Raw genomic sequence first — 57,671 nt, 5'->3', positions numbered from 1 at the left:
GGTGGCGATGGAACTGGGCGTGAAGATTTACGAAAACACACCCATGGTCAGCAATGCCAAAAACAGAAAAGGCGTGCTGGTGAAAACGCCGAAAGGGCGTGTGCAGGCGAACAGGGTTTTACTCGCGACCAACGCCTTCGCTTCCGGCAACAAGAAAATCCGCAACCGGGTCGCGGCGATTCGAGACCGTATCGTGGTGACCGAGCCGCTGAGTGAAGAGCAGCTCGCGACTATTGGCTGGCAAAACCGTCAGGGCATTTACGATACCCGTACCCAGTTGAACTACATGCGCCTGACCGCGGATAACCGCATCCTGTTCGGTGGCCGCCTGGATTACTTTTTCGGTAACAACACCGACCCGGAAGACGATAAGGCGCCGGAACCCTATGTGCGCCTGATCGATAATTTTTATCGCACCTTTCCGTCTCTGCGCGGCATTCAATTCAGTCATGCGTGGAGTGGCCCCATCGCGCTGACCACGCGCATGGCGGTGCACTACCAGCACTATCATGGCGGCCGGATGTTGTACGCGGGGGGCTATTCCGGTTTCGGTGTAACGGCTACACGTTTCGGTGCGCGAGTCGGCCTGGCAATTCTGGACGACAAAAAAGTCCCCGAGCGATCGCTGAATTTTGCCTGTTCGCAGCCGGCGTATATTCCGCCGGAACCTTTCCGCTGGATTGGGGCGAAGATCACTATGTACGCACTGGACACCCTGGATGAAAAGCGCGGCTGGCGGATTCCGTGGGTGCGCATGGTGGAGAAAATGGGGTTCCCGATCACCCAAAAGTAATACATAAAAGATTTGTTATTGAATGGTGATGTTTTCCTGATTCCAAACTTGTGGAGCTTCGCCCGCGCACTGCCACCGGCATCGTGTTTGCCATGGTGATATTGCGCGGGATTTTTTGAAGCGTGGAAGACTATTTTTCCAGACTGGTAAGGGGGTCCGGGTCGGTCCCCGTGTGGTGGCGCAGGGCACTGATAAACAGGTAAAACAATTCCGATTGCGAAGTGACATCCAGCTTGGAATAAATGTGTTTTCGGTGCGTTTTGATCGTGTCCACGCTGGCGTCGAGCTTTTCCGCCATCGACTTGATCGAGTGGCCGCGCATTGTCATATGCAGCACTTCGCACTCGCGGTTGGTAAGCAGTGAACTACCGAAGTGTTCGAGGGCATTCTCCAGACGCTTTCCAAAAGATTCCGGTTGGCGTCCGGCGCTACTGTAGTTCCGAATCCACTGACGAAGAACGTTTTGCACCAGAGGTAAAATAGATTTTAAAAACGCTATCTCCTGAGCCGAAAATTTTCCGCCTCCAAGGTCCGACGCGCGCCCAATGGAAAGGCTCGCAATAATACCGTCTTCCCCGCGCACCAGATAACAGGCTTCGTCTCCGAGGTTGGCCTCACGGTAATACCTGCGAAAATATTCCGTCTGGCTGAATGCATCGGGCGCGACTTCACGCAGCAGATAAAACCCTTCCCATTTTTCGTCCACTGCAGCGCGGTAGAAGGGATCAAACAGGTAGGCGCCTTCCACATAACGGTCCACCTGTGTACTCAACTGCTCATTGGCGAGTAGCCGGTGGTGGGTAATTTCCGGCGCACTGTCTACCGGGTAAAGAATGGCCATGCTGCTGTTGCCATGTACCAGGGCTTCCGCACCGCGTAACAGTTCATAGATGCGCTGTGAGTTTGACTCGCACTCGAGCAGGTTGGCCACACACTGGTGCCAGTGGGTGAGATCTGAAGCGACACTCATAACGCAGTAACCGATAACTGACAGGGTAATCGTGCTGCAAAAAACGGGTTTCTGCCACCCGGTTCCAGTAGGTGAGGCGGGGTGAGTTCAGCACTAAACGCGGGGAGAAATTTTAGCAAAAAAGCCCGCTTCAATGGTGATTGAAACGGGCCTTTCGCCAAGATTTTTTGTGCTGCATTTAAGGGCGTGCGGGGGCTTTTTGCGCCTCAATTGTGCGTGAGGTATTCATCCTTGAGCTTTACGTAATTTCCCGCGGTGTAGGTAAAAAACTTGCGCTCTTTTTCCGACAGTGGTCGCGCCTGCTTGGCTGGAGAACCCACGTACAAATAGCCACTTTCAAGTCGCTTCCCTGGTGGTACTAAAGCACCGGCAGCGAGAACCACCTCGTCTTCAATCACGGCGCCATCGAGGACGATGGCGCCGATGCCGATCAGCACCCGGCTGCCCACAGTGCAGCCATGCAGGCAGGCCTTGTGGCCAATGGTTACATCTTCGCCGATGGTGAGTGGCCAGCCGCCTTCATTAAATGCACTGGCGTGGGTGATATGCAGTACTGAACCATCTTGCACGCTGGTGCGGGCACCGATACGCACCCGATGCATATCGCCGCGGATCACCGCCATGGGCCAGACAGAGCAATCGTCTCCCAGTTCTACATCGCCAATCACCGTGCTCATCGGGTCGATAAACACGCGGGCACCGAGTTTCGGCGCGCTGCCGCGATGTTCGCGCAGGTTGGCATTGGGGGTTTCGGTGGGAACGTTGGTGGACAAAGCTGACCTCCGGAATGGCAATCCACTAGAATACAGCGCATATGTTAACCCCGTCCGGCGTCTCTTGGGCCGCTCGGGGTGTGCTTGTTTTTGAATTCGCTTATCGACAAGGAATGCCCATGTCTGAAACGCTGTGGTCCAACCCGCTGTTGGAGTCCCCCGTGCTGCCGCCTTTTGATCGGATCCAACCGCAATTTGCGGAGCCTGCGATTGTTGAACTTATCGACAAATGTCGCGAACAGCTGCGAAAGGGCTTGGAAAATGCCGGGGAAAAGCCGACATGGGAAAATACTCTGGCGCCACTGGAGGAAGCTCAGGACCAGTTGGGGAAGGCCTTCAACCCGGTTTCCCATCTGAACAGCGTCCTGAGTGGTGATTGGCGTGCACCCTATGAAGCCTGTCTGGCGAGGGTGACTGAATACTGGACCGAAGTAGGGCAGGATCCCGACCTTTACGCCGTATATCGCACGCTGGCCAAAGCACCCGATTTCGCCGCCTGGCCGCAGGCCCGCCAACAGGCTGTGCGCCATGGATTGCGCGACATGCACCTCGGTGGCGTGAGCCTGGAAGGCGCCGCTCGGGAGCGTTTTGCCACTATCAGCAAGCGGCTGGCGGAGCTGAAAAGCAAATTTGCCAACAACGTACTCGACGCGACCAACGCCTGGACCCTGAATACTGAAGACGAATCCGAGCTGGCCGGCATCCCGCAGACTGCACTGGCCACAGCTCAGGCGCTCGCCGAATCCAAAGGGTTGAAGGGCTGGTTACTGACCCTCGACGGCCCGTGCTTTCTCGCGGTTATGACGCACGCGGACAACCGCGACCTGCGCCACAAGGTTTCGACCGCTTATATCACCCGGGCTTCTGATGTGGGCCCTAACCGGGGTGAATTCGACAATGCCGATGTGATGGCGGAAATACTCGCCCTGCGCGCCGAGCAGGCACATCTTCTGGGTATGAAGAATTACGCCGAGCGCTCCCTGGCCAGCAAGATGGCCCAGGATCCCGCGGAAGTTGAGGCTTTTCTGTGGGATCTGGCCAAGCGGGCGAGACCGGCTGCGGTCAAGGAGTTTGCAGAGTTACAGGCGTTTGCCGTGGCAGAGCTTGGCATTGAGCAGTTGCAGCCGTGGGATATAGCCTGGGCCGCGGAAAAGCTGAAGCAAACCCGCTACGCCGTCAGTCAGGAAGAACTGCGTCCCTATTTCCCTTATCCGAAAGTTTTGCAGGGGCTGTTTGCGGTAGCGGAAAAACTGTTTGGCGTAACCGCTCAGGCCGATGACTCCGTCGCTACTTACCATCCGGATGTACAGTTTTACTGGTTAAAGCGCGGTAACGAACCGATTGCTGGCTTCTACCTGGATCCGTATGCACGGGAAAACAAGCGTGGTGGTGCCTGGATGGACGACGCGCGGGTAAGACGCCAGAGTGTCGCTGGCCTGCAGTTGCCGATCGCCTATCTGGTCTGCAATTTTTCTTCACCTTCTAAGGACGCTCCGGCGCTTCTGACTCATTACGAAGTCACCACCCTGTTTCACGAGTTCGGTCATGGGTTGCATCATATGCTTACCCAGGTGGACGTGGCTGCGGTTTCTGGAATCAATGGCGTTGCCTGGGATGCGGTGGAGTTGCCAAGCCAGTTTCTTGAAAACTGGTGCTGGGAACCCGAAGCGCTGGCACTGATTGCCGGCCATTACGAGACTGGTGAGCCATTACCGCAGGCGCTGCTGGATAAAATGCTCGCGGCGAAGAATTTCCAGTCCGCGATGTTCACTGTGCGCCAGCTGGAGTTTGCCTTGTTCGACTTCCTGTTGCACTCTCGACCAGAGGGTGCCAATAGCCTGGAAATACAGCGTCTGATCAATGATGTGCGGGAAAAGGTCTCCGTGGTGCCTGTATCACCAGAAAACCGTTTCCAGAACAGCTTCAGCCATATTTTTGCCGGTGGCTATGCCGCGGGATATTACAGCTACAAGTGGGCGGAAGTGCTTTCAGCCGATGCCTTTTCCCTGTTTGAGGAAAACGGCATTTTCGACCCGACAACGGGCCAGAAATTCTTGCACACTGTGCTGGAGCAGGGGGGGAGTCGCGACGCTCAAGACCTGTTCACAGAATTCCGTGGCCGTGGCCCTAAAATAGATGCGCTGCTGCGCCACTCCGGTATTGAATAATCGGAATTGAAAGAGGTAACAATCAATGACCGACCAGAATGAATCCCTTAAACCGCTAAAGCGCCGGTTTATCGCCGGCGCGGTGTGTCCTCGCTGCAGCGAAATGGATCGCATCGTCAATTACAAGCTCGGCGATAAGAATTATCGCGAATGCGTTGCCTGTGGATTCAAGGATGAAATTCGACTGCAGGCAAACCCGCGGGAACTGGATACCCGTGTAAACCAGACTGATGACAGGGAAGTGGAAGAAACTGCTGTGAAAATTATACAGCCGCCGGATGCGAGCAAACACTGACCACCTGAAATCAAATAATAAGAGCGACGCTTGAAAAAACTCTACCCACTTATTGCACTGATCATTGTATTGGCAATCGCCGGAATAAAAGGTTTCGATTACTACAAAAAACAGCGCGCTGAACAGCGCGCTCAGGTTTCTTACTTTTTAAGTCGCTGTGTCAATCAGAGTTTGCTCTCGCTGTACCAATTGCAGGCGAATGACTGGAAGAATAATCCGGATTTCCATCGTGAAGAGGCTGAGCGACTGCAGGAAAAAATATCCCTGTTGCCCGCGCAGGTCCTTGATGGCAAGCCGTTTTCCGAATGGCAGGCCGCGGTCGAGGTTTGTGATCGAATTACGGAAAACAGCAATCGACAGCACCGCACAATTTTTGCGCCCGTCGCGTATCTGGCAAAGACCCGGTTGTGGGAAATGGAGCGGCTAACGGATACCCGGACGCTTGAACGCAGAAAAAAGGCGATCTATAGGGTGCAGGTTAGCGCACAAGCCGCGGATAGTTACCTGAAAGATTTTCAATCCGATGTTACCGGTTTGCTAAACAACAGCCTTCTGTCCGATGAGACCCGGATGGCTGCGGAGACTGAAATTCAGCAAACGGTTTTTTCCGGCTACCGGCATGGCAACTTTTCACGTAAAGAAGTTGAGCGATACCTCGACCGGCAACAGTACTTTTACCAGTTCTTAGTGGATAACTCGAAAAAGTTCACTCTCCGGGGTGGCAGCCTGTATTTTTACGACAAGAAAATGCATCGCGAAGTAGACGACCTCAATCGCGCGATACTCACAAGTGAAGTTGATTTTTATAACCAGTGGCGCCAGGTCGTGATGCGCTAATCCAGCAGTTGCATTGCTAATGGGAGTTGTCCAGTTGCTTCTCCAGCGAGCGGGTGTGTAAGGAAATCTGCATGTGCTGCGCGAAGTCGGGCCAGCTTCCCGGATCGTCTTCAAATCGCTGTTTACACAAAATCATGGATACAAGGTGGGCTGGATCTAACTCTTCCGGTTCAAAGCGGCGAACCAGTAGCTCGCTCAGGTTATCAAGCTGGCAGGACAGCGATTCGCCCAGTAATTCACGAACGACCAGGTTCGCAATCATCGGGTCCATCGGTAGTAACGGGGTTCCGCACTGTGGCTGCAGAATATCGTTGATCTCTTCCATGGTTCTGTGCGCAAGGTAGGCCTCATCCAGAATGGAACCGAGGCCGTGTTCGTATGGTTGGCGCTCAGGCACCGAGCGGAAGCTGTGGATGATCAATTCCCGTATCGGACGGAAATTAAGCCCAGCGGCGTGGCAGAGCGTATCCATTTGGTTTAGCCAGGTGGGAACTACCTGGATATACCGGATAACAAAACAGGTTAGATGCAGGGGGGCATCGCGCTGAGGTAGCTGGATACTGCGATGCAGTTTAGGCAGCGTATCGTGCAGTGATCGGCGAAAACGAAAGCGTTCCTGCTCCGCCTTTACGGCGCGGTCAATACACTGCTGGATAAAATGGTAGGGATCGTCGGACATGGGGCAAACATAAAAAACGGCGAAGCTGCCTCCCCGTTTCTTTACCCTGTTATTGACCGCCGGTGCAAGTGACTCGCCGGCCGTTAACACTCCGGGTAAGACGGCTTAACGTTGGAAGAAGGTTCTAACCGAAGCTCCAATTACAGCCAGTTGTTTTTCTTAGTGTAGCTATAAAAGTAGACGACAAGTCCGGCGGAACGTGCGACAAACCACAAAAAAAGGCTGAACCAGATGCCAGCGTTGTCATAGTGGCGTGTAAACCACCAGGATGGTAAGAACACGATCACAGTTGCGATGAACATAGTGTCACGCATTTGCCGACTTTTTCCCGCCCCGATAAAAACACCATCCAATTGATAGCTCCAGACCGCCACCAGCGGTAGACAGCAAAGCCATGGGTAATAAGCCCAGGCCTGCTCTAATACGTCGGGAATACTGGTGAAAAGTGTCGGGATCCAGTCGTGACCTACAACCAACACTGCGGTGATTATCAGCGCGGAGCCCAGGGCCCAGACGCCGGCGGCAGTCACGGTGCGCATAAACAGAGCCATGGACCGGCGGCGAACGGCATTGCCGACAAGCGACTCGGTGGCGTGCGCAAAGCCGTCCAGCGCATAGGAGGTGATCATCAACAACTGCAGCAAAATTGCATTGGCCGCCAGCACGCTGTCGCCTTGGGCGGCACCTTGTGCGGTGAAAAACGTCAGTGTGAACAGCAGCAGGCAGGTACGGATGAACAGATCGCCGTTAACACGAAGTAATTCGCGCCAGGGCGAAGCGTCTTGCCAGGGCCAGAAGTGCCCGCCTAAAAGGTAATGGCGTACCGCGTTAAATACTTTGGGGTGTCTGTTGTAGAGAAGACTCAAGCCGATAGCGAAGCCGCTGATATCGGCTGCGACCGATGCCCAGGCAGCTCCGCGAGCTCCCATGTCCAGTCCGATAATCAATAGCAGGTCGAGCACGATATTCAGCAGGTTTGCGCACACCAGGATAACCAGGGGGGTGCGGCTGTCCCCGCGGCCGATAAAAAAGCCCAGCAAGGCAAAATTGGCCAGTGCAAACGGCGCGCTTAGCAAGCGGATCTGCAGATAGTCCGTTGCGTGTGGAGCGGCACCGGTGCTGGCATTCATCCACTGAGTGATCGTTGGCAGCAAGGGTGTTGCCACAATGGACACCAAGACACCGAGGGATATGGCCAGCACGAGTGCGCGTAGCAGCCAGGATGTGCCGGAGTCTGAGGCTCGGGCCACCAGTCCCGTCGTACCCATGCGCAGAAACCCGAAGGCCCATAAAAGCATGGAAATTACACTGGCACCTATGGCCACACCGGAAAGATATTCCGGGCTGGGTAAATGTCCTAGCACAGCAGTGTCCACAGCGCCGAGCAGCGGCACGGTGATGTTGCTCAGGATCATCGGCCAGGCGAGATTCCATACGCGCTGGTAGGACGACAACTGGCGGCGCGAAAAGGCACGGAAGCGTGCCGGAGAGTCTTTCATATAGCCTGGCGGTGTAATTGACTTTTAGTGGGCAATGTGTTCCTTTTGACTTTGCAGTAGATGCGACAAAAAAACACAGGTTGTTGGTTGTACCTTTCGGGCGACGACATCTGAAGTAAATAAGCTTTTAGCGAAAAATAACAAGTTGCACTGAAGCAGTAACGCGCAGCTGTGGTCTCCCCCGGTATGCGTGCAGTGTATGTAGTCTTGGTTTACTACAGCATGTCCACATTGATGTGTGGAATATTTCCGGCGTGAACGTCGGGCAGACTCCAGTCTTCCGCAATAGCCAACGGCTGTTACAGGGTTTTGCTATCTTGTTGGTTACCGCGCTGCGGCCGAAGCGCACAAGCATTTGCTGTGTAGCAGGGCCGTTGCAGTGTGACCGCAGGAAAGCGGCTCGCGAGAATAACAAATATGGAGATCTGCAGGCGATGTTGATGGGCTTAAAACGGCTGTTCGCCTTCCTGTTCCTCTCGATCCTCACACCCATGACGTTTGCTCAACAAGCTGCTTCAGAAGCGGTTGGCGATGCTGTGGGTGAGGCGGAACGCTGGGGGGTCAATATGACCCAGGGAGTTACCGAAGTTTCCCGAACTACATACGATTTGCACATGCTGATTTTCTGGATCTGCGTGGTGATCGGTATCCTCGTTTTCGGGGTGATGTTCTACAGCATGTGGCGTCACCGTAAAAGCAAGGGGTACCAGGCATCACAGTTCCACGAAAGTACTCTTGTGGAGCTGGCCTGGACGATAGTGCCAACGCTGATTCTGATCGGCATGGCGGTTCCGGCGACCAAGACCCTGTACGATATTTACGATACCAAGGAAGCCGACCTGGATATCATGATTACCGGCTACCAGTGGAAGTGGAAATACGACTACCTTGGCTCCGATGTTTCATTCTTCTCCAATCTCTCTACCCCCCAGGCACAAATTCACAACGAACTACCAAAATCGGAAAACTACCTGCTTGAGGTAGACGAGCCATTGGTTGTTCCTGTGAATAAGAAAGTCCGTTTCCTCATTACCGCGAATGACGTAATTCACGCCTGGTGGGTGCCGGATCTGGCGGTGAAAAAAGATGCCATTCCGGGCTTCGTCAACGAGGCATGGACGCGCATTGAAGAACCGGGAATCTACCGCGGCCAGTGCGCCGAACTGTGTGGCAAAGACCACGGCTTTATGCCGGTCGTTGTCAAAGCGGTTCCGGAAGATGAATACCACTCATGGCTGAACGAGCGCGCCGCAGCGGCAGCGCGAATCAAGGAGCTTACCAATAAAACGTTTACGTTTGATGAGCTCTACGCGCGTGGCGAGAAAGTTTACAACAGTACCTGTGTTGCCTGTCACCAGGCCAATGGTCAGGGGGTGCCCGGTGCCTTCCCGGCGATTGCCGGATCCAAGGTGGCCACGGGGCCGATGGATGGCCACTTGAGCATGGTGGTAAATGGTTCGTCCAAGAACCCGGCTATGCAGGCATTCGGTGCGCAGCTAAGTGAGGTGGATATCGCCGCGGTCATCACCTATCAGCGCAGTGCCTTCGGCAACAATATGGGCGACACCGTGCAGCCCATCGACATTCTCAATTTCAAGAATAAGTAAGCAGGAGCCGAAAGGAGTTTAGTTATGGCACACGGTCCGAAACCCGGTTTTACCCGCTGGCTCTACACAACGAACCACAAAGACATCGGCTCGATGTATCTGTGGTTCAGTTTTGCGATGTTCCTGCTTGGCGGTTGTATGGCGCTGGTAATCCGCGCCGAGTTATTTCAACCCGGCCTGCAAATCGTGCAGCCGGAATTCTTTAACCAGATGACTACAATGCACGGCCTGATCATGGTGTTCGGTGCAGTGATGCCAGCGTTTGTGGGGCTGGCCAACTGGATGATTCCGATGATGATCGGTGCTCCGGATATGGCGCTGCCGCGCATGAATAACTGGAGCTTCTGGATTCTCCCGTTCGCCTTTGCAATGCTGGCATCCACGCTGTTCATGGAAGGCGGCGCGCCCAATTTTGGCTGGACATTCTACGCACCGCTCTCCACGGAATACGCGCCCCCCAGCGTCACCTTCTTTATATTTTCAATCCACATCATGGGTGCTTCGTCGATCATGGGGGCGATCAACATCGTCGCCACGATATTGAACATGCGCGCACCGGGCATGACCCTGATGAAAATGCCGCTGTTCGTGTGGACCTGGTTGATTACGGCTTACCTGTTGATCGCGGTCATGCCGGTACTCGCCGGTGTTGTCACCATGATGTTGATGGATATCCACTTCGGTACCAGTTTCTTCAGCGCGGCTGGCGGTGGTGACCCGGTACTGTTCCAGCATGTGTTCTGGTTCTTTGGTCATCCCGAGGTGTACATCATGATTCTGCCGGCGTTCGGGATTGTGTCGGCGATTATCCCTACCTTTGCGCGCAAACCGCTCTTCGGGTACAGCTCAATGGTGTACGCAACCGCGTCGATCGCATTCCTGAGCTTTATCGTATGGGCACACCATATGTTTACGGTGGGCATGCCTATCGCCGGTGAGCTGTTCTTTATGTACGCCACCATGCTCATTGCTGTACCTACCGGGGTCAAAGTGTTCAACTGGGTCACGACCATGTTCCGCGGGTCCATGACCTTTGAAACCCCGATGCTCTTTGCCATCGCCTTTGTGATCCTTTTCACTATTGGTGGCTTTTCCGGTTTGATGCTCGCCATCGCGCCGGCTGACTTCCAGTATCACGACACCTACTTTGTGGTGGCGCACTTCCACTACGTACTGGTTCCTGGTGCTATTTTCTCGATTACCGCGGGCGTTTATTACTGGCTGCCGAAGTGGACCGGCCACATGTACAACGAAACCATGGGCAAGGTGCATTTCTGGCTCGCATTTATTGGCCTCAACGTAACCTTCTTCCCCATGCATTTTGTGGGGCTTGCAGGCATGCCGAGACGGATTCCCGATTACGCACTGCAGTTTGCGGACTTTAACCAGATTGCCAGTGTCGGCGCCTTCCTGTTCGGTGCAGCGCAGCTGGTGTTCCTGTTCAACGTGGTTCGCACCGTGCGCGGTGGCGGCAAGGCGACGGACGAAGTGTGGGAAAACCCACAGGGGTTGGAGTGGACCGTCCCTTCTCCTGCGCCGTACCACACCTTCAGTACCCCGCCGGCTGTGCGCTGATCCACAGGAGATTGCCCTATGGCCTGGAGCGCAAACAGTAAAACCACAGCCCGGCTTCTGACGCTTGCCGTCGGGATGTTGGGGTTTGCGCTTTTCGTTATGCCGCCGCTTTACGACGCCTTCTGTGAAGTAACCGGCCTCAATGGGAAAACCGGTGGCCGGTATGAGGCAGTGCCGGCGGCGGTGGATCGGCAGCGGCTGGTAAAAGTCCAGTTTGTGGCCAGCAATAACGAAAGCATGCCGTGGGAATTCAAGCCCGGAGTGGTGGAGATGCGGGTGCATCCGGGGGAAGCGATCGACACGGTATTCCATGCCAGAAACCCTACCGGGCAGGATATGGTTGGGCAGGCGATACCCAGTCTTGCGCCGTCAAAGGCGGCTGCGTATTTCCATAAAACGGAGTGCTTCTGCTTCAACCAGCAGACGCTGAATGGCGGTGAATCGGCAGAGCTGGCACTTCGGTTTATCGTAGATCCGGATTTACCGCCAAGCATTAATACGATAACGCTTTCCTACACCTTGTTCGATGTAACGGAAAGAGTTGCACATCAGACAGACAACAAAAATACCGACTCTGAGCGAGAGGGATGAGAAAATATGGCCACTGAAAGCAGCTACTATGTTCCCGAGCAGTCCCGGCTGCCAATATTCGCCACGATCGGCCTGTTTCTGACGGCCTTCGGTGCCGCCAATTGGATCAATGGTGGCAGCGCCTACATATTCTTTGCCGGCGCCCTGTCCATGGCGACAGTACTGTGGTTCTGGTTTGCGGCCGTGATCCGCGAGAATATGGCTGGTCTCAACAGCGTTCAGCTCAAGCGTTCCTATGTGTGGGGCATGGGCTGGTTTATTTTTTCCGAAGTGATGTTCTTCGCGGCATTCTTTGGTGCCCTTTATTATATTCGCACTTTCGCGCTGCCATGGCTCGGCGGCGAGGGGGATCGCGGTTCTTCCAACATGTTGTGGGAAGGGTTCCAGAATACCTGGCCGTTAATGGTCACGCCAGAGCAGGCCGTCAGTGGTGAATCTGCCAAAGTGGTTGGCCCCAAGGGGATTATCGACCCCTGGCACCTGCCACTGCTGAACACGTTCCTGCTTCTGGCTTCCAGCGTAACTGTTCATATCGCACATGTGTTCCTGAAGAAGAACAAGCGCCAGGCATTCAACTTGTGGCTGGGCATTACCGTTGTCCTTGGTGCCGCTTTCCTGTATTTCCAGATAGAAGAATACATGGAGGCATATAAACACCTTGGCCTGACACTTGAGTCGGGTATTTACGGAACCACTTTCTTCATGTTGACCGGCTTCCACGGCGCGCATGTAACGCTGGGAACCATCATGTTGTTGATCATGTTGTTGCGTTCAGTCATCGCGCATCACTTCAAGCCCGATGACCACTTCGGCTTTGAGGCCGCCAGCTGGTACTGGCATTTTGTTGATGTTGTCTGGGTGGGACTATTTATTTTTGTCTACGTGCTGGGCGCGTAATAGCGAAGGAGCCGAACAGTTCGGCTCCAGAACAGAATCAGTACTTGTCGGCCCACGGCGCTGTATTTGACAACTGACCGCTATCAAAGCCGTACCAGATTGCGAGTAAAAGGAGTGCGGCAAGCACGACGCGAATGCCGAGGGCATAGAGAGTGCGCTTGGATTCCGGCGCACCTATATCGCGTAAAAGGAAGACAAGTGCACTGGTCAAACTGGCCAGTACGGCGAGAAACAACAATACGATTATTGCTTTTAGCCACATAGTAAACAGCCATTTTTATAAGTAGTTATTGGCATGACAGTTCCGAATCCGTCGACCACTGAAGGCGACAAAGCGTTATCAACCGGGACCGGAAAAATCTCCAGGGAAGCAGGGGAACCGTCGCGAGTAGCCAGTGTAGCACTGATCCGCAATTGGCCTCTTACGATCTTGAGCGCGTGTCTGTTTCCGGTCCTACTGGCTCTTGGGAGCTGGCAACTACAGCGTGCAGATCAAAAACAGCAGCTGCTTGTTGATATCGATACGCGCCTTTCGGCACAGCCCCGAAAAATCTCTACCCTTGATGCGCTACAGATTTATACGCCGGTGCGTCTAACGGGTTATTACACCGATGAATATTTCTATCTCGATAACCGTACGCGCAATGGCCGCGTTGGTTATGAGGTGCTGCAGGTATTTGTTAGTGGTCCCCAGCGCTGGCTGGTCAATCGCGGCTGGCTCGCTGCCGCTTCACAGAGAAACGAACTACCCCAGGTCGCCTACCCATTGGCGGCAAAGGTGATCACCGGGTTTTTGTATCCTGCGCCGGCGAGCGCATTCGTTGCTGATGTGGAGCCTCACGCTCGTATCCAGCGGCTTGGCACATCTCTGACAAGGACTCTGAATCTGGCTGACTACGCCTGGATCATCCGGTTGAGTGCTGACTCTGATACAGCATTAGTCACCGACTGGCAGTTCGTAAACAGCTCCCCGGCTCGGCACGGAGGCTATGCGTTTCAATGGTTTTCCATGGCCGGCGTACTGGTTATTCTCTGGTTGCTGGCAGCGACAAATATCCGCAATATGATCACTGCGAGAAACATTCGTAGCTGAGCTTACTTATAACAATAATCAGCGCCGGCAGGCGTGACTGCGAGGTGAATGGAATGGAAGGAGCTAAGTACGGCGCGGAAGAGGCCGCTGCACTAGATGCTGCAGCTATCCGGGGATCGAAATCAGGACGACCCAAGGGCGGCCCGGGGCGCCTCGCCGCAGTTGGCGTTATTGCAGCCGTGGTTTTACCGATTATTGCAGCCTATCTCGTCTACCAAACGGGGTTGGGCATCCCCAGAGGGACGGTTAACCAGGGGGAGTTGCTTATACCACCCCAGCAAATGGCGGATCTTGAACTTCTCTCGGGCTCCGGCGAACCCCTTGATTTTGTCGGAGAGAAGCCGATCTGGCGTTACGTCATCGTCAGTAGCGATGGGTGTACGAGCGAGTGCGAAAAATTGCTCTACACAACCCGGCAGGTGCATATTGGTTTGGGCGACAAGGCGCACCGTGTTGAACGCATACTGGTAACGGATTTACCGTTGGCGGAGCCCGATAGGACTCGGCTAGCAAAGCAGCACCCCCGTATGCGATTTGCGGTCGCGGATAGTGGAAAATTGAATCAATGGCTGGCAGGCAGTGATCACGCCAACCTGTCGTTTCCCGCCGCATTACTCGTTGATCAACAGGGTTACGCGATGATGGTTTATGACAATAGTCACAGCGGCAAGCAATTGCGTAAAGACATTAAACGACTTCTGAAGTACTCCTACGAAGCCTAGCGGCAACTTCATATAAAGCCTTTAAATTCGGGGAGAGAGCGGAGAAAAGCGGTGGAATCTGATATTACCGAACTGCGGAAAAATTATAAAAAAGACTGGCGGTTTCGACTTGCACTACTGGGTACGGGCTTGGCTCTGGTCGTCGTAGTACTTGGTGCGTTTACCCGTTTGTCGCACGCAGGCCTGGGCTGTCCGGATTGGCCGGGTTGCTACGGACACCTGTTGTGGCCGAATGAAAGTCACGAAATTGCGATAGCAAACCAGGCGTTTCCCCATGCGCCGGTGGAAACCGATAAGACATGGCCAGAAATGGTGCACCGCTATTTTGCCGGTACTTTGATGCTTTTGGTGTTAGGCATGACATACATGTTCTGGCGCCGCCGTGGGCATCGCGGTTTTTATCAGAGCCATATCCTTCTGGGATTGCTGGTGCTGCAGGCCGCATTCGGTATGTGGACGGTTACCCTGAAGCTTTGGCCGCAGGTGGTTACTGCCCATCTTCTCGGGGGTATGGCGACCCTATCGGTTTTGTGGATGCTCGCCGAGCGATTGCGCTATCGGCGTAGACTTATACCTCCGCATGAATTTACTGCATTGCAGAATCTCCGCCCGCTGGCCATAGCGGCGGTGGTTGCGGTATCGCTCCAGATCGCCCTGGGAGGTTGGACCAGTTCGAATTATGCCGCGCTGGCTTGCCCGGATTTTCCCACTTGTCATAACCAGTGGTGGCCGGCTGCCGATTTTTCCCAGGGATTTAATATCGCCCAGCAAATCGGACCGAATTATCTTGGTGGTGCATTGGAAAGCGATGCGCGTACCGCGATTCACCTCAGCCATCGCATAGGTGCACTCATAGTGGCCTTACTGGTAAGCCTTGTGGCATTCCGGGCATGGAAGGCGGGTTCTCCGCGCTGGGCGCAGGGACTGCTGATTGTCCTCGGTTTTCAGATAGCGTTGGGAATAGCGAATGTCGTTCTGTCGCTACCGCTGCCGATTGCCGTTGCGCATAACGCCGGTGCAGCGCTATTACTGTTGAGCCTGCTAACGTTCTGTTATCGGATCAACACGGTACAGCCGGAGATTAGAAAAGTTTAGACAAGGTCGAAAGGAATTCGGCCACTAAAATAATAAACAAAAGAGGTGGTGACCATGAGTACCCAGGCAGTAAGTGTACAACGCGCCAGCTGGCGCGATTACTACGAACTCACCAAGCCCCGCGTGGTGATGTTGATGATACTCACTTCGGTAATCGGTATGCTGCTTGCCGTTCCCGGGATGGTGCCGCTGGATATATTGCTGCTGGGGAACCTCGGAATTGCGCTGTGCGCGGGGGCGGCCGCTGCGGTGAACCATCTGGTTGACCGTCATATCGATATAAAAATGGCGCGCACTACCAACAGGCCAGTGGCCCGGGGCCGTGTGGAGCCGCAAAAAGCGCTGGTTTTCGCCCTCGTATTGGGCTGTGCCGGAATGGCCATACTGCTGGCTTTTGTCAATGCGCTGACAGCCTGGCTCACCCTGTTTTCTCTGTTGGGTTATGCAGTCGTTTACACCATGTTTCTGAAGCGCGCCACTCCGCAGAATATTGTTATTGGCGGTCTCGCCGGTGCTGCGCCACCACTGCTGGGATGGGTGGCCGTTACCGGTGATTTACATGGACACGGTCTGCTGCTGGCGTTAATCATTTTTGCGTGGACACCTCCGCATTTCTGGGCGCTGGCCGTCCACCGCCGCGACGATTATGCAAAGGCAGAAATTCCCATGCTGCCAATTACCCACGGGGTCCAGTACACCAAACTTCATATACTGCTTTACACGTTTATTCTCTTTGCCGTCTCGCTCCTACCATTTGCCACAGCCATGCTGGGATGGCTGTACTTGCTGGGAGCAGTGGTTCTGGGGCTGGGCTTCGTTTACTGGGCCATAGAGATGCTCAGGAATAAAAACCCAAATGCGGGCATGGAAACTTTCAAGTATTCCATCGTCTACCTGATGGCCCTGTTCTGTATCATGCTCTTGGATCACTACCTGGTCGCATTACCGCAGCCGGGAGTGTTTCCGTGAATACAAACGTCCACCTCACGCCGGAGCAAAAGCGCGGTATCGCTGTGACAGTTGCAGTGATGGTGCTGTTCATGATCGCCGTATTGGCTGGTTTTGTGAACAAAATGGGGCAGCCGCGTATTATTACTGAAGCGGAGCTGCGGGCGAACGGCGCAATTAAGCTGGAGCGACCGCGGATTTTGGATCAATTCGACCTTATCGCCGATAGCGGTGGGCCTTATTCTACAGAGCAACTGGCGGGCCAGTGGACGCTGATATTTTTCGGGTTCACTCACTGCCCGGATGTGTGTCCTACCACACTGGCTACATTAAATCGCTTTTACGAAACCCTGGATGAATCGACGCGCAAGGAGACGAACGTACTGCTGGTGTCCGTTGACCCACAAAGGGACAAGCCTGAGCAACTGCACGAGTATGTTCGCTACTTCAATCCGGAATTCGCCGCGGTCACCGGCGAATTCATCAATTTAAAGCGCTTTGCCAACCAGTTGAATGTGCCATTCAACAAGGTACCTCTGGAGGACGGCGAATATACCGTCGACCACGGATCACAGGTCGTTCTGATTAACCCGCGGGGGCACTATCACGGGTTTTTCAAAGCCCCTCTGGATCCTGCGAAAATGAAGCTGACGTTTCGCTCCATTCGCGCTACGTACAACGGGTAATCAAACTGGAGTGCTGACAATGGAAATCTGTCACTGAATTGCTCCTCCGCAAAGATTAAAATTGCGCGCAGCTATATTCCCACACGCTGTCTGATGAAAATGGATTTTCTATGTTCACGCTCAATATTGCTCAGGGCGAACCTGTAATTCGTGCGACAGAGCCTTTCGAAGGAAAAAGTGTCTGGTTGCCCGCAGCACTGCTTTGCATACTCGCCGTTCCATTTGGCTGGATAGGCGCTTGCGCCCCAGCGATCTGGCTGTCACTGGTGGCGATGGAAAACGCCCACGGCTGGAAGCAGGCAGCGGCATTTGTACTGGCGGCGGTACTGATGTTGACGGTGAATAGCGGTCAGATTCCGGGTAACGAGCATATCGCGCTGCTCCCTCCCTACACAGATTCCGACAATAACCTGATCTACGCCAGCCTTCGCCCGGCAAAAGCCGTCATTGCCCTTACGGTGTTGGTGTTCATGTTATTCCGACCGCAGCCCTTGAAGCGCAAGGACCTGCCTGTGATGACGGCGGTCGTTGCGGTTCCCGTTGTGGCCGCTTTTTTTGTTCTGGGTCCGTCACTCAAGCTCACCGCAACCATTGCCGTCGCAGCGCTGATTAATCTTCTGGTGGTGTGTATTGCCGAAGAAGGGTTCTTTCGCTGGGTGTTGCAACGGGGATTGGGAAAATTGGTTGGTGAGCGGCAGTGGCTGGCAACTGTTGCGGTGGCTGCGCTCTTCACAACGCTTCACACCGGCTGGGCCGGGTCTGCCTTGATGTTGGGTTTGGTGAGTATTGCTGCGTTTGGGTATGCGCTACTTTGGCAATTGCGAGAGAGCTTCTGGGCCTGTGTGTTGGCGCATTGGGGGGTAAACCTTTTACACATGACGCTGCTGCCATACACCGCCTGATAGCTCTGGGTACGTCAATATTTACTGTCAGGATCGCTCACCGTGAATGAGCTGCCCGGCGAGAAACATTAAGCCGGCCGCCAACACGATTGAAGGCCCGGCAGGTGTGTCCCAGAGAACGGAAGCTGTCAGGCCCATTATTACTGCGATACAGCCGATCAGCGCAGCAAATGCAGCCATTTGCTCCGGCGTATGCGAAAGCCTGCGTGCCGTAGCTGCGGGGATAATCAGCAGCGCGGTTATCAGCAGGACACCAACGACTTTCATCGCAATCGCGATCAGCAGGGCCAGCATAAGCATGAGTGCCAGCCGCACCTTCTCCACCGGAACGCCTTCCACTGCAGCCAGTTCTTCGTGCAGGGTAAATGCCAGCAAGCGCGGCCATAACCACATCAAGAGCAGGGCGATGACGACTGCCGCGGCGGCCATCAACAGCAAGTCCTGGCTGGATACCGCCAGCAGGTCCCCCAGCAGCAATGACAGCAGGTCTACATTGATATCCAGCACACTGACCGTGACGATACCGAGCGCCAGCATCGAGTGAGAAAGGATGCCGAGGAGTGTATCCACTGACAGATGCTGGCGCCGTTGCAGGTAAACCAGCAAGAGCGCCAGTACACAGCTGCTCGCTCCGACTGCGAGCGTCGGCTGGATATGCAGGACGAAGCCAAGGGTCACGCCAAGCAGGGCGGAATGGGCCAGGGTGTCGCCGAAATAGGCCATACGCCGCCAAACGGCGAAGCAGCCCAGAGGGCCGCTGACCAGCGCAACCAAAAGACCGGCACCCAGGGCATACCAGAGAAACTGAGAGTGTATGAGTTGCGAGAAGTCGTTCACGGTTCGGGGTTGCCCTTGTGCTCGTGTTTGTGGCCGTGATCGCAGCAATCGTCGACGACTTCCCCGCTCAGGTCGTGGTGATGGTTGTGCTGGTGGGTATAAGGAGCGACTTTGTCGCCGAACAGCTCCAGGTAGGCGGGATCGCGACTGACTTGTTCTGGGTGGCCGAAACAGCAGATGTGTTGGTTGATACACAGCACGTGATCGGTCGCAGCCATTACCAAATGCAGATCATGGGACACCAGCAATACGCCGCAGCGCAGCTCTTCACGCAATTGCGCGATTAACTGGTATACCTCGCTTTGCCCACCCACATCGACGCCCTGAGTGGGCTCATCGAGCACCAGTAACTGGGGTCTGCGTGCTGCTGCACGGGCCAACAGTACCCGCTGCATCTCACCGCCGGAAAGATCGGCCAGCCGCGCGCCGGCGAGCTGGTTTGCTCCCACCCGGGCCAGTGCATCGGAGACTTTGACTCCCTCGATCCCCAGCTGCAGAAAACGATCGACGGTCATTGGCATGGTGGCGTCGATCTGCAGGCGTTGCGGCATGTAGCCGAGCTTCAGGCCGGGGCGGCGCTGCACGGAGCCGGATGTTGGCCTGGTCAGGCCCAGCAGCAGGCGCAGCAGGGTGGTCTTGCCGGCACCGTTGGGGCCGATGATCGTGACAATCTCCGCTGGCTGCAATTCCAGGCTGATATCTCGCAGCAGCTGGCGGCCGTCGAGTTCGAGACCCAGCCCCTGGGCGCGGATGAGCGGTTCTGTTGAACTCAGGGAGAACTCCATTTCTTCATTCTAGGGGTGTGTTTCAGGACCGCTATAAGTCTGTGCCCTGGCGAACGGCTGGCGAGTGTAAGCTGGCTATGATTATATCGCACTTCTTTTTCAGTACAGCGCATGGCCTGTCTCAGATAATCGGGATCCTGGCCGCATGCGAGATCCGTGGTGCCCATGTTGATATTTCCCCGCTCCCAACTCCAGTTTTGCTTGGTTCTGCTCAGCTTTTTGCTATTGCTTGCTACCGGCTGTGATCGCAGTGAAAAACAGACGTTGCCGGAAAAAAAAGGGCAGCTACTCATTGTGACCAGCATCCACCCGATCTCGATGATCACGCGGGAAATTGCCGGCAGTGATTCCGAAATCATGCAAATCGTGGGCAGCGGGGACCCACACCACTATGCTCCCAAGGTAACTGATCGCGCCGCCATCGAGCGTGCCCAACTGGTTGTATGGATGGGGCCGGCAATGGAGGCGGTACTGGCGCGCCAGATGGCGCAGGTGCCAGCGAACCAGCAGCTGGAGTTACTTTCTGCCGGTGGGTATGAATATGAAGGGGCGGATTCCAATGACCCGCATTTGTGGTTGCGCCCGCGCAATGCGGCGGTGATGGCGGCGCATATCGCAACGCGTTTGGCGGAGTTGGACCCCGACAAGGCGGACGGTTACCGCCAGCGGGCGCGGGATTTCTCCCGCGCCATGGCCAATCTACAGAAGGTTCAGGATCGGGCATTGTGGGCTTATCGCGATGTGCCGATTATTACCACCCACCAGGCCTACGGCCATTTTTTTGGCCCCGCTGGCGTTGTGGTGGAGAGCCTTGGAACTTCGGCCAGCCACCAGCACGGTGCACGAACGATGCTGGAAAAAGGTGCGGCGACAAATGCCGCAGGCGGTGTGGGTGGCTGCCTGTTTGGCGAGGTGCCGGCAAATGACCGGGATCGGCAGACAGCCGAGCACCTGGGGCTCGATTACCAGCCGCTCGATCCACTGGGTACCGAGCTCCCTCCCGAATCCGGTTACCAGCAGCTAATGGAAAAGCTGCTGGCGGATGCACGCTTGTGCCTGTCCCGGGTGCCGGATGGTTCAGGTAAGTCTGCAGATTGATGCGAACAGCTCAAGTCGCCGGGGACAGCCGCTTCTGCAGCTTTTCCAGGCGCGCCCTGGCTCGTTGTGCCTGCTCTTCCAGTAGCTCAAGCTGCCGCAGGCGTTTTTCCATAGCGAGGTCGCTGTCGGCGTCATGCTTTGGCCGCTTGCCGACGGTGTCCGGTAGTGCGGTATCGAATTTCGGAGGTTGCCACTCCGGCGCATTGACTGTTGGTTGATCGAGTGACGCGGCGCCAGTGGGTAGTGCGATAAGAGCGCCCAGCGCGGTAGCGATGAAAATCCTTTTCATTGGCTGATCCCTGAGATTAAACGGATTACTTCCCCCCTGTCCCGGCACGGGGCCGGACTCGGGTTGGAAGACGATTGAAGCTCTGTGGTGTTTCCAGGCTGTAACAGCCGGGAGAACCATTTGTGAAGGGTGACGAGCCGTCGTAGAACTTTCTGCCTGCCTCCCGCCTCACCCTCAATGGACGCGGTTCGGGTAAGTGCGGATGCAAAATTCAGGTAGGCTCCTGCGCCTGTTGATCATTGGCCTTGCGTTCCTCTTCCAGCTGTCGCCGCTGTTCCTCGGTGCGAGCGGCCTCCTGTTCACTTTCCTGGCGCAGTTGTTCTGCCAGTGCCTTTTCCCGCTCGGCCCGGAAACGCTCCATCGCGGCTTGTTGGCGACCCTGCAGTGAGTGATGTTGCTCGCTGTTCAGCTGCTGAATCATGAATCGCCGCTGGCGCTTGTGTTCGCTTTGCGCAGAGGTTTGTTCCTGCTCTCCCCAAACCTCCAGGTACTCCATGGGGCCGGGCAACTGCACTGAGTCCGCGTGCTTCTGCTCTGACTCTTGCGCTACCGTCGGCAAGGCGATGAACGCCGCAACCAGAACCATGCCCCTAACCGAATGCGCTTTCATATCCCGATCCTCTCAACCTCTATCGTTGCGGCCTACAGAATGGCTGGGCCACAAATTGAGCATAGAAGGTGGGGCAAAGCAGCGTGTGACACTGCGGTGACCACACCTTTTCGGGCGTTGGACCGAGCGCAAACCAGCAATCGCGGTTATCCTGTCGCCCTCTGCACATGTGATCAAAGAACCGCAGCCAAAATCGGATATTTATGAGTAACAACGCCTCCAGCGCCGCACCACTGATCCTGGTCGACGGCTCTTCCTACCTCTATCGCGCTTTTCACGCACTGCCGCCTCTCGCAACCAGCACGGGCCAGCCCACCGGCGCCGTGCGAGGCGTTATTTCCATGCTGCGCCGCCACCTCAAAGAGCATCCGGACAGCACGGTGGCAGTTGTTTTCGATGCCAAGGGCAAAACGTTTCGCGATGAGCTTTTCGCCGATTACAAATCCCATCGCCCGCCGATGCCGGACGACTTGCGCGCGCAGATTCAGCCGATCCACGACATCATCGATGCCATGGGCCTGCCGCGGCTGGTTATCGAAGGGGTGGAAGCGGACGATGTGATTGGCACCCTTGCCCTGCAGGCGGCGGAACATGGCATAGACGTGATCATTTCCACCGGCGACAAAGACATGGCGCAGTTGGTCCGTCCGGGTGTGACGCTGGTGAACACCATGTCCAATACCGAGCTGGATGTCGCCGGGGTAAAGGAAAAGTTTGGCGTGGGTCCGGAGCTGATCATCGACTTCCTGGCGCTGATGGGCGACAAGGCGGACAACATTCCCGGCGTGCCCGGAGTGGGAGAGAAGACCGCACTGGCACTGCTACAGAATCTCGGCAGCCTGAAAGACATATACGCGGACCTGGATGCCATTGCCCCGCTGGGCTTCCGCGGGTCGAAGACCTTGGCCAAGAAAATGGTCGAGCACAAAGACGCGGCGGATATGTCCTACGTACTGGCCACGATCAAGACCGATGTCGATATGGACTACAAGCCGGAATCACTGGTCAACGCGGAGCCCGATACGGAGCAGCTCCGCCAACTGTTTGGCGAAATGGAGTTTCGCGGCTGGCTCGAAGAGCTGGATGGTGAGGGGGATGCGGGGTCCGTGGCCGAGGTGCTGAAGATCGAGCGCAACTACAAGGTTATTACCGAGGAGAAAGAATTTGAACAGTGGCTGGCCAAGCTTGAGGCCGCGAAAATCTTCGCCTTCGATACGGAAACCACCAGCCTGAATTACATGCAGGCGAAGCTGGTCGGCGTGAGCTTCGCAGTGGAGCCTGGAGAGGCAGCCTATGTACCGCTCGCCCACGATTATATGGGGGCACCGGCACAGATCGATTTTGATGCGGCGCTGGCGAAGCTGAAGCCACTACTGGAGAGTGAGCAGCATAAAAAAGTCGGCCAAAACCTGAAATACGACAGTCATATCCTGGCCAACTACGATATCGCGTTGCGCGGTATCGAGCGGGACACCATGCTCGAGTCCTATGTACTCGACAGCACTGGTAGCCGCCACGATATGGACAGCCTCGCGCAGAAGTACCTGGGCGAAACTACGGTCAAATTCGAGGATATTGCCGGCAAGGGTGCAAAACAGCTGACGTTCAACCAGATTGAGCTGGACCAGGCTGGCCCCTACGCCGCCGAGGATGCCGATATCACGCTGCGTTTGCACCAGGAGCTAAGCGCCCGGCTGAGCAAAGAGCCGAGCCTGGAAAAGGTACTGGATGAAATCGAAATGCCACTGGTGCCGGTACTTACTCGCATCGAGCGCAACGGTGCCTACATCGATGCCGCCATGCTGAAACAGCAGAGTACTGAGCTCGAGCACAAAATGCGCGAGCTGGAACAGCAGGCCTACGAAGAGGCGGGAGAGGAGTTCAACCTCGGTTCCACCAAGCAGCTCGGCACCATCCTGTTCGAAAAGCTGAACATCCCGGTGATCAAGAAAACCCCCAAGGGCGCACCGTCCACGGCAGAGCCGGTGCTGCAGGAGCTCGCGCTTGCACACAAACTACCCGCGCTGATCATGCAATACCGGGGCATGGCCAAGCTGAAAAACACCTATACCGATAAACTGCCACAAATGATTGACCCTGGTACCGGCCGCGTACACACCTCCTATCATCAGGCGGTGGCCGCGACCGGTCGTCTGTCTTCGAGCGATCCGAATCTGCAGAACATTCCGATTCGTACGGAAGAGGGCCGTCGTATTCGCCAGGCCTTTGTCGCCGATCCTCGGGTCAACGGTGGTAGTGTGATCGTGGCCGCGGACTACTCCCAGATTGAACTGCGCATCATGGCGCACCTGTCGGGTGACAAGGGGTTACTGGACGCCTTTGCAGAAGGGGCCGATATCCACCGCGCAACCGCTGCGGAAGTGTTCGAGGTGGCGGTGGATGAAGTAACCGATGAGCAGCGTCGCAAGGCCAAGGCGATCAACTTCGGCCTGATTTACGGCATGTCCGCGTTTGGCTTGGCGAAACAGCTGGATATACCGCGAGCGGATGCGCAAAGCTATATCGACCGCTACTTCGAGCGTTACCCGGGTGTACTCGAGTATATGGAAAATACCCGTAAACAGGCGGCGGAGAAGGGCTACGTGGAAACTCTGTTCGGCCGGCGCCTGTACCTGCCGGAGATCAATTCCAGAAACGGTATGCAACGTCAGGCCGCGGAGCGTACGGCGATCAACGCACCGATGCAGGGCACTGCAGCGGATATCATCAAGCGCGCAATGGTTTCTGTGGACCGCTGGCTGCAGGAGGAAAAACTGCAGGCCCGGCTGATTATGCAGGTGCACGATGAGCTGGTGCTTGAAGTGCCCGCAGATGAGCGCGACCGCGTAGTGAAAAAAATACCCGAGCTGATGCAGGAGGCTGCGAATCTGGATGTTCCGCTGATCGCGGATCTCGGAGAGGGAAAAAACTGGGACGAAGCCCACTGACCCCTCGGGGGGATGATGCCACTGGCTTGGCCGGTTTCAGCGACGACTTCGAGATTGGGAAAATTTTTTAAAAAATTTCCTGAAATGCGGGAACCAATACCTGCAGGGTTCCTCTAAGAAGCAAGATCGTTGAATTGCAACATCATCCCCAAAGCTTAGTCAGAAGCCCCTCGCCCCGAACTACCCCCTTCGGGGCATTTTTTTGCCTGCTCTCCTGCTCTCCTGCTCTCCTGCTCTCCTGCCCTCGTAGTGAAGTAGGTTTCCCTGGATCATATGTGGCAGGCGAGCGTAGTCGTGTATAAAAATTGGCCGCTTTAAATTTTAAATCGGTACACAGGTCAACTTTTTACCGCTGTTCGAAGACGAATGTCTCATAACCAGAATTTTTTGCCCGCGAAACAGGACTTTGTGGGATAGAGTTGCAGCATCCGAAATTTGGAAAAAGAGTGGGGAACCCTCGCGGTTCAGCTTAGTCTTTGTACTGAATGAAGTGCATCGGATGCAGTGGAATTTGGGTGAGAACCCAAAGGCGTGCCCGTCCCCCTGGGCGCGTCTCCCAAGTGCCCATCCCCAAGGGCACTGACCCCTGGCCGGCAGCTGCAATCTGCCGGCTTTTTTTTGCCTCGAAGAAACATCGGCCTGTTTCCTAAGTCAGTCTAGCTGAAAGTTGGCGGCGCAATCTGCCATCTAACGCCTAACTCATTTGCAAATGATAATCGATCGCATTAATCTCAGTTGAAAAGGACTGAGGAGATTGTCGTGAATTTGCGATTTTTATGTGCCAACCACCGCCAGTGGCTCACCAGTGATACCGAGCGCGCTGCGCGGGCGTGGTCGGATTGGACCGAGCGTGGCGCAGAGCTGTGTGAACGCGGCGAATACGCGGAGGCAGTCCCGTTTCTGGGCTGCGCTTTTGAACTGGCCAGTTACCTGTTGGCCGAGCGGGCGCCGGATTACGCCGTGGCCGCGCTGCGTTTTACCGATAGTGCTCGGCAACTGATCGAGGCGTATCGCCAGCGTGATGAGGCCGGACTTGCCAATTATGTGCTGGTGGGCTCCAGCTCTCGTCTGGCCCGGGAACTGGCGGACAAGCGCCACTACCAGCTGACCGCAGACTGTATCCGCACACTCTATACCGCTGAGATCAGTGCGCCGGGAAGCCGGCCCGCAGGATTTGTCGGCACTCCGTCGGGACAGATGCTCAATGGCGGCAAAGGCAAGGTCGTCCTGCACTGAAGGATTGCGGCCGCCGATGTGTGGTCCGGAAATGTATAGGCAAGGAGGGAAGCAACCATGTCGACCGAGCGCTACCTGAAAATCCAGATACGCCAGCGGGCGCTGATATCTCTGATCGCCCACCGCCACCTTGCGGTTGAGCAGTTGCGAGGACTGAACCCGTCTGCCCGCCGCGCACTGCGACGGATATTGCTGGATAGCCTGAAGGAGGAGGGCGGCAACGGCGGCTAGCCGCTGCGGGGGACCTCGGTCGCCGCCCATGGGGCGGCGCGTGCGCGAACTACTCTTGCTCTGGCGCCAATGCCAGCCATTCGTTCAGGCGCTTCTCCAGCTTGTCCAGTCCCTGATGCTTGGTGGCAGAAAAATTCTGCACGGTCACACCCTGTTCGAGCTGCAATTCCTTGAGAGCCTTTTCCACGGCGAAACGGGCGTTGTTGGCTGGTCCGTTCTTCAGCTTGTCTGACTTGGTCAGCAGGATATGGGCCGGCAGACCCGAGCTCACGGCCCAGTTGAGCATCTGTTGGTCAAACTCTTTCAGCGGCTGGCGAATATCCATCAGCAGCACTAAACCTTTCAGGCAGTTGCGCTGTTCGAGATAGAATGCCAGGTGCCGCTGCCACTCGTCTTTCATGGAGCGGGCAACCTTGGCGTAGCCGTAGCCCGGAAGGTCTACCAGACGCTGATGCTCACTCAGCGAGAAAAAGTTGATAAGCTGGGTACGCCCTGGGGTCTTGGACGTGCGGGCGAGCTTACTATTGCCCGTAAGTGCGTTGATCGCGCTGGACTTGCCGGCGTTTGAGCGCCCGGCGAAGGCCACTTCGGCGCCGAAATCTTCCGGACATTCCGCCAGGGTGGGCGCGCTGGTCAGAAACTCGGCGCGGCGATAGTTGATTCGTTCTACATTGGATTCAGACATGGCCCTTCCCGGTACACTCGAATGGCGCGCAAGTATATAATGCCGCGGTTTTGGGTACCTCTGATTTATCCCCTGACGTCTTGCTGGGGTTCAATCTGAGGTTACTTGGCGTCGCCCTTGCCCGCGGAGGGCTACAGGCGACGGGGATCGGATGCAAAATTTCAGCGCGCAACAGGACGACGTATGAACAGCATTATAAAGAAGGCCGCACTGGCTTTGGGGATGGTAGCAATCGCACAAATGGCGCATGCTGCCGGAGATGCCAGCGCGGGTCAGGCCAAGGCCGCCGCCTGTGCAGCCTGCCATGGCACCGATGGCAACAGCCCGGCACCCACTTTCCCGAAGATTGCCGGCCTGGGTGAAAAGTACCTGCTCAAGCAGATCCACGACATCAAGAGCGGTGCGCGTGTTGTACCTGAGATGGTGGGCCAGCTGGATAGCATGAGCGACCAGGATATGGCGGATATCGCTGCCTACTTCGCGAGCCAGAATATCCAACTTTCCGGCTCTGAAGCCTTCTCCGTTATGTTGAACAACGGCGATAACGTAGACGGTCTGGCGCTTGGCCGCGAGATTTTCCGTGCAGGTAACAGCGCGACGGGCGTTCCGGCGTGTATGGGCTGCCACTCTCCAACCGGTAAGGGCAATGCTCCTGCAGGCTACCCGCGCCTGTCCGGCCAGTATGCTGAATATGTCGAGAAGCAGCTGAAGGCTTTCCGCGCTGGTACCCGTGCCAACGATGGTGATAACCGGGTTATGCGTACTGTTGCCAAGCAGCTGTCTGATGCCGAGATCAAGGCAGTGGCCAACTACGTAGCTGGCCTGACTGACTGATCAGGCAGGTTCAGCGTTGAGGCCGGTCTATGACCGGCCTTTTCGTTTCGGCTTCAGCCATCGGGTTGCGCTACCACAACGGAACTTCAATAATTTCCGCTGTCTTACGGTTAACCTGTTAGCTTTTCCCGGCAGTCCCTGCCGGACTCAAGAATAAATATACGGAGTACACACTATGAGAGCCGTTGTTGCACTCTTTACCATGCTGCTGAGCCTGGCTGCATGCGCGCAGGACTCAAATTCCATTTCTGCCGGCCAGCACTACCAGGTGCTGCCGCAGGCGGTTTCCCAGGATGACGACAGCAAGATCGAGGTCACCGAGCTGTTCTGGTACGGCTGCGGACACTGCTACCACTTCGAGCCCGCACTGAAAAAGTGGCAGAAAGAGATCTCTGCTGACGTGGCGCTGAAAAAGATTCCCGCGATCTGGCAGCCAGTAATGGAAGTGCACGCGCGCCTGTTCTACGTGGCTGACGCGATGGGTGTTCTGGACAAAATGCACGCGCCGATCTTCAACTCCATTGCCCAGCAACGCAAAATGTATGCTGACCGCGATGGTCGCGAGTGGAAGGCCGATGATGCCGCGATTGCCGCACTGTTCAACGACAACGGTGCCGACGGTGACAAGGCGGTTAAGCTGATGAACTCGTTTGCGATCAATAGCAAGGTCAAGCAGGGTATGGCAAAGCAGCGTGCTTATCAGCTCGCGGGTACCCCGGAGATGGTGGTTGCCGGTAAATACCGTGTGAGTACTTCTCTGCCTGCCTACAAGGGAAAAACCAACGCTCAGGAAATGATGCTGGAAACCGTCAACTTCCTTGTCGCCAAAGAGCGCGCCGAGAAAGGCTGATCAGGTCGCGTACCTATTCCTCTAAAAACCCCGCTTTTGCGGGGTTTTTTGTGTTTTAAATACCTGCTTTCCCGAAAATTGACGTCTGCTACGCTAATTTGAGAACCGGATAAAAGGCCCGCCACTACCCCATGGCCAGAAACATTATCAGTTCGCTTTGCCTCGTTTTGCTCATTCTCATCAGTGGCGTGAGTAGCGTGCGCTTTGCCTGGGCACAAGAAGAGCCCCAGGCGCTGGCCGAGCGGGCCATCAACCTACTGTCGTATATTGCTGTGGACTATGCGGATGCAGTAGCGGAGCGCGAAGTACGGGACCCTCGGCTGTACCGTCAGCTGCAGCGACAGGCGGATATGGCGGAAGAGTTACTGCAGCAACTGCCCGACAAGCCCGGCCGCACCCAGCTCGCCGGGGCCCTCCGGGACCTCAACCGGTCGATCGAGCAGCGGGACAGCGCTGACAATGTGCGCCGGCGTGCCAACGCCGCTGCGGACCGTCTCGCGGCCCTTTACCAATTGCCGCGTTCACCGGCGGAAATGCTGCCGCCAGCGAAAGAAGCAGAGGCGATCTATACCGAGCGCTGCGCCCACTGTCATGGTCCTCGCGGTACGCCGGGAAATGCTAAGGGCAGCGACTTGCGAAATCGTGAGCGTATGGCCAGGTTCAGCCTCTACGATCTCTACAACACCCTCGACCCGGCCCGGGACGACGCCCACGGCCACGCAATCGACGGCGATCTGAGCAGCCGCGAGCGCTGGGCACTGGCGGTACTGGTGGCGGGATTTTCTGCACCGGCTGAAATGCCGGAAGCGACCCTAGCGGAAAAGTATCCAGCCTTGGTGGGACTGCCTGGGATCGCGGTTACCCGGCCTTCGGAGTTGCCGGTCGACGCTGCGGCCGCACTCGGCTGGTGGCGGGCGAACCCTGACTACACCCGCCGCCTGCAGCACCCCATCGTTCGCGCCGCGGGACTCATCCAGTTGGCGCAGACCAGCTACAGGGCTGGCGATCCAACGGAGTCCTATCACCAGTTGATGCTCGCTCTGCGCGAGGGGTTTGCCCCGGCGCGATTGGGACTGGAAGAGCGCAACAGCGCATTGGCCTCCCGTCTGGATCAGCAGTGGCTGGACCTGCGTCGGGCGATCCTGGATGAGGCGCCCACCAACGAGGTCATCGAAAAGTTCCAGCGCCTGCAGGCTGGCGTATTGCGGGCACGCGAAGTTCTGCAGCCTGCGCCTGAAAGGGGCCCTTACGGCTGGGCGGCGCTGCTGTTTGCGCTCGCGCTGGCGCTGGGGGGCCTGTTGTGGAAAGGATTGCGGAGGCGGTCGCGTCGTTGAGCGTTTTCCACGGAGAATTTCCGTCAACAATCTATTGCGCTGGGTCGATAGTGTCGGCTGGCGCTAAAACAAAGAAAATTGTCGCATGTGCCGCCAAGGTTGAGATTTACGACTAGGCTTTTAATTAGACGGTTCAAATAACCGCCAGTCGTAGAATCCAACAGAGAAGAGTGCCGCATGAAGTTTTTGCGTCAGTTGTCCTTCCGTCCCGTGATCCTCTCATTACTGCACGCCTACATGGTGGTGCTCGCAGTGTTTCTGCTCCTGCCCATGCTCGCGTCTGCCCAGGAAGAGACCGCCGATCAATCTGCCACCAAGCAATGGGCGGGCAATTGGTTGGTGGTCGGGCAGGGCGACGAGCAGTTGGTCTGGCAGCTCAAAGCCGATGGCAGTGGCTATGCCCACGGATTCCGTGCCGACGGCCAGCTCAGTCACGGCTTTGCCATCTCCTGGCGTATTCAGGGTGATACCGTACGCATTCGCACCGGCGGCACCCTGCACTGCAATAGCGGCATGATCTATGCGCAATTTACTGGCTGGAGCCCGGTCACCTTAGACTTCAACGTGATTGATGGGCGCCATTGGCGCCAACACAACGGCGGTATCCTGGCCTTCCAGCGCCGTCTGCCCGACTGGGAAACCCCCAATCACGGTGCAGAGTGCCCCAATCTTTATGGCGATCAGAAGGTTCCCGAGCAGACGGCATCCACTGCCAACTGAGGCTTGGGGATGACATCTGCACGCACCGTCGGGCGATGCGAGGATCGCATTGCCGGCGGCGGTGCGAAGCACAACCCGATTCAGGGAAGAATAAAGCGGAACCGGAGTATGGCTGTGGGACAGCGACGCTTTATTCCCTCACTTCTCCTTCTACCAATGCTTTTCGCCCTGGTCTGCACTCCACTCAGTGTGACCGGGGCAGCTGCAGCGGCGAACAAGTCGGATAAAGAAGTGAGCAAAGAAAAGCCGCAACCGGTGAAGAAGAAAGCCGGGACTGCCGAAGGCGGCAAACTTGTCGGCCAATCGGCAGCCGACAGCGCGGAAGAGTTTCCGGAGTGGACTGCGGAGTCCCGTCTCGAAGCGAAGCAGTGGGTTGGTAACTGGTTGATTTCCCGGGACGGCGAAGCGCAGCACGTGTGGAGCCTGAACGCGAATGGTACGGGGCGTTCCTACGCGTTTACCAAGCATGGCGACGAAATGCGCTTTGCCTACGGATATGACATTCGCTGGTACTTCGACCCCTATACCCAGATGGCAAATATCAAAACCGAGCGCCGCATCGTGTGTCGCGGCGGTCGTGTGTATCCGTATTTCCTCACACTCAAGTCCTACGAAAGTGATTACGCCGTCAAAGGAAAGTACGCCTGGCAAACCACCTGGACGGAGGCCAGCATCGGTCGCAACTACCTGCACAAATCCCTGGTGGTTTTTGTCGCGCCCCTGTCGGGCTGGCACAACCCGGAAAAAGATGCGCCCTGTCCGGATTTCCCCCAAATGGAACTCGAGCGCGACCTGGATACAGCGCTGGATAACTGGGAGGCGGAAGCATTGCGCAACGCGACACTGGTCGATACCACACCGGTGGAGGGTGAGCCCGAATTCGAGGGTGAGGAGTTCGGCCCGCCGCCCGACGCCAAAGTCTCAAAACCTTCCAGCTCCTCCAGGGCCACCAGGAAGAGCTCCAAGCAAAGTGGCAAGTCTGCAAATTGATAGAGAGTGATCTTCATGAATGCACAGGTACAGATTGAGCGCCATCTTCAAAGACTGAGACCAATCCTGAACCGGGAAACGCTCGCCGTATGCAAGCTGGATGACGCGGCATTGCGCGAGGTCCTGCCCGATTGCCTGTGCGTATTTCGCGAGAGTGAGGGGACTTGTGCGTTGCTGCCCGCCCGGGTTGCCCGCGACCGCGAATTGAGTATTGATGAGGACTATCGGCAGATAACCCTGCACTTTACCCCGCACTTGCCGATACCCGGCCTGGCGGCCGCCGTACTGAGAGAGTTGGCCGACGCGGGACTTCAGGGGAATATGATCTCGGCGCGCTGCCACGAGTACATTCTGGTGCGCGAACGCGATGCGAATCTCGCCATGCAGGTACTGCATGGCATCAGTAACCGCCTGCATTACAGTTGAACCCCCTTACGCGCACCTAGGCTAGGTTACGACACGCCGCTTATGCATATCGCTTACCCAGCGCCAATTCCCCACGGGCCGATCCAGCAGTTGCTGCCGGACTTTTATATGGTGAAGGGCACGGCGCATCTTGCCCCGGGTGTCACGGTCAATCGCAATATGGGGATTGTACGCAACGGCGACGATCTGTTGCTGGTCAACCCGGTGCGACTGCGCCGCCGGGAAGAGGAACGTTTGTGCGACCTGGGGCGGGTGCGGCAGGCGGTTCGGCTCGGCTATTACCACGGTTGCGATGACCTTTATTATCGCGACCGATTCAATGCCTTCTTCTGGCGCCAGGCTGGCTCGGATCACTACCCTTTACCCCCGGCAGACCAGCTCTTGAGTGAAGGTGGTCCCAGCCCGATACCCGGTGGACAGGTATTGGAATTTACCAGCAGCAGGGTACCCGAAGCGGTACTGCAGGTACCCCTCTCGGGCGGCCTGCTGCTTACTTGCGATGCGCTCCAGTACTGGCATGACTGGGACAAATGCAGCTGGGGTGGGAAGTGGCTCCTGCGGTTTACCGGCGTTCACCGAGGCATGCAGGTGTCTCCGGGTTGGTTGCAGCGCGCCACCCCGCCGCGTGAAAACAGCCGACGTTGGCTGGTGGCGGATTTTGAACGGCTGCTGCAGCTCCGTTTTCTACATTTATTGGGCGCGCATGGTGACTTTTGCGCGGATCGTGCCCATGAGCTTGTGGAGCGCGCGGTCACCAGTACGTTCGTTCGCACCATTGTGCCCGTCGAAAACCCCCGGCCGCCACCAAATGAACCGACTCCGGTTCCAGATCCTTTAAAGCCTCCAGTAACCAGGGTGCTCCGACGTCCACGCCCAGGGGAACGCCGTACACGCTGACTGGTTTCCCCGGGATTCAGTCACCATTTCGTGTGGCCGGATCATGGTAAGCTGCGCTCACATCGCAGATTGACCGCAAGATTGCGTTTCGGGGCCAAAATGAAAATAACCAGCCTTATCGGTGGCGGACTTGTTACTGCAGCACTCGCTGCCTGCAGCGCTAGCCAACTGTTTTTTCCACTGCCCAGTGCAGATAGCGACAATATCCAAGAACACCTCGAATACCTGGCCAGCGATGCGCTTGCTGGCCGCAAAACCGGCAGCGCGGGCTATCGTCTGGCCGCAGACTATGTAGCAGAGCAGTTTGCCGCGCTGGGGCTGGAAAGCATCAGCGGGGCAGACTACCTGCAGCCGGTGTCCTTTCGCGAAGCTTCCTGGGGAGAGCGCCCCGCTACTTTCGAGCTGCGCGGCCGCGACGGGGATATCACTTTCGAACTGGGCAAGGACTTCATAGCAGCCCCCCCGACTACTTCGGAGCAGGCTGCCGTATCTGCGGGACTGGTTTTTGTTGGCTATGGTATCGACGCCCCGGCTTACCGCCTCGACGACTACGCGGGCCTTGATGTAAAGGGCAAGATCGTGGTTGCCCTGCAAGGCCGACCGGCGCGCCTTCCCAGCGAAGTGGGGGCTCACTATGCATCCGGCAGAACCAAGCGGAGTACCGCCGCGCGCCACGGGGCAATTGGCTTTATCGCATTGAACACCCCGGAGAGTGAAGCGCGCCGGCCATTTGCGCGCTCCGCCGCCCATCTCCAGGATCCCAGATTTGACTGGCTGCGTGCCGACAACACCTCGGGCAATGCAATTCCCGGAATGCGTATGAGCGCGCGTCTCGACATGCCCGCGGCTAAACAGCTGTTTGTGGGGGCGCCCCGCAGTCTGGATACCGTTTTTCTTGAAATGCGCAATGGGGTGACCCCAAAGGGATTCCCGCTACCGTACAGTGCATCCCTTACCAGCAGTGCACGCCATCAAACGATCATCAGCCCCAATGTGGTGGGATTGCTCCCGGGCAGTGACCCGAAGCTCAAAGATGAATATGTCGTGTTTTCGGCCCACCTCGACCACATCGGCAGGGAAAAGGGCAAGGACGGCGACCGGATCAACAATGGGGCCCAGGACAATGCTGCGGGCATCGCCGTGATGCTGGAAGTGGCGCGACTGTTCAAGGCATCAGGTCGAGCGCCGCGGCGCTCTATTCTGTTTGTTGCCGTCACTGCGGAAGAAGAGGGGCTACTGGGATCCGATTACTTTGCCCAGCACCCGCCGGTCCCGCCCCGATCCATAGTCGCGAATATCAATCTCGATATGCCGATGTTGCTTTACCCCTTCCGCGATGTCATCGCCTTCGGTGCCGAGCACTCGAGCCTTGGTAAAACAGCCGCGCACGCGGCGGACCGCGTGGGCTTGAAGCTGAGCCCGGATCCCATGCCGGAGCAGGTGATATTTGTTCGCAGTGACCACTACAGCTTTGTCCGTCAAGGGATTCCCGCGATCTACCTGATCACAGGGCGCGAGGCGCTCGACAGGGATATTGATGGCACCGCGGCCCAGGTGGAATTCCTGAAATCCCGTTATCACCGACCGGGAGATGAGGCGGATTCTCAGGTCAATTACGTGGCAGCCCGGCAGTTTGCGGAGGTGAACTACGCTATTGCCCGGGAAGTTACCGACGGCGACAAAAAACCACGCTGGAATCGTGGGGACTTTTTCGGCGAGCTTTATGCCCGCCCTAGATGAGCTCGGGAAGTTATCCTCTTGGCTCAGGCTTGGTGTCGGACTACGACGGCTGTTCGCAACCGTTCACGCCCAAATAACGACATCCGGGCGAAGTCTTCCCGAGCAATGGGCAGGTATTGACTATCCAGAGGATTGTCTTCGTCATCGAGGTCCGGGTCGTGTACGTAAAAGCATTCATCATCCATTCCCGTCAGGGTTACCCAGTGCGGGACTTTCTTGCCGTCCAACCGGTAAGTGCTGATTAATAGCAGTACCAGTGCGCCCTGTTCCAACCAGTGGTGGCATTGCTCCTGCGTAAACTCCTGCTGAATCACCGGAAGTCGGGCGTCCACCGCCGAGCGTCGAAAATCCTTGTCGACCTGCTCAATCACAACTTTCTTTTCCTGGCTGCGTACACTGTCTACAAACAGAGGCGTGGCCTGGTTTAAATATACCTCGCAAGTAAAGCCTCGACGCTGCATGGCCAGCGCCAGGCCGATTGGATGGCAACCGCCGTGACCGGAAGTCATGAATATGGTGGTCGCTTCCCGCCAAAGCGCAAGCTCTTCGCTGCCGTTGGGCACATATTCCGGATTGAGCCCCGCCATGGCCATCATCGCGGCGGCGGGGCCGCAGGTGAACTCGGTGCGTTGCCCGTACCACGGAACATCCGCGGTATGCAGATTTTCGGGGCGATATCGGATACGTTTCTGCATGCGCAATGCCGTTCCGGCATCTTCGTAATATTCCGCATAGCGTCCGAAAGTGCGATAGCCGAGCTTCTCGTATAGCCCGATGGCTGCCCGATTGTTCTCGGCAACTTCAAGGCGCATATACAGGCGGCCATTGCGCCTACTGGCATCTTCAGCCGCGCTCAACAGGGTTTTGCCGATACCCATACCGCGGCCGGCCGGCCCAACTGCCAGAGAATACAGTCGGGCGAGGCGGGTGCCGCGGCGCAGCAGTACCAGGGCGTAGCCCACAACCGCCTCGTTAACTACTGCGACCAGGTAGACCCGGTTATCGGCCCTGATCCAGTACTTCAGGCGTCGCCGGCTGAGTCGATCTCCGGAAAAACTGGCTTGCTCCAATTGAACCAGGGCATCCAGGTCGCGTTCGGTAACCGCGCGAACCTGAGCCTGCGGGGTTGGCTTCGGGGGAGAAAAATCATCGGACATGTGGCGATGGAATACCGGGGAAAGGACTCAAGGGAGAGGCGCTGGGACACAGTGCGGAAAAGTTAGCAAAAAGCCGGAAAAAAGATAGCCCCGCACGAAAAAATTATTAGGCGAAGCTGCAAATCTCTTCTATCTTTCGCAAAATCATCTGGCCACCCCCTGGCCGCTATTTTGACCTCCTTCCTCCGAGGCACAACCTATACCCATGTCCCAGGTCCTTATTGTGATCGACGAGCCCGCCGACTGGGCTCCGTACTACCCGAGTGAGCGGGTTATAACCTTTGCCGACTACCTCGCCTTGCCGGCCCGACAGCAGCAGCGGGTCCGGGTGATCAACCTGTGTGCCAGTTACGACTATCGCAGTGAGGGTTACTACTGTTCCCTGTTGGCTGAGGCCCGCAGTCACAATGTGCTTCCCAGTGTCCGAACCCTGAATGACCTGGCGCTGCCGCAACTGTACAAACTACAGCTGGCCCAGGCGATGCCTGCGCTGGCAAAACTCCCAGTGCCAGCGGCAGGCTCTGACTGGGTGGTGAAATCCTACTTTGGGCGTTGCAGCGATACGGCGTTGCAGCCAGTAGCCCGGGCGCTGTTTGACCGCTTTGCCTGCCCGGTACTGGAGATCCATTTGCGGGCGACTTCCCATTGGGAGATTGTCGAATTAAGGATTTGCTCACACAAGGATCTGGATGAGGCCGAGGAGACTGAGTTCGCCGAGGCACTCGACAACTTCAGCAACAAGGTGTGGCGCCAGCATAAAAAACCGAGCAACACCCGGTACGATCTTGCGATCCTGGTCAATCCGGAAGAAAAGTTGCCGCCATCGGACAGTAGTGCGATCAAGAAGTTTGTTACCGCTGGGCGTGAATTGGGCTTGGCGGTCGAGCTGATAAGCCCTGATGACTACATGCGTTTGTCCGAGTTTGATGCGCTGTTTATTCGCGAAACCACGGCCATTGATCACCATACCTACCGCTTCGCCAAAAAAGCCGAGGCAGAAGGACTGGTCGTACTGGATGACCCCACCAGCATCCTGCGCTGTACCAACAAGATCTATTTGGCCGATCTATTCAGCAATAACAAAGTCCCGGCCCCACGTACATGTATTCTTCGCCGCGGTGATGAAGACAGCTTGCGGCAGGCTGTCGCGGAGCTAGGGCTGCCGATGGTGGTGAAAATACCCGATGGCTCGTTTTCCCGCGGCGTCGTTAAGGTAGGCTCAGAAGAAGAGCTACACCATAAGTTGGAAGAGCTGTTTGCCGAGTCCAGCCTGCTATTAGCGCAGGAATTTCTGTACACAGAGTTCGACTGGCGCATTGGTGTGCTGGACAACAAGCCTTTATATGCGTGTCGCTACTACATGGCCAAGAACCACTGGCAGATATACAACCACGGCAACAAGAAAACTGTCAGTGGAGGTTTTTCCACATTGCCGACGTTTGAAGTCCCCAAGGCCGTGTTACAAGCGGCGCTCAAAGCTACCAAGCCTATAGGGCGTGGTTTTTACGGTGTCGATGTGAAGGAAGCTGGTGGCAAGGGCTACGTGATTGAAGTGAATGACAACCCCTCAATTGATAGCGGAGTTGAGGACAAATACCTGGGGAAAGAGCTGTACCGGATCATTCTCCAGGAATTTATTCGCCGCCTCGATGCTCGTCGCACCGGAAAACCTATCGAATAATCAGTTCAACTTGTTTGCCGGCATAGCTCCAGCCAGCGTTCAATTCCGGCGCTGCGGTACTTCTGCCGGTGTAGGGCGAAATAGAACTCGCGCCTGAAATCCCTTTGAGGCACCGCCAGCTCAACGAGCGCGCCGCGCCGGAACGCATCACTGAGCGAAACACGCGAGAGGCAGCTAATGCCGAGGCCAGCCTCTACCGCGCGCTTGATGGCTTCAGTGTGTTGAAGTTCCAGGCGAATGTTGAGTTCTGGTAACAGGCCGGACATGGCGCGTTCGAACGTTTGTCGGGTGCCGGAGCCGGTCTCCCGAAGAATCCAGGTCGCTTCACGCAGATCAACGTCATCGAGCTGTGTGCGAGTTGCGAGATGGTGGCCTGGCGCACAAAAAACCACCAGCTCGTCATCGCGCCATCGAATCATTTCCAGATCGGGATGGTTTAGCTCGCCCTCTATCAGCCCCAGGTCGAGCTCGAAATTCAACACGCCCTGGGTAACTGCTGAAGTATTTGCAACTTCCAGCTCAACCCGAGCCCCGGGCTGCTGCTCCATATATCGCGCCATAATCCCGGCAGCGAGATAGTTCCCGATGGTGAGCGTTGCACCGATCTTGAGCCGCCCAAGGTCATCGTGAGCCAGCAGGCTGCGTTCGAGCTCTTTGGCGCGCTCGAGAAGTTCCTCTGCCTGTGGCCACAATTGCCTGCCCAACTCATTGAGCCTCAGGCGCTTGCCTGTGCGCTCGAACAGCCGCAGCTCGAACTGATGTTCAAACTCTTTTAGCGCTGTAGATGCGGCAGACTGAGACAAATTGAGGCTTTCAGCGGCGCGGCTGACATTTTGGTAGTGAGCGCAGGCCAGGAAGATCTCGAGCTGGCGAAGGGAATAACGCATTGTTCTCACTAATCTGGAATACTGATAAGGCTGTCAAATATAAACCATATCGGCAATGAAGAAAGGAAGCCATTGAGTTCCCAGACTACATAAAGTCTCAACCCCTGAAACAAGGAACGGCTACACAGGATCGGATTGTATCAGGGAGTTAAAAATCGAGCAGGGACAAGCTCCCGGGGCTGCCACGACGACGAATTTCCCAACTGGGCATGAATAATGCTAAGAGAGAATTTGGGAATGGAGACGAAATCTGTATATGAAGTGCCAATACGTTGAAAGGAACGCCAAATCGCAGAGCGCGTAGCACTATCTTTTTGCTTTGTCATATTTAATTGGTAAAGTGTGAAGCCTGTCGCACGGCCGTCGCTGGTTTTACTCGGCCGAGCGCAAACATGGCAATCCCTTTGGTTTTGGTCGACGAAAGCGCAATGGAATTTAGCGCTAAGTATCGAGCGGCCGGACCGGTAGACGACCAAAACTGACCGTTAGCTAAAAGACCAACGATAACGGTTTCTAAAGCTATCACCGTATTGGTTCATCGGGGCAACCCTCTATTAAAGCCTGATCCTGGCAGATAGCTCCTGCTTGAATATCAGAGCATTGTGTACTGCCGAGCGCGACAAGCGAAGTAAATGGAATTACAAGAGGCTGATCTTTCCCTTCAGGGAGGGCTGCCATTAGGAGGACAGGGAAATGTCTCGCCTTTCAGAAACTGATATTGCGCAACAAAATGAAGCACTGAAATCCCCAGTGTTCGTGATTGGTCCACTGCGCTCTGGATCGACTCTGCTCCGCCTGCTAATGAACCATCACCCAAACATTTATATGTTTGGGGAATTTGAAGGTGCCGTATCCCAAGCACAAGGCAATAGTTGGCCGAACATCCATGACTATTGGCGCTTCGTAAAAACAGATCGTCAAACCAGCGCGATGAACCTCTCCATCGATGAGACACTGGATTACCCTCAGCTCGTCAAGAGTTTCCTGGCTCAACATTACGCACGTAATCCGCAAAGCGTAATCGGTGCATCGGTCCACTCTCGCGTCGACCTGCTACTCAAGCTATGGCCAGATGCCCGATTCATCCACCTGTATCGAGACCCACGTGATGTTGCACGTTCCTGCATTGGTATGGGATGGGTTGGAAATGTCTATGAGGGCACAAAAATATGGGTGCAGTTCGAGCAACGCAGGAAAAAACTGCGTGAGCAGGAAAGACCAGGTCAATCCATCACAGTTAGCTATGAAGTACTGGTTAGTAATCCAGACTCCGAATTGGCCCGAGTATGTGAGTTCCTTTCGTTGCCATACGATGAAGAAATGCTTGAAATCGAAGGCGGTACAACATATCAAAAGCCGTCATCCAAGTACGCAAATCAGTGGAAATCTAAACTTTCAGCTCGAGAAATACGCTGGGTAGAAATACCGGCGAAAGACCTGATGATGCAGCAAGGTTATAAACCTGTTATAGATCATCACCCCAAAATTAGCATTATTGAAATATTGGCAATCCGACTACAAAACCGATGTTTTCGCGCCACCTATAACATAAAGAAATGGGGCGTTATGCTGTGGGTTGAGCACGTGTTCGCCAAACGAAGCGGCATCGCACGCTGGATAGACCACGTAAAAATCAGAACTAATCAAATTGATCGAGCGCTTCTAAAGTAGCGATGAAAGCTGAGCAATGAATAATCCAAATACAGTTGATCTTGCTGTAATCATCGTAAATTACAAAACGCCAAAGTTGGTCATAGATTGCCTAGACAGCCTTTATCCGGAACTCTCGAACATTAAATCCAGAGTTATCGTGGTGGATAATGCTTCCGGAGATAATTCGCTTAGCCAGATAGAAAAATGGCTCAAGAGCAAGAGAAACGAAGAAAGACATTTAACCCATTTGGTGCAATCCGAGAAAAACGGTGGATTCTCCGCAGGGAACAACCTTGGTATACGTCAAGTAAAGGCAAAGAAATATTTGTTATTGAATAGCGACACAATCGTTCGTAGCAAGGCCATTGAAAAATTATTGCGAAGAATGGACGAAAACCCGGAAATTGGGGCTCTTGGGCCTCGCCTGGAATACTTGGATGAAACTCCGCAAATAAGTGCATTCCGAAAGAGAACAGTTACCAGCGAGTTTATCCGTGGTGCTGAATTAAGTGTCGTTACGCGATTTTTAAAACATAAAAAAGTCTCTATTGATTTGGATCAAGTAAACCAGGTAATTGACTGGGTAAGTTTTGCGTGCGTACTGATACGTCATGAAGTAATTGAAAAAGTCGGGCTTATGGACGACAGGTTTTTTATGTACTTTGAGGACATTGAGTACTGCAACCGAATTAAAGGCGCTGGCTACAAAATAGAGCAGGAACCTTTGGCAAGAGTTGTCCACCTTCGTGGCGGTACTTCAACTGTAAAGAGCAGCCTGGCGAAGAGAAAGCGTCTGCCTAGATATTTTTATGAGTCCAGGGCAAGATATTTCACGTTGCTTGGCGGTAGGTCAACATTAATGGCTGCAAATTTTGCCTGGATGTTTGGGCGAATTTTCAGGCTCATAAAATTGACCAGGGGTTTGCGAGGTTTGCAATCCGTTAAGAGTGAATGGAAGGATATCTGGATTGGAATAAATTCGCAGTAAATCAAGTTTACTAAAGAAATCTCTGTTTAACAGGCGTGAACGTGAAAGCAGAAAAAAAAAGCTATTCGCTAGAAGAAATTAAAAAACCGAGTTTTTTAATAGTGGGCGCAATGAAATGCGCAACCACAACTTTATATGACCAGCTCAGATTGCAAAACGGCGTATTTATGCCGGATTTGAAGGAGCCAAATTTTTTTAGCGATGACGCACAATACTATAAAGGGTTCGACTGGTACGAGGACCTATTCTGTAATTCAAGCGCTAACGAGATTATTGGCGAGGCAAGTACGCACTATACGAAATTGCCAACATATCCAGATACGATATCGCGCATAAAAGATTACCTCGGTAAGCCAAAGATAATCTACGTCATGCGTAATCCTATAGACCGAATGGTGTCCCAGTACGTGCATGAATGGAGTTGTGGGAATATTAATGTTCCAATAGACGACGCGATTGACTTGCACCCAGAATTGATAAATTACAGTTTATTTCACTATCAGCTTAAGCCATATCTCGATGCGCTGGGTCACGAGCGAGTGTTGCCAGTCTTCTTTGAACGATTGAAAAGAGAGCCACAAGTTGAGCTGGAAAGGATAGCGAAATTTATCGGTCTTGACCAACGTGTCGAATGGAAAAGCGATCTTCCCGCCAAAAACATCTCAAGTGAACGAATCCGCAATTTCCCATTGTATGGGCTTTTGGTTAAAAACAAAGCGATGGAAGTCCTGCGTAGGTCTTTGGTCCCCAAGAAATTTAGAAGCATGGTAAAGAAAAAATTTCAGATGAAAGCTAGGCCTGAGCTAAGTAAAGATTCTGAATCAAAGATTAAAAATTTATTCAATTCTGACCTGGAAAAATTAGGAGTTGAGTTGGGCGTTGAACTTGACCTAGAAAACTACAAAGAAACAGTTTCAAGCCGGACTCTAAATTGGGCGGACGAAGAATTTACTGAGAATAAAGAGAATGTGTTTGCGAACGGCCTGTGAAAAATTAACTTTTAGTTAAATCATTAAAAATTTAAGCGGTAAAGGCTCGCTAAAATACTTTGGGGATAAATTAAATGGATTTAAATAGCTGCCAAACTGAATACAACAAGTTTGTACCATGGGAGAAACTCGATAAAATTGCGAGTGAAAACAAGGAAGAATATATCAATGCATACCCATTTTCTCATGGCGTATACGATGACATATTTGAGCCAGATATATTGGATCAAGTAATTAAGGAGTTTGAAGAAGGTAATAAAAAATGGCGCGCGTTTGAGAATGACTACGAGCGAAAGCTTCAAATGAATCGTGACTTAAGTCTTGGCCCAGTAACCAGGGCGTTGATTCATAACCTTAATTCAGCTCCATTTTTAGAGTTCTTGGAACAACTTACAGGAATAGGTGGGTTAATTGCGGATCCATATTTACATGGCGCTGGACTTCACAAAATAGAACGTGGTGGAAAGCTGGGAGTTCATGTGGATTTTAACGGCCATAAACGTATGAACGTTTACCGCCGTCTGAATGTGCTTATATATTTAAATAAAAACTGGAAGTCAGAGTGGGGTGGCGACTTTCAACTCTGGAGTAATGATAAGCTTTCGTGCGAAAAATCGGTTCCACCGCTGTTTAATAGGATGGCAATTTTTTCGACAACATCCAATAGTTTCCATGGGCACCCAGAGCCTCTACAGTGTCCTGAAGACCGAAAACGACTGTCTTTGGCTCTTTATTATTACACTGCGAATGATCATGGACCGCAAAAGAGAAAGCTTCATAGCACTCTGTTCATGAATGAGCGGGGGAAAGCAGAGCAGATCAACAAGCCACAAAATTTTCTTAATCGCGTAAAAAACCTTTTTTTTAGCAAAATTCCAGCACAAAACAAAACGTAATTCAAAAATGCTGGCCTATCTACATTCACAGAGTTGGATGTGCGACAAATAACATGGCCAAAGGGAAAACAGGCATGGAATGCGAGCGTAGTATTGGCTTGGTAATTATTGGCCGCAATGAGGGCGATCGATTGCGGTCTTGTCTTTCGTCCTTAGAAAAATGGCAGATCCCAAAAATATATGTTGATTCGGGATCAACCGACGACAGCCTTGAGTTGGCATTTAGCTTTGGGTGCGATCTAGTCGAGCTGGATCCAGGTGAAGCGTTCAGTGCTGCGCGCGCAAGAAACACTGGATTTGAGAATCTACGAAAAAATTATCCTCATATCCAGTTTGTACAATTTCTTGATGGCGACTGCGAGTTGGACGCGGATTGGTTCAATAAAGCAATCCTATTCCTAGAAGAAAATACTAGCGCAGCAATAATTTGCGGAAATCGAAGTGAACGATTTCCTGAAAAAACAATATATAACAAATTATGCGAAATGGAATGGCAGGGTTCGCCTGGCGAAATATCTGCATGCGGCGGGGATTCGCTTGTCCGGGTTAAGGCTTTTGAGCAGGTCGATGGGTTTGATAACCAGTTTATTTGCGGTGAAGAACCCGAATTGTGCTACCGCCTAAGAAGCCAAGGCTGGAAGATATTTAGAATTGATGAACCGATGACGCTGCATGATGCAGACATGCACAAATTTACACAGTTCCTGTTGCGTGCCAGGCGGTCTGGGCATGCATATGCCAATAATGCACATAAACATGGCAAAGGGCTACACCGTTACCGATTAAAGAGCCTGATAAGTATATTGGTATACAGTACCATTTTGCCTTCAATTTCCTTTTCTCTACTCGCAATAGCTGGACCTACATACGCTGTGCTACCAGCCCTATTGTACCCATTGGCGTGGACCAAAATGCAGTTATCCAAGCCTGAATACCGAAAATCCCGTGACCAAATGATCTATAGCTTATTCGTTATTTTGGGTAAGTTCCCCCAAGCTGTCGGAATTTTCGAATTCATAGTAAATAAATATAAGCACAGACAGACAATGTTAATTGAATACAAATAAGGGGGTGAGAAATGAGTGCGGATAAAATAGATATTGGATTCTGCAGGCTTCATAATCTGAATATCAATGAAGCAATGAACCAAGTCCAAGATCTGGCTAAATCAAATTCGCCGCACATAGTTGTGACTCCCAATATGGATCATGCTGAGCGACTATGTCGAAGAAATGGTGATGCTGACTTCATTTCAGCTTACAGTGATTCTTCATTGGTACTGTGCGATAGTCGAATACTTCAAAAACTAGCGCAATGGGCTGGTGTGGGAATACCGAATGTAGTGGAAGGTAGTACCCTTACCGCAAAAATTTTTGATGACTTGCTGGCACCAGAGCATAAAATCTGCATATTGGGTGGAAATGAAAATGTAATTACAAATATTAGAGAGAAATACCCAACTCTAAATATTTTTCACTCTAATCCATCAATGGGGTTTATAAATAATGCAGTAGAAGTTGAAGCTATTTGCCGTTATGTAAGGGAGCTTAACCCCGATTTTATTTTTCTTGCATTGGGCTCACCACAACAAGAGTTACTTGCAAAACGTATAAAATTCGCCGGACTTAATCGAGGCGTCATAATGTGCATTGGTGCATCATTACTTTTCCTGACTGACCTGGAAAAACGCGCACCGCACTGGGTGAGAAGGCTCCGAATGGAGTGGTTTTATCGGATGATGCAAAATCCCCGTAGATTGGCTTCGAGATATTTTAGTAACGCTTGCGCTGCTGCAACAATATTTAAGCAAATAAAAATGGCCGGGGTTAAGTAAAGCAATGAGATCTAAAGATTATCTACTCATCTCACCGTGCCGCGATGAAGCGGAATATATGGAGCAAACGCTAGAAAGCGTCGTTAATCAATCCATTAGACCAAAATTATGGGTAGTGGTGGATGATGGATCGAAGGATGAGTCTGCGAGAATACTTTCAGAATACGAAAGTAAATATGACTTCATAAGAGTTATTACTAGAACGGACCGAGGTTTCCGGGCTGTTGGTCCTGGAGTTATCGATGCTTTTTATGAGGGATATAAGTCTATTCGCGCAGAAGACTATGAATACCTTTGTAAGCTGGATCTTGACCTTGTTCTGCCGCCAACATACTTCGAATCATTAATAGCGGAAATGGAAAAAAATCCCCGCTTGGGATCTTGCAGTGGAAAACCCTACAACCTAAGGGATGGAAAACTTATTGATGAACGACGGGGAGATGAACTATCCGTTGGAATGACAAAATTCTATCGTATCAGCTGTTTTCAACAAATCGGGGGATTTCTTCGGGTTGTCATGTGGGATGCGATTGATTGCCACAAGAGCCGCCAACTGGGCTGGCAAGTCGCAAGCTGGGATAAGCCAGAATTGCGTTTCATTCATTTGAGGGTGATGGGCTCGAGCCATAAAGGTGTGATTACAGGCCGCATGCGGCATGGCTTCGGACAGTACTACATGGGCACAGATCCAGTATATATGGCAGCAAGTTCTTTATTCAGAGCCGTGGAGTACCCGCTGATTATTGGTGGTATTGCAATGTACTGGGGGTACTTGAGATCCTTTTTCACGAACAGAGATCGTCTAGAGGATGTAGCACTTCGTCAATTCATCCGGAGATTTCAGTGGCGATCCCTGCTCCAGGGAAAAAGAAAAGCGACCAAACATATGGAGAAAATAGGAGGGAAGCTCTGGAATCCAGAAAGAGTTGTTGAGTCTATGCCTTTGGTAGGTACGGGGATAGCCCATGGCTAATAAAATCGCCTACTTAGCGCCTGAGTTACCTGGCCCTTCATCTACGTTTGTCTACAATGAAATTTTTGCACTAGAAGATATGGGGATAGAGGTATTGCCATTCTCTGTACATGAGGTAGGGATACCTGCAACAAATTCCAGGTTAAGTAACCTAATGCTGCGGAGAGAGGTCATATATAACCAGGTTTTTCTTAAAGTAATAGTCATCAATATACTAGCTTTTTTCTCCAAACCCAAAAGTTACCTTAATACCTTTAAATTAGCGATTTGCGACGCAAATAAGGTTTCACGAGCGCCAAAGCTTTCGTTTGGAATAATGTATAGGTTTCTATATGGAATTTCATTTGCCAAAAAATTGATAGAACTTAAAGCGCAGCATATCCATGCCCATTTTTCGCATGTTCCTGCAGACATCGCTATGTACGCTGCGTGTTTTTCGAATATCCCTTACAGCTTTACCACGCATGCAAATGACATATTCGAGAGAGCCTATCTTCTGCCTGAAAAAACTGAGCGAGCGAAGTTCGTGGCGACAATCTCAAATTTCAACATCGAGTTTTTAACTGGCTTGGGAGTGATTAATGAGAAAATTCATTTAGTTCGCTGTGGAGTTACTTCCAGCCAGTTTAGGCAAAGAACGTACAAAAACAGGTCTAGTCCAATCGTTTTTGGATTTATCGGAAGATTAGTCGAAAAGAAAGGTCTGGATATCTTATTAGATGCTTGCACTAAGCTTAGAGAAAAAAAGACGAATTTCTACGTGGAAGTCGTAGGGGATGGACCCTTACAGGAAAATCTCAAGCAAAAAATCTCTCAACAAAAATTGGAGGATGTTGTAAATTTAAAAGGAGCTTTGCCCCATCAGGAAGTAGCCGCGTGGATGGAACGAATTGATTACCTTGTACTACCTTGTAAAAAAGACAGATCCGGCGATATGGATGGCATCCCTGTAGTGTTGATGGAGGCGATGCTAAAAGGTGTTAGTGTTATCACAACCGATATATCGGGTATTCCAGAATTAGTAATTCATGGAGAAACCGGCTTGGCTGTCGAGTGCAGTTCTCAAGCTGTCGCGGAAGCCATGTTAGAGGCGATCCAGGAGCCCGAGAAGCAGCGGAGAGTAAGAATTGAAAATGCAGCGGCATTCGTAGAAAAAGAATTTGATCTCACCAGCAATACACAAAAACTAAAGTTATTGTTCTCTGGGGTGTAAGGGTACATGCCGAATACATTTGCTTATTTTGCACTCGCTTTCTTCCCCGTTATATCCTTACTCTTATATATCAAATGTAACACAATCACAGCTACTTTTTGGACTATTGTTGGTGGCTATATATTTTTGCCGGTAAAAGTGGCTTTTGATTTTCCACTCGTACCTCCGTTGGGGCAACAAAGTATCCCAGCAATTTGCGCGATCTTTGGCTGCTATATTATTAAACGAGAAAAAATACAGTTTATTCCCCGGGAGAGTTTTGAAAGAATATTTGTAGTGGCATTGCTGGCTGTTCCCGCTATCACGGTGCTTACTAATACCGAACCGTTTTTTAAAGGTGAGGATCTTAAGCCTGGACTAGGACTACAAGACATACTCTCTTCCCTTATCCAAATATATCTTGAAGTAATTCCATTTTTGCTTGGTCTGTCGTTGGTGCATTCACAAAGAGATCAGCAGCGGTTTTTAAAACTGATGGTCATTGCGGGATTTATATATTCGCCGCTAGTCTTATTCGAAATTAGATTTAGCCCGCAGTTGCATAGTGCTATCTATGGATTTTTTCCACATGAATTCAAACAGCAAGTCCGAATGGATGGCTTTCGAGCCGTTGTATTCATAGGTCATGGCTTGCTAGTTTCAATACTATACGTAGCGGTGTTTCTTTGCTCGATCCAATTGGCGCGCCAAAAAGTTAGAATAATGAACGTGCCGGCACTATTTTTTGCTTTATATTTCTCTGTAGTACTAGTTCTTTGTAAATCGGTTGGTGCATGGGTGCTAAGTGTCATGGGGCTTTGTATCTTTCTCATAGGCCCAAGATTCACGACAAAAATGGCCGCGTATTTGTCGCTAGTCGTATTGATATATCCTGCCTTGTGTTTGTTTAAGCTATTCCCGCATGATACTGTGTTAAACATACTTTCTGTCTTTGGAGAGGACCGTGTAGCGTCCCTCGACTTTAGGTTTTTTCACGAGAATATGGCACTGGAGCATACACGTGAAAAGTTAGCGTTTGGCTGGGGAGGTTGGGGAAGAAATAGACCCGAAGGCGTCGTTACTGATGGATATTGGATAATACGGTTGTCAGAGTTTGGGCTAACAGGATTCACCTGCACATTCCTGATAATTCTGTCACCAGTGCTACGTGCGTGTAAACTAATTAAAAGTGCTAGGTCTGGAACAGAGCGTACTGATATAGCATTTGCTGCCCTATTTACTGCGTTAATGGCGGTGAATCAAATACCAAATAGTTCGATGTACAGCTGGCTTTGGTTTTCCATCGGAGTAATGGCAGGTAGCGTTAGGGGTATAAGGGTTCCTAAAAGATCTGCAGGTATGAAGTCACAAAGATTTTTTGATGCTCAACCCTCCAAAGCATAGAGGGTTTCTGGTGCGGCGTACAATATTAACAGCTGATTGATTAATTAGCGTGAATAACTATTCAGCTCTAGCGCAGAACTACCCAATACGCAGAAAATATAAATATTATATTTTCTGTAAATGTAAAGTATTAGGCCTAATTTTTCCTAAAGTTTTGCAAAATATAACTCCACCCTGGTGCGGTGTAGCTATCAATTGCCAGCATCATTTAAGTTGATACGGTAAAACGCGGTAGCGTACTATGAGTACCAGCTAGGTGGTAGTGACCTCCCTACCCAGTTTTCGAGTTGAAGGGTTTCCTTTTTAAAATATAGCAATAATTTAGCTCTAAGCTCTGGGCTTGGTTTCTTTGGTAGATCCGCGGTTTTTCCTGAGCTCTTTGCCGCATATATTGCCAGTTTATTTTTCGAAATAAACTTTGCGGCGCTGTTTAATATTGTTCTCGGAACAACTACTTTTAAAAGTTTCCCCGCGGTTGAGGATTTAACACGTTTTATAAAAGCCTTAATATTACGCCTGCCGGTCTGATCCCCTGACTTATTTGCGTGTGTCAAACTATAGACAGGTACCCTGGGAAGATTCAAAAAGTCATATAGTTCAGTCATTGTTGCTTCAGCGCTTTCCCTTAGATCATCAAATATGATTACGTGTATCTGGGATCGATCGAAAAACTGAGTGAAATTATCGACCTGGCTGAAATAGCAGCTTGTATCCAATATCTCAGGGTAAATTTCAACCGCATTATCAAAATCTAAAATACATTCGCCGTCCATCACCCTCTCATTCATCCTATGTAAATAGTGTGACCAACAGCGTTCAACTGGGTGCCTAAGGAGATATACGATTTGGGCGGAAGGAATTGACTTGAAGATTCTTTCTGCAACTCCAGGATATGCAATTCTTCGAGAATAGCCAGTTGAACAGTCACCGCGTAATGAGTTTGGAGGTGACTCGGCAAACAGTGATAGATACCAGGATTCTGAATCTTTTTCCAAATATTTCTCAGAAAAATATTCAGGTTCTTTAGGGTAGGAGAGATAGACGTTTGGATGGCTATCAAGCATTTGATAGAGGCTTGTTGTACCAGCTTTCATTGCGCCAACAACGAAAAAATTAGGTAATTTTTTGTTTTCCATATGCAACTTTCTAGAATTTCAGGCTTATTACAGTAGTGTAAAAAATTGGTTCGTTAAGCTAACTTACATAGAAGCTCAATTGTCAGATTTCTTCCAGGCCGATCGCCGAACGGTGCCTTCTTACTTGTGGATTAAATGTTCTAAGCTTTTGCAAAACTCTTTCCTTGAGTATCAGATACTTAATTTAGGCAATATTTTATAAGACGTAGAATGTTACCAAAAAGTCCAAAGTCAGTAGGTGAGTTTAGGCCGGTTGACTCTGGAGCAATAAGTTAACAAAAAATACATGCGCACGCTGCAAAATTTTTGGTGAAGAATTACCAGCAGGTCAGCATGATGAGTATGTTATTAGGGGACAAAATTCGATGAAGCCTATTAGCCATCTAGATGGAGGTAGCAGATTTAATCCCTAAATCCTTTGTGTCTAGGGATTTCTTTTAGGGTAAATCGAAAACCGTTTCGACGAATCCTGACGAAAACCTTCTGTTAACAGCCTTTGAACAAGGAGCTGGTCAAAATATCATTTGCTACTGGCAGGTATTTTGCATCAGTACCATAAAAAATGGTAAGGCTGCTGGTACAGAAATTCGTATTTTTTTGGTGAATTGAGATTGAGTGGATTTTCACGCCAGCGTATAGGCGCAAAAGACAGCGCGATAAGACGCAATAAGCGCCCAGGACGTAAAAAATGTTGAATTACTTCACGTTTTGGTCCCATAATCAACGCCGTACGCCGAAAATGAGATTAGGTCACCTTAGTTTACCGTTGTTCAGGATGAGCGACTGAAAGCGTGCAGTTGGGGCTTGTAAATTTACGTTTCTGATTCTCCAGAGTGATGACTAACGTCCTTACCGATTAAATGACTAGTTCTGAATTGCCGGCTATTACCGTTTGAGTTCGCAGGCCTTTGTTGGGCTGCGAGACTATCAATTTGCGGGTTTGTATGTCCCAGGGAGGGGATGGTGGAACAAGGATGGATTCGCAGTCGTCAGAGCGGCATCACTGCGCTATATCGACTTTTTGATGTTTTTCTTATTCAGGGAAGCCTTTTCGCTTGCATCCTGTATTTCGACGTTGTGCCGAGCAAAGACTGGCTGATCGCCGGATTACTTGCAGCAATTAGCTTCGCATTTGTAGCTGAATCAGTTGAGCTTTATCGTTCTTGGCGTGGCGAGACATATTTTCGGATTCTGGGCACTGCTACTCTCGCCTGGTCAGTGGTCTGCATTGTTTTACTCACGCTTGGTTACGCGATGAGTGTCGAAGCCGCATATGACCGGATCGTCGTTGCGAGTTGGTTCTTGGCCACCCTGGTTGCGCTGTCTTTTTGGCGATTCTGTCTCAGACAACTTCTATTTATTTTGCGTCAAAAGGGCCACAACACAAGGCCCTGCGTAATTCTAGGATGTACTGACGCTGGCTATAAACTTGCCGGGGACCTCAGGCTTAACCCCCAGCTGGGAATCAAAGTAGCTGGCTTTTTCGAAGTCGAAGGGTTTAGTGATAACTCTCGCATAGGAAATCAGTTTCCGGTACTTGGGAATCTTTCCGAGGCAATACAACAGGCGCGATCCGGTAAACTCGATCTAGTATTTATCGCACTACCCATGCGCGCCGAAGAAATAATCAGTGACATTCTAGACGAATTTTCTGATACCACGGCAACTGTGCATATTCTCCCGAATTTCTTTGTTGCAAAAATGCTTCATGCGCGCTGGCATCAAGTCGGTAGTAGCAGCCTTCTGAGTGTCTTTGATACGCCAATTCAGGGCTTCGATAGTTGGCTGAAGCGTGTCGAAGACTTGATTATAGCTTCGATCATACTGGTTCTGATTTCTCCACTAATGCTATTAATCGCATTGGCTGTAAAAGCGACTTCCAAAGGTCCTGTTATTTTTAAACAGCGAAGGTACGGTTTGGATGGCCGGACCATCTTTGTATGGAAATTTAGAACAATGCGGACTATGGATGATGGTGAGAGGGTTATTCAGGCCACAGCGAACGATAAGCGTGTTACCCCTTTGGGCGGATTCCTTAGACGGACTTCGCTAGATGAACTACCGCAGTTTTTTAATGTTTTACAGGGGTCAATGTCTATCGTTGGTCCGAGACCTCATGCGGTCGCTCACAATGAGGAGTATCGCCGGTTAGTTTCTGGTTATATGTTGCGGCACAAAGTAAAGCCAGGAATAACAGGCTTAGCACAAATAAATGGTTTTCGAGGGGAAACGGATACTCTGGATAAAATGAGTCGACGCGTGGAGCAAGATCTTGAGTATATCCGGCGCTGGTCAATTCTGCTGGATTTGCGAATTGTATTTTTGACGATTTTTAAAGGCTTCTCCCACAAAAACGCTTATTAATAGGAGCAGCACTCGGTTTTGCATGCCGAGGATAGAGTATGTTAAAGCTAACGGAATACTGTTATTTGACTATTGCGCACCCTTCATGCCTGTTTTTGTGTGCGGCCCTTGCAGGGAATGTCGACGCTGCAAGTATAAGTATTGCTAATGGAGGAACTGTTTCTGTAGAAGCCATGGCGTCAGCGATATATGACGACAACATCTATCTACGAGATGTTGATCCCGTCAGCGCGTGGCTCACAGTATTCTCGCCAGATCTTTCTGTTGCTTTGGAAGGCGAAAAATCATCGCTGAACTCCTCAGTAATAGCGCGAATTGGTCATTATTTGGGCGGTGAGCGCGAAGACTACAGAGATTATATAGGATCAATGGATGGACGTTGGCAGCCTCTTTCTTTCATTCGCTTTACCGTAAGTGGCAGATACATCGATGCAAATCAGCGTGTGAGGCCAGATTTTGATGGTCCCCTGAACCCGCTCATGGAGGATCGAAGAGTCATTTCTCCTGCAGGTGATATTGGTGTGGTTATTAGTTCACTGTCACAACGGAGTCAGTTGGCGTATTCCTTGGGAAAAAGCAGTCAGAACTTCTTTGAAGCAGAGCGAGATTATGAGGATAGCTTTCGTAGCTTAACCGCAAGTTATCTATTGACGCCGGATTTTACGGTAATGGCGGAGGCGCGAAAGTCTGATATTGAGTACGATTTAGCTAGTGTTAGTAACGTATTGAATAGTGAGGAAAGTCGTTACACAGTTGGATTTATGTTGAAAATGCCGAAGACATCGATGACCGCACGCTATGGGACTACTGAGAAGAAATTTATTTCTCGTGATCAAAATTCGGGAGATGTTCCGACTTGGAATTTGGACTTGAACTGGAGCCCAAGAAGTTACAGCAGCTTGAATCTCAAGTTATCTAGTGCGGTGCAAGAGTCCCTAGGCACGGCCGAATTTGTTAAGTCAAATAGCGGAACAGTTTCTTGGCGTCATCAGTGGACCAGGAATTTTCAGAGCAATATGTCTGTATCTAGGGCCGTAGGGAAGTTTTCGGGAATAGATCGAGAAAGGGATCTTAGCATAGGTGCCGCTTCGATAGATTATCGCGTCGGAAACAGTTTTTCTGTTGGCTTTGGTTTTTCTATGACTAAAAGCGCCGATAGTTTTGGCGATATTGAAGATCTATCAGTTGAAAGAAATTTATTGTTTTTGAGTTTAAACGGTCCTTTGTAGAGGGTCGAAGTAAGGTCTATTTAGATGAAACTCTATATGCGGTCTAAATTACTCTTTTGGATAGTACTGATGCCATTCGCGGTGTCTGTACATGCTCAAGTTAATGCCGGACATAAGCTGGGCGCAGGTGATAAAGTATCAGTACTTGTATATGGCGAAAGTGATTTGAGTATCGATCTCTTATTGGATGAGAGTGGTGTAATTAATTACCCTTTCCTCGGTGAAATAGCGGTGTCCGGTCTTACGCCGGCGCAACTAGAAAATATTATTGTCGTAGGTCTTAAAGGTGACTATCTGGTAAATCCAAACGTTACAGTATCAATGTTGGAGTACCGACCGATATATATTTATGGAGAAGTTAACTCTCCCGGTGGATATAGTTATCAGCCCGGACTCACAGTGGCCAAGGCTGCGGCTTTGGCTCAAGGGTTAACAGAAAGAGCCTCTGAAAACAGGATTTACTTGATTCGTGAAGATGAGGGCGAAGAATCTAAGGAAAAAATAGATATGTCGACAAGACTTTTTCCTGGTGACACCGTAACAATAGACCAAGGATTCTTCTGAGTCGTTTATGGAAAAAATCCGAAATTCTGGTTTACCTGAGGCAGATGAAGAGCAGCAAGGTTCATTTGATTTCATGGTGCCTATTTTTGTCATCTATGAAAAAAAATGGTTTATTTTACTGTCTGCGCTGCTGCTCGCGCTGATCGCTTACTTTTATGTAAAGAATATACCAAACTACTATGAGTCAGAGGCTTCTTTGCTGTTTGAGGATAACGAAGCTAGTGTAGTGGCAATTCGCGATGTTTACGAGGTGAGCAGAAAACGCCAGGAGTTTCTGACTACTCAAGCGCAGCTTATCCTTTCCCGTGCAGTTATCGAACGGATAGTTGATGATCTTAATTTGCTCGATCATCCCGCATTTAATGGCAAAAAAAAATCATGGATAGATGATGTAAAGTTGGCAATTGGATTTAAGGATGACGTTGGGGACGCCCTTCCTGTTCAACCGAGTATTCGGAAGCGTGAACGAATAATAAAGTCAATTTCTTCAGGTTTAGGTGTTCGGCCTATACGGAAAACTTTATTGATAAGAATATCATATCGGTCAAGATATCCTGATCTTGCAGCTAGTGTCCCAAATGCGATAGCTAACGCTTATGTGGAAGCTCAGATGGATGAAAGAGTCAACGTAACTGAAAAGGCTACCGGTTGGCTCAGTGATAGACTAATTGGCCTTAGAGATAAATTAGAAAATTCAGAACAGGCGTTAAACGATTTTCAACAGCAGGCAGACCTTGTCGATGTTCAAGGGGTTCGCGGATTAGCGTCGCAGGAATTAAATGAGTCCATGGCTCAGCTACTGGAGGCTCGTCGATATTTAAAACGTACACGAGTTCTCTATGAAGAAATACATAAATCGAAAAACTCCGAAGATGATCTTATAAAACTACCGGAAATACTCAATAATCCATTGGTCCAGACGGCTAGGGCAGGGGTTGTATCCGCAACGTTAAATAAAAATGAGTTGGCACAACGATATGGGCCAAAGCATCCAAAAATGATCACTGCGCAAGGTGAGGTCGATGGAGCTAAATCGCAGTTATCTGCTGAAATCACAAATTTAGTTAACAGTATTGAAGTTGACTTTAGGCAAGCAAAAGACCGGGTCTCTGACCTTGAGCGTGAACTAGCGTCCGCAAAGGGACATCTACAGTTAGTCGCACAAAAGGAAATAAAGTATGACGAATTAAAGCGCGAAGTCGATATTAACCGTCAGCTATATAATACTTTTCTTACTCGCTTCAAGGAAACTAGAGAGGTCTCTGGTTTTAACACACCTGTAGCAAGGATAGCGGATCCCGCGGTAGAACCTAGGTATCCTATTGCTTCTAAGAAGCGCCTTTGGGTGATTATTGCTTTCATAGGCGGTGCGGGGTTTGCTGCGTCAATATTCATTGGCTTGGATTTACTGCTCAAGCCAGGGATCAGAAACCCGCAAGATGTTACAAATAAGTTGGGTCAGGATCTAATAGGATTAGTTCCCGACTTCAAGGTTCATGGAGAAAGTGGCATGCCTCTGCATGCCTATTTTGATGAGGCGGCACCAAGATTTAGCGAGGCTATAAGGACTCTAAGAACAGGTGTCGTCTTATCAAATTTTGAAGATGGCGAAAAAGTCATCTGCGTCACGTCTGCGGCACCGGGTGAGGGAAAAACGACAATCGCGTTGAATTTGGCATTTTCACTAGGGCAATTAAACAGGGTTCTCATCATAGATGGTGACATGCGACGACCTTCTATCGGCGGCAGGTTTTCAGTGCCACCTAATCGTCCAGGACTTGCTGACTTACTCTCGGGTCATTTTGAAATTGAGGAGTGTATTTTTAGAGATGATAAGAGTGGCGTGGATATTGTTCCTGCCGGCGTACGGCCCCTGGATCCTCAACGGTTGTTAGGGTCGCACCATTTTTCTAAGATCTTGGAAAAACTAAAGTCACGATATGACCGTATCATAATAGATACGCCCCCTATACAGGCTGTTAGTGATGCGCTGATTATTGCACGAGAGGCGTGTTCACTTCTGTATGTCTTGAAGGCAGAATCAACAAGCGTCGGAGTTGCACGTACAGCTATTTCTAGATTGCATTCTGTTGGTATAGGTGTCGACGGTGTAGTGCTCAATCGTATTCAGATAGAAAAAAGGGGCCTCTACTCTGATAGCTATTACGGATATGATTACTCGTCACCGGTTCAATGAAATTGGTCCATCTGAAACGGTGGACTTATGGCAGTTGTCAAACGCAACAGGTCACGGGTAATGATTGACCTACACAGCCATATACTTCCCCAAATCGATGATGGTCCGAGAGATTTGTCGGAGAGCCTGTTGCTGTTACAGGCAGCCGCTGAGAGTGGTGTTACGCACATGGTAGCGACACCCCATATTCACCCTGGGCGTTATCCAAACACGTTGAATTCTATAGAAACGGCTTTCCGATCATTTTTGCGATCAGTAGAATCCTGCAGGATTGATATCAAGCTTGCACTTGCGGCGGAAGTCCGTATTTCTGATGAAGTAATGTTTTTAGCTGAACACGAAGAATTACCAATGCTGGGGCACTGGTATGGTGACCCCGTTGTCCTTCTGGAGATGCCGCATAGTCATATCCCTCCCGGTATCAGCCATTTACTCAGTTGGTTGTCGAAGAAAAACATAAGGCCTTTGGTGGCGCACCCGGAGCGTAATAAAGATATCATTCGGGATGTTCGAAACATTGATGTACTGCTAAAGGCCGGTTGCTTACTCCAGGTTACCGCTGGCGCATTAACGGGGCAGTTTGGAAAGCCGGTGCAGGCGAGGGCCGAGCAGATAGTGAAGAAGGGTTTGGCTACGGTGATGGCGTCGGATGCGCATCACCCTGTACGGCGACCTCCGAATCTCCTGGCCGGCAGATTGGCGGCGGAATCCCTAATAGGTAGCGAGCAGGCGCAGAAGTTGGTTTTGGACAACCCAAGGCTGATTGTAAAAGATCGCTTTTTCGCAAGTTGTAGTCTTAGAGCCGGTTGACCCTGGATTCACACTTCCTTCTAGCTGCCAATCAGCTCTTAGATGCTCATAACCTTCCTCTCTCGCGACTTTCATCTCAAGTCCACATTCGCTTAATTCGGGTGGTACACGTCATGGGCCGGCGTTGTCGTGACAGGTAACGAGTCGTTGGGCACCTGATATCAACGAGACCTGATCTTCGCCGAATAGCTGTCTCAAAGGTAAAGGTATAGGCGAGACCATGCAGCGTAGGCTGGTAAGCAGTCTTATATGTTGGGTAGTCGTGGTCTGTGCCATAGTTATATATAGGTCTGTGTATAAGTGCTTTAACTGCCAAGGCTCCTATACCTATATATGAACGGATATTGAATGATATTGCTGCCCGGAGGGTAGTGGCTTGTTAGTCAACAACGATAGTAAAAAGTGCTTGCCGTGGGCCAGGCAGGGACGTATAGTTCGCGCCCTCATCGCTGCCGAGGCAGTGGTGGGAGGTGAGTAAGCTATTGATTTTCAAAGACTTTTGTCTTGTGAAAATTTTAAAAAAGCAGCTTGCCAAGGTCGGAAAGCTCGCTATAATGCGCGCCACTTCGACGGGGTCGCCAGGCGGCAACGTGAAGTCGACCGGGGCTCCGGCAGCCCATCAGGATTGAAGATTTGGTGCTTTTGAAGCCCGCTTTTCAAACCTGAAAAAAGCTCTCAAAAAGAGCTTGCCAAGCGGTAAGAGCTCGATATAATGCGCGCCCTTATCGAGATCGCCGAGAGGTGGTCGAGAGCTTCGGAACACCTTGATTTATAAGGGTTTCGGAGTAAAAAAAGTCTGCGAAAAGCGCTTGCTAAAGCAGATCGGATGTGTAGAATACGCATCCCGCAGTGAGAGCCCGGCGCTCCACTGAGTTGTTTAAAAAATCGATCAAGCAATATGTGTGGGTGCTTGCGGAGTGATGGATCGAACATCTACCCAATCCTTTATGGAGAGGGTTAGAAAAAGATTTATCGGAAGCAAGTAACTCATGTCAATGAATTACGTTTTAATTCCGAGCAAGACTTAAGTCTGGCGTGGGAGCCTATTCCGGTTCCCGTGAGCGTCGGGCGACTCTT

At 52.1% G+C, this 57,671-nt stretch carries 54 protein-coding genes (1 of these 54 running past the window's edge); 41 read left to right on the top strand and 13 right to left on the bottom strand.

The window, feature by feature from the left end:
- Positions 1-793, top strand: the 3' portion of a protein-coding gene (locus tag LC093_RS07880; protein ID WP_226663937.1) for an NAD(P)/FAD-dependent oxidoreductase. Its footprint begins 623 nt before the window's first position; 793 of the gene's 1,416 nt are visible here — the last part of the coding sequence; its start codon lies off the left edge, out of view; its stop codon occupies positions 791-793.
- Positions 794-923: 130 nt separating this feature from the next.
- Here LC093_RS07880 and LC093_RS07875 read toward each other — a convergent pair whose 3' ends face one another.
- Both LC093_RS07875 and LC093_RS07870 read right to left on the bottom strand, forming a co-directional pair.
- The gene (locus LC093_RS07875; protein ID WP_226663935.1) at positions 924-1,763 is read right to left on the bottom strand and encodes a helix-turn-helix transcriptional regulator; all 840 of its coding nucleotides are present in this window, start codon (positions 1,761-1,763) and stop codon (positions 924-926) included.
- A 206-nt stretch (positions 1,764-1,969) separates the two neighbouring features.
- Positions 1,970-2,497: a gamma carbonic anhydrase family protein gene (locus LC093_RS07870; RefSeq protein WP_264192976.1), complete on the bottom strand. Its 528-nt coding sequence runs from the start codon at positions 2,495-2,497 to the stop codon at positions 1,970-1,972.
- A 158-nt stretch (positions 2,498-2,655) separates the two neighbouring features.
- Between LC093_RS07870 and LC093_RS07865 the strand changes: the two genes are divergently transcribed.
- The 3 genes from LC093_RS07865 to LC093_RS07855 are packed head-to-tail and all read left to right on the top strand — an operon-like array spanning position 2,656 to position 5,836.
- Complete coding sequence (locus LC093_RS07865) at positions 2,656-4,704, top strand: M3 family metallopeptidase (RefSeq protein ID WP_226663932.1); 2,049 nt, start codon at positions 2,656-2,658, stop codon at positions 4,702-4,704.
- 25 nt (positions 4,705-4,729) lie between these two features.
- Positions 4,730-4,999, top strand: coding sequence for a YheV family putative zinc ribbon protein (locus LC093_RS07860; RefSeq protein ID WP_226663931.1), 270 nt, complete (start codon positions 4,730-4,732; stop codon positions 4,997-4,999).
- A gap of 30 nt (positions 5,000-5,029) precedes the next feature.
- Complete coding sequence (locus tag LC093_RS07855) at positions 5,030-5,836, top strand: hypothetical protein (RefSeq protein WP_226663929.1); 807 nt, start codon at positions 5,030-5,032, stop codon at positions 5,834-5,836.
- A gap of 16 nt (positions 5,837-5,852) precedes the next feature.
- On the opposite strand, the gene LC093_RS07850 is transcribed toward LC093_RS07855, so the two are convergent.
- Both LC093_RS07850 and LC093_RS07845 read right to left on the bottom strand, forming a co-directional pair.
- Positions 5,853-6,515: a hypothetical protein gene (locus tag LC093_RS07850; RefSeq protein ID WP_226663927.1), complete on the bottom strand. Its 663-nt coding sequence runs from the start codon at positions 6,513-6,515 to the stop codon at positions 5,853-5,855.
- A 140-nt stretch (positions 6,516-6,655) separates the two neighbouring features.
- Positions 6,656-7,930, bottom strand: coding sequence for an MATE family efflux transporter (locus LC093_RS07845; RefSeq protein ID WP_226663926.1), 1,275 nt, complete (start codon positions 7,928-7,930; stop codon positions 6,656-6,658).
- A 575-nt stretch (positions 7,931-8,505) separates the two neighbouring features.
- On the opposite strand from LC093_RS07845, the gene coxB reads away from it, so the two are divergent.
- Genes coxB through LC093_RS07825 form a run of 4 tightly spaced genes read left to right on the top strand, consistent with a single transcriptional unit; the run spans position 8,506 to position 12,684 of the window.
- A complete protein-coding gene (gene coxB / locus LC093_RS07840; RefSeq protein WP_413231500.1) occupies positions 8,506-9,621 on the top strand; it encodes a cytochrome c oxidase subunit II in 1,116 nt (371 codons plus the stop codon).
- Between the two features lie 24 nt (positions 9,622-9,645).
- Complete coding sequence (gene ctaD, locus LC093_RS07835; RefSeq protein ID WP_226663923.1) at positions 9,646-11,196, top strand: cytochrome c oxidase subunit I; 1,551 nt, start codon at positions 9,646-9,648, stop codon at positions 11,194-11,196.
- A gap of 18 nt (positions 11,197-11,214) precedes the next feature.
- Positions 11,215-11,787 (top strand): cytochrome c oxidase assembly protein, encoded by a 573-nt coding sequence (locus LC093_RS07830; protein ID WP_226663922.1) that lies wholly within the window; start codon positions 11,215-11,217, stop codon positions 11,785-11,787.
- Positions 11,788-11,793: 6 nt separating this feature from the next.
- Positions 11,794-12,684: a cytochrome c oxidase subunit 3 gene (locus tag LC093_RS07825; RefSeq protein ID WP_226663920.1), complete on the top strand. Its 891-nt coding sequence runs from the start codon at positions 11,794-11,796 to the stop codon at positions 12,682-12,684.
- 37 nt (positions 12,685-12,721) lie between these two features.
- Here LC093_RS07825 and LC093_RS07820 read toward each other — a convergent pair whose 3' ends face one another.
- Positions 12,722-12,946, bottom strand: coding sequence for a DUF2909 domain-containing protein (locus tag LC093_RS07820; RefSeq protein ID WP_226663918.1), 225 nt, complete (start codon positions 12,944-12,946; stop codon positions 12,722-12,724).
- Between the two features lie 33 nt (positions 12,947-12,979).
- Between LC093_RS07820 and LC093_RS07815 the strand changes: the two genes are divergently transcribed.
- The 6 genes from LC093_RS07815 to LC093_RS07790 all read left to right on the top strand — a co-directional run bounded on the left by LC093_RS07815 (position 12,980) and on the right by LC093_RS07790 (position 18,130).
- Positions 12,980-13,777 (top strand): SURF1 family protein, encoded by a 798-nt coding sequence (locus LC093_RS07815; protein WP_226663916.1) that lies wholly within the window; start codon positions 12,980-12,982, stop codon positions 13,775-13,777.
- A 53-nt stretch (positions 13,778-13,830) separates the two neighbouring features.
- On the top strand, positions 13,831-14,499 hold the full coding sequence (locus tag LC093_RS07810) for a hypothetical protein (RefSeq protein ID WP_226663914.1): 669 nt from the start codon (positions 13,831-13,833) through the stop codon (positions 14,497-14,499).
- A gap of 51 nt (positions 14,500-14,550) precedes the next feature.
- Positions 14,551-15,594, top strand: coding sequence for a COX15/CtaA family protein (locus LC093_RS07805; RefSeq protein ID WP_226663912.1), 1,044 nt, complete (start codon positions 14,551-14,553; stop codon positions 15,592-15,594).
- Positions 15,595-15,648: 54 nt separating this feature from the next.
- On the top strand, positions 15,649-16,563 hold the full coding sequence (gene cyoE / locus LC093_RS07800; RefSeq protein ID WP_226663911.1) for a heme o synthase: 915 nt from the start codon (positions 15,649-15,651) through the stop codon (positions 16,561-16,563).
- Positions 16,560-17,228, top strand: coding sequence for an SCO family protein (locus LC093_RS07795; RefSeq protein WP_226663910.1), 669 nt, complete (start codon positions 16,560-16,562; stop codon positions 17,226-17,228). The genes cyoE and LC093_RS07795 overlap by 4 nt, the downstream gene beginning before the upstream one ends.
- Positions 17,229-17,338: 110 nt before the next feature.
- Entirely contained in the window at positions 17,339-18,130 is a 792-nt protein-coding gene (locus LC093_RS07790) for a CPBP family intramembrane glutamic endopeptidase (RefSeq protein ID WP_226663909.1), read from the top strand.
- 27 nt (positions 18,131-18,157) lie between these two features.
- Here LC093_RS07790 and znuB read toward each other — a convergent pair whose 3' ends face one another.
- On the bottom strand, positions 18,158-18,967 hold the full coding sequence (znuB, locus tag LC093_RS07785; protein ID WP_226663908.1) for a zinc ABC transporter permease subunit ZnuB: 810 nt from the start codon (positions 18,965-18,967) through the stop codon (positions 18,158-18,160).
- Positions 18,964-19,752 carry an ATP-binding cassette domain-containing protein gene (locus LC093_RS07780; RefSeq protein WP_226663907.1) on the bottom strand — a complete coding sequence of 263 codons (789 nt, stop codon included), beginning with the start codon at positions 19,750-19,752 and terminating at the stop codon, positions 18,964-18,966. The genes znuB and LC093_RS07780 overlap by 4 nt, the downstream gene beginning before the upstream one ends.
- A 165-nt stretch (positions 19,753-19,917) precedes the next feature.
- Here LC093_RS07780 and LC093_RS07775 point away from each other — a divergent pair, with 165 nt between their 5' ends.
- A complete protein-coding gene (locus LC093_RS07775) occupies positions 19,918-20,850 on the top strand; it encodes a metal ABC transporter substrate-binding protein (RefSeq protein WP_226663906.1) in 933 nt (310 codons plus the stop codon).
- 10 nt (positions 20,851-20,860) lie between these two features.
- Here LC093_RS07775 and LC093_RS07770 read toward each other — a convergent pair whose 3' ends face one another.
- Together LC093_RS07770 and LC093_RS07765 are read right to left on the bottom strand one after the other, a co-directional pair.
- Positions 20,861-21,139 carry a hypothetical protein gene (locus LC093_RS07770; RefSeq protein ID WP_226663904.1) on the bottom strand — a complete coding sequence of 93 codons (279 nt, stop codon included), beginning with the start codon at positions 21,137-21,139 and terminating at the stop codon, positions 20,861-20,863.
- A gap of 211 nt (positions 21,140-21,350) precedes the next feature.
- Positions 21,351-21,749: a hypothetical protein gene (locus LC093_RS07765; protein WP_226663903.1), complete on the bottom strand. Its 399-nt coding sequence runs from the start codon at positions 21,747-21,749 to the stop codon at positions 21,351-21,353.
- Positions 21,750-21,952: 203 nt separating this feature from the next.
- On the opposite strand from LC093_RS07765, the gene polA reads away from it, so the two are divergent.
- The 3 genes from polA (at position 21,953) to LC093_RS07750 (ending at position 26,164) form a co-directional block, all read left to right on the top strand.
- On the top strand, positions 21,953-24,697 hold the full coding sequence (gene polA / locus LC093_RS07760; protein WP_226663901.1) for a DNA polymerase I: 2,745 nt from the start codon (positions 21,953-21,955) through the stop codon (positions 24,695-24,697).
- A 759-nt stretch (positions 24,698-25,456) separates the two neighbouring features.
- On the top strand, positions 25,457-25,933 hold the full coding sequence (locus LC093_RS07755) for a hypothetical protein (protein WP_226663900.1): 477 nt from the start codon (positions 25,457-25,459) through the stop codon (positions 25,931-25,933).
- A 57-nt stretch (positions 25,934-25,990) separates the two neighbouring features.
- Positions 25,991-26,164 carry a hypothetical protein gene (locus LC093_RS07750; protein WP_226663898.1) on the top strand — a complete coding sequence of 58 codons (174 nt, stop codon included), beginning with the start codon at positions 25,991-25,993 and terminating at the stop codon, positions 26,162-26,164.
- Between the two features lie 49 nt (positions 26,165-26,213).
- Here the strand turns inward: LC093_RS07750 and yihA are convergent, their stop codons facing one another.
- Entirely contained in the window at positions 26,214-26,849 is a 636-nt protein-coding gene (gene yihA / locus LC093_RS07745; protein ID WP_226663896.1) for a ribosome biogenesis GTP-binding protein YihA/YsxC, read from the bottom strand.
- A gap of 183 nt (positions 26,850-27,032) precedes the next feature.
- On the opposite strand from yihA, the gene LC093_RS07740 reads away from it, so the two are divergent.
- From LC093_RS07740 to LC093_RS07705, 8 genes are all read left to right on the top strand, one after another.
- Positions 27,033-27,683, top strand: a complete 651-nt coding sequence (locus LC093_RS07740; protein ID WP_226663894.1) for a c-type cytochrome — start codon at positions 27,033-27,035, stop codon at positions 27,681-27,683.
- 175 nt (positions 27,684-27,858) lie between these two features.
- Positions 27,859-28,533, top strand: coding sequence for a thiol:disulfide interchange protein DsbA/DsbL (locus tag LC093_RS07735; protein WP_226663892.1), 675 nt, complete (start codon positions 27,859-27,861; stop codon positions 28,531-28,533).
- Positions 28,534-28,664: 131 nt separating this feature from the next.
- Entirely contained in the window at positions 28,665-29,867 is a 1,203-nt protein-coding gene (locus tag LC093_RS07730; RefSeq protein ID WP_226663890.1) for a c-type cytochrome, read from the top strand.
- 177 nt (positions 29,868-30,044) lie between these two features.
- Positions 30,045-30,587: a hypothetical protein gene (locus LC093_RS07725; RefSeq protein ID WP_226663889.1), complete on the top strand. Its 543-nt coding sequence runs from the start codon at positions 30,045-30,047 to the stop codon at positions 30,585-30,587.
- A gap of 231 nt (positions 30,588-30,818) precedes the next feature.
- The gene (locus LC093_RS07720; RefSeq protein WP_226663888.1) at positions 30,819-31,577 is read left to right on the top strand and encodes a hypothetical protein; all 759 of its coding nucleotides are present in this window, start codon (positions 30,819-30,821) and stop codon (positions 31,575-31,577) included.
- A gap of 15 nt (positions 31,578-31,592) precedes the next feature.
- Complete coding sequence (locus tag LC093_RS07715) at positions 31,593-32,003, top strand: ACT domain-containing protein (protein WP_226663886.1); 411 nt, start codon at positions 31,593-31,595, stop codon at positions 32,001-32,003.
- A gap of 42 nt (positions 32,004-32,045) precedes the next feature.
- Positions 32,046-32,900: a hypothetical protein gene (locus LC093_RS07710; protein WP_226663884.1), complete on the top strand. Its 855-nt coding sequence runs from the start codon at positions 32,046-32,048 to the stop codon at positions 32,898-32,900.
- 99 nt (positions 32,901-32,999) lie between these two features.
- The gene (locus LC093_RS07705) at positions 33,000-34,640 is read left to right on the top strand and encodes a M28 family metallopeptidase (RefSeq protein WP_226663882.1); all 1,641 of its coding nucleotides are present in this window, start codon (positions 33,000-33,002) and stop codon (positions 34,638-34,640) included.
- A 23-nt stretch (positions 34,641-34,663) separates the two neighbouring features.
- On the opposite strand, the gene LC093_RS07700 is transcribed toward LC093_RS07705, so the two are convergent.
- Complete coding sequence (locus tag LC093_RS07700) at positions 34,664-35,797, bottom strand: GNAT family N-acetyltransferase/peptidase C39 family protein (protein WP_226663880.1); 1,134 nt, start codon at positions 35,795-35,797, stop codon at positions 34,664-34,666.
- Between the two features lie 205 nt (positions 35,798-36,002).
- On the opposite strand from LC093_RS07700, the gene LC093_RS07695 reads away from it, so the two are divergent.
- The gene (locus LC093_RS07695) at positions 36,003-37,478 is read left to right on the top strand and encodes a RimK family protein (protein WP_226663878.1); all 1,476 of its coding nucleotides are present in this window, start codon (positions 36,003-36,005) and stop codon (positions 37,476-37,478) included.
- Positions 37,479-37,483: 5 nt separating this feature from the next.
- Here the strand turns inward: LC093_RS07695 and LC093_RS07690 are convergent, their stop codons facing one another.
- Positions 37,484-38,365 (bottom strand): LysR family transcriptional regulator, encoded by an 882-nt coding sequence (locus LC093_RS07690; protein ID WP_226663876.1) that lies wholly within the window; start codon positions 38,363-38,365, stop codon positions 37,484-37,486.
- Positions 38,366-39,058: 693 nt separating this feature from the next.
- Here LC093_RS07690 and LC093_RS07685 point away from each other — a divergent pair.
- The 9 genes from LC093_RS07685 (at position 39,059) to LC093_RS07645 (ending at position 48,294) form a co-directional block, all read left to right on the top strand.
- Positions 39,059-40,036, top strand: a complete 978-nt coding sequence (locus LC093_RS07685; protein WP_226663874.1) for a sulfotransferase family protein — start codon at positions 39,059-39,061, stop codon at positions 40,034-40,036.
- Positions 40,037-40,052: 16 nt separating this feature from the next.
- Positions 40,053-41,006: a glycosyltransferase family 2 protein gene (locus LC093_RS07680; protein ID WP_226663873.1), complete on the top strand. Its 954-nt coding sequence runs from the start codon at positions 40,053-40,055 to the stop codon at positions 41,004-41,006.
- 41 nt (positions 41,007-41,047) lie between these two features.
- Positions 41,048-41,995 (top strand): sulfotransferase domain-containing protein, encoded by a 948-nt coding sequence (locus tag LC093_RS07675; protein WP_226663870.1) that lies wholly within the window; start codon positions 41,048-41,050, stop codon positions 41,993-41,995.
- 74 nt (positions 41,996-42,069) lie between these two features.
- Positions 42,070-42,891: a 2OG-Fe(II) oxygenase gene (locus LC093_RS07670; protein ID WP_226663868.1), complete on the top strand. Its 822-nt coding sequence runs from the start codon at positions 42,070-42,072 to the stop codon at positions 42,889-42,891.
- A gap of 53 nt (positions 42,892-42,944) precedes the next feature.
- Positions 42,945-43,958, top strand: a complete 1,014-nt coding sequence (locus LC093_RS07665) for a glycosyltransferase family 2 protein (protein WP_226663866.1) — start codon at positions 42,945-42,947, stop codon at positions 43,956-43,958.
- A gap of 11 nt (positions 43,959-43,969) precedes the next feature.
- The gene (locus tag LC093_RS07660) at positions 43,970-44,725 is read left to right on the top strand and encodes a WecB/TagA/CpsF family glycosyltransferase (RefSeq protein ID WP_226663864.1); all 756 of its coding nucleotides are present in this window, start codon (positions 43,970-43,972) and stop codon (positions 44,723-44,725) included.
- Positions 44,726-44,729: 4 nt separating this feature from the next.
- On the top strand, positions 44,730-45,698 hold the full coding sequence (locus tag LC093_RS07655) for a glycosyltransferase family 2 protein (protein ID WP_226663862.1): 969 nt from the start codon (positions 44,730-44,732) through the stop codon (positions 45,696-45,698).
- Positions 45,691-46,911, top strand: a complete 1,221-nt coding sequence (locus LC093_RS07650; protein WP_226663860.1) for a glycosyltransferase — start codon at positions 45,691-45,693, stop codon at positions 46,909-46,911. The genes LC093_RS07655 and LC093_RS07650 overlap by 8 nt, the downstream gene beginning before the upstream one ends.
- A gap of 6 nt (positions 46,912-46,917) precedes the next feature.
- Complete coding sequence (locus LC093_RS07645; protein ID WP_226663858.1) at positions 46,918-48,294, top strand: hypothetical protein; 1,377 nt, start codon at positions 46,918-46,920, stop codon at positions 48,292-48,294.
- Positions 48,295-48,533: 239 nt separating this feature from the next.
- On the opposite strand, the gene LC093_RS07640 is transcribed toward LC093_RS07645, so the two are convergent.
- Positions 48,534-49,430, bottom strand: a complete 897-nt coding sequence (locus LC093_RS07640; protein WP_226663856.1) for a sulfotransferase family protein — start codon at positions 49,428-49,430, stop codon at positions 48,534-48,536.
- A gap of 960 nt (positions 49,431-50,390) precedes the next feature.
- Between LC093_RS07640 and LC093_RS07635 the strand changes: the two genes are divergently transcribed.
- Genes LC093_RS07635 through LC093_RS07615 form a run of 5 tightly spaced genes read left to right on the top strand, consistent with a single transcriptional unit; the run spans position 50,391 to position 56,594 of the window.
- Positions 50,391-51,794: an undecaprenyl-phosphate glucose phosphotransferase gene (locus tag LC093_RS07635; RefSeq protein WP_226663854.1), complete on the top strand. Its 1,404-nt coding sequence runs from the start codon at positions 50,391-50,393 to the stop codon at positions 51,792-51,794.
- Between the two features lie 38 nt (positions 51,795-51,832).
- The gene (locus LC093_RS07630; RefSeq protein WP_226663851.1) at positions 51,833-53,023 is read left to right on the top strand and encodes an outer membrane beta-barrel protein; all 1,191 of its coding nucleotides are present in this window, start codon (positions 51,833-51,835) and stop codon (positions 53,021-53,023) included.
- A gap of 24 nt (positions 53,024-53,047) precedes the next feature.
- The gene (locus LC093_RS07625; RefSeq protein ID WP_226663849.1) at positions 53,048-53,587 is read left to right on the top strand and encodes a polysaccharide biosynthesis/export family protein; all 540 of its coding nucleotides are present in this window, start codon (positions 53,048-53,050) and stop codon (positions 53,585-53,587) included.
- A gap of 7 nt (positions 53,588-53,594) precedes the next feature.
- Positions 53,595-55,784, top strand: a complete 2,190-nt coding sequence (locus LC093_RS07620; RefSeq protein ID WP_226663847.1) for a GumC family protein — start codon at positions 53,595-53,597, stop codon at positions 55,782-55,784.
- Positions 55,785-55,811: 27 nt separating this feature from the next.
- Positions 55,812-56,594, top strand: coding sequence for a tyrosine-protein phosphatase (locus tag LC093_RS07615; protein ID WP_226663845.1), 783 nt, complete (start codon positions 55,812-55,814; stop codon positions 56,592-56,594).
- The last annotated feature ends 1,077 nt before the right edge of the window (positions 56,595-57,671 follow it).

The organism is Microbulbifer aggregans, from assembly GCF_020524005.1.
Lineage (GTDB): Bacteria > Pseudomonadota > Gammaproteobacteria > Pseudomonadales > Cellvibrionaceae > Microbulbifer > Microbulbifer aggregans_A.
Note: the sequence above shows the minus strand (reverse complement) of the source record. Positions and strands in the feature narration are given on the sequence as shown.

Bases quoted from the DNA above. Each gene is read 5' to 3' on its own strand.
- LC093_RS07875 (WP_226663935.1), bottom strand. From the start codon at position 1,763: ATGAGTGTCGCTTCAGATCTCACCCACTGGCACCAGTGTGTGGCCAAC.
- LC093_RS07865 (WP_226663932.1), top strand. From the start codon at position 2,656: ATGTCTGAAACGCTGTGGTCCAACCCGCTGTTGGAGTCCCCCGTGCTG.
- LC093_RS07860 (WP_226663931.1), top strand. From the start codon at position 4,730: ATGACCGACCAGAATGAATCCCTTAAACCGCTAAAGCGCCGGTTTATC.
- LC093_RS07850 (WP_226663927.1), bottom strand. From the start codon at position 6,515: ATGTCCGACGATCCCTACCATTTTATCCAGCAGTGTATTGACCGCGCC.
- LC093_RS07845 (WP_226663926.1), bottom strand. From the start codon at position 7,930: ATGATCCTGAGCAACATCACCGTGCCGCTGCTCGGCGCTGTGGACACT.
- coxB (WP_413231500.1), top strand. From the start codon at position 8,506: ATGACGTTTGCTCAACAAGCTGCTTCAGAAGCGGTTGGCGATGCTGTG.
- ctaD (WP_226663923.1), top strand. From the start codon at position 9,646: ATGGCACACGGTCCGAAACCCGGTTTTACCCGCTGGCTCTACACAACG.
- LC093_RS07830 (WP_226663922.1), top strand. From the start codon at position 11,215: ATGGCCTGGAGCGCAAACAGTAAAACCACAGCCCGGCTTCTGACGCTT.
- LC093_RS07825 (WP_226663920.1), top strand. From the start codon at position 11,794: ATGGCCACTGAAAGCAGCTACTATGTTCCCGAGCAGTCCCGGCTGCCA.
- LC093_RS07820 (WP_226663918.1), bottom strand. From the start codon at position 12,946: ATGTGGCTAAAAGCAATAATCGTATTGTTGTTTCTCGCCGTACTGGCC.
- LC093_RS07815 (WP_226663916.1), top strand. From the start codon at position 12,980: ATGACAGTTCCGAATCCGTCGACCACTGAAGGCGACAAAGCGTTATCA.
- LC093_RS07810 (WP_226663914.1), top strand. From the start codon at position 13,831: ATGGAAGGAGCTAAGTACGGCGCGGAAGAGGCCGCTGCACTAGATGCT.
- cyoE (WP_226663911.1), top strand. From the start codon at position 15,649: ATGAGTACCCAGGCAGTAAGTGTACAACGCGCCAGCTGGCGCGATTAC.
- LC093_RS07790 (WP_226663909.1), top strand. From the start codon at position 17,339: ATGTTCACGCTCAATATTGCTCAGGGCGAACCTGTAATTCGTGCGACA.
- LC093_RS07780 (WP_226663907.1), bottom strand. From the start codon at position 19,752: ATGGAGTTCTCCCTGAGTTCAACAGAACCGCTCATCCGCGCCCAGGGG.
- LC093_RS07775 (WP_226663906.1), top strand. From the start codon at position 19,918: ATGTTGATATTTCCCCGCTCCCAACTCCAGTTTTGCTTGGTTCTGCTC.
- LC093_RS07770 (WP_226663904.1), bottom strand. From the start codon at position 21,139: ATGAAAAGGATTTTCATCGCTACCGCGCTGGGCGCTCTTATCGCACTA.
- LC093_RS07765 (WP_226663903.1), bottom strand. From the start codon at position 21,749: ATGAAAGCGCATTCGGTTAGGGGCATGGTTCTGGTTGCGGCGTTCATC.
- polA (WP_226663901.1), top strand. From the start codon at position 21,953: ATGAGTAACAACGCCTCCAGCGCCGCACCACTGATCCTGGTCGACGGC.
- LC093_RS07750 (WP_226663898.1), top strand. From the start codon at position 25,991: ATGTCGACCGAGCGCTACCTGAAAATCCAGATACGCCAGCGGGCGCTG.
- yihA (WP_226663896.1), bottom strand. From the start codon at position 26,849: ATGTCTGAATCCAATGTAGAACGAATCAACTATCGCCGCGCCGAGTTT.
- LC093_RS07740 (WP_226663894.1), top strand. From the start codon at position 27,033: ATGAACAGCATTATAAAGAAGGCCGCACTGGCTTTGGGGATGGTAGCA.
- LC093_RS07735 (WP_226663892.1), top strand. From the start codon at position 27,859: ATGAGAGCCGTTGTTGCACTCTTTACCATGCTGCTGAGCCTGGCTGCA.
- LC093_RS07730 (WP_226663890.1), top strand. From the start codon at position 28,665: ATGGCCAGAAACATTATCAGTTCGCTTTGCCTCGTTTTGCTCATTCTC.
- LC093_RS07725 (WP_226663889.1), top strand. From the start codon at position 30,045: ATGAAGTTTTTGCGTCAGTTGTCCTTCCGTCCCGTGATCCTCTCATTA.
- LC093_RS07715 (WP_226663886.1), top strand. From the start codon at position 31,593: ATGAATGCACAGGTACAGATTGAGCGCCATCTTCAAAGACTGAGACCA.
- LC093_RS07710 (WP_226663884.1), top strand. From the start codon at position 32,046: ATGCATATCGCTTACCCAGCGCCAATTCCCCACGGGCCGATCCAGCAG.
- LC093_RS07705 (WP_226663882.1), top strand. From the start codon at position 33,000: ATGAAAATAACCAGCCTTATCGGTGGCGGACTTGTTACTGCAGCACTC.
- LC093_RS07700 (WP_226663880.1), bottom strand. From the start codon at position 35,797: ATGTCCGATGATTTTTCTCCCCCGAAGCCAACCCCGCAGGCTCAGGTT.
- LC093_RS07695 (WP_226663878.1), top strand. From the start codon at position 36,003: ATGTCCCAGGTCCTTATTGTGATCGACGAGCCCGCCGACTGGGCTCCG.
- LC093_RS07690 (WP_226663876.1), bottom strand. From the start codon at position 38,365: ATGCGTTATTCCCTTCGCCAGCTCGAGATCTTCCTGGCCTGCGCTCAC.
- LC093_RS07685 (WP_226663874.1), top strand. From the start codon at position 39,059: ATGTCTCGCCTTTCAGAAACTGATATTGCGCAACAAAATGAAGCACTG.
- LC093_RS07680 (WP_226663873.1), top strand. From the start codon at position 40,053: ATGAATAATCCAAATACAGTTGATCTTGCTGTAATCATCGTAAATTAC.
- LC093_RS07670 (WP_226663868.1), top strand. From the start codon at position 42,070: ATGGATTTAAATAGCTGCCAAACTGAATACAACAAGTTTGTACCATGG.
- LC093_RS07665 (WP_226663866.1), top strand. From the start codon at position 42,945: ATGGCCAAAGGGAAAACAGGCATGGAATGCGAGCGTAGTATTGGCTTG.
- LC093_RS07660 (WP_226663864.1), top strand. From the start codon at position 43,970: ATGAGTGCGGATAAAATAGATATTGGATTCTGCAGGCTTCATAATCTG.
- LC093_RS07655 (WP_226663862.1), top strand. From the start codon at position 44,730: ATGAGATCTAAAGATTATCTACTCATCTCACCGTGCCGCGATGAAGCG.
- LC093_RS07650 (WP_226663860.1), top strand. From the start codon at position 45,691: ATGGCTAATAAAATCGCCTACTTAGCGCCTGAGTTACCTGGCCCTTCA.
- LC093_RS07645 (WP_226663858.1), top strand. From the start codon at position 46,918: ATGCCGAATACATTTGCTTATTTTGCACTCGCTTTCTTCCCCGTTATA.
- LC093_RS07640 (WP_226663856.1), bottom strand. From the start codon at position 49,430: ATGGAAAACAAAAAATTACCTAATTTTTTCGTTGTTGGCGCAATGAAA.
- LC093_RS07635 (WP_226663854.1), top strand. From the start codon at position 50,391: ATGGTGGAACAAGGATGGATTCGCAGTCGTCAGAGCGGCATCACTGCG.
- LC093_RS07630 (WP_226663851.1), top strand. From the start codon at position 51,833: ATGTTAAAGCTAACGGAATACTGTTATTTGACTATTGCGCACCCTTCA.
- LC093_RS07625 (WP_226663849.1), top strand. From the start codon at position 53,048: ATGAAACTCTATATGCGGTCTAAATTACTCTTTTGGATAGTACTGATG.
- LC093_RS07620 (WP_226663847.1), top strand. From the start codon at position 53,595: ATGGAAAAAATCCGAAATTCTGGTTTACCTGAGGCAGATGAAGAGCAG.
- LC093_RS07615 (WP_226663845.1), top strand. From the start codon at position 55,812: ATGGCAGTTGTCAAACGCAACAGGTCACGGGTAATGATTGACCTACAC.